This is a genomic window from Acinetobacter sp. YH12100, assembly GCF_013419135.1.
GTDB lineage: Bacteria > Pseudomonadota > Gammaproteobacteria > Pseudomonadales > Moraxellaceae > Acinetobacter > Acinetobacter pseudolwoffii.
Genome location: NZ_VPAQ01000004.1, coordinates 1 through 57,671, shown reverse-complemented (window position 1 = coordinate 57,671; position 57,671 = coordinate 1). Strand labels below are relative to the sequence as shown.

Genomic DNA, 57,671 nt, shown 5'->3' with positions numbered 1-57,671 from the left:
AAAGGATCTGGTCTGGGGATTGAGTTGGATGAAAACAAGATTGACAACTTGCGTCGTCAATAATTCGAGGAGATACCCATGCTTTTCCATGTACGGATGGACGTGAACATTCCACAGGATATGCCAGTGGAACAGGCCAATGAAATCAAGGCCATTGAAAAAGCCTATTCCCACGACTTGCAACGTCAGGGTAAATGGCGCCATATCTGGCGAATCACTGGCCAGTATTCAAACATCAGTATTTTTGATGTTGAAAGCAATGAAGAATTGCACAGCCTGCTTCAGGGCCTGCCACTCTATCCCTATATGAAGATCGAAGTGATGGCATTGAATCGTCACCCTTCTTCAGTTCGAGATGACGACAGTTGATTAAATGAGCGGATTGGGAGTCACCGGATTCCCCTTCCGAATCGAAAATAGAGGGTAACCAAACAAGGATTGTGGCCAGCAAGATTTAGCCAGCCAGAGCAAGCTAAACAGCGCGCCACATAAAAGAATGTAGATATACTGAGGAGTAATAGTATGAATCGCCAAGAAATTGATGCATTAGTAAAACAAATGAATGTCGACACTGCGACAGGTCCTGTAGATGAGCGTGTACAGCAAATTACTGTACGTTTACTCGGTGATCTTTTCCAGGCGATCGAAGATCTTGATATTTCACAAACTGAATTGTGGAAAGGTCTTGAATACTTTACTGATGCAGGCCAAGCAAACGAGCTAGGTCTATTGGCTGCAGGTTTGGGTCTAGAGCATTACTTGGACCTACGTGCTGATGAAGCAGATGCAAAAGCAGGAATTAGCGGTGGTACACCACGTACCATTGAAGGCCCACTTTATGTCTCAGGTGCACCAGAGTCAGTTGGCTTTGCACGTATGGATGATGGTTCTGAATCAGACAAAATCCCAACGTTGATCATTGAAGGGACAGTGACGGATACTGAAGGCAATATCATCGAAGGCGCTAAAGTTGAAATTTGGCATGCCAACAGCCTAGGGAACTATTCATTCTTTGATAAGTCACAGTCTGATTTCAACTTACGTCGCTCTATCTTCAGTGACCAAGACGGCAAATACGTTGCACTCACAACAATGCCGGTCGGTTATGGCTGCCCTCCAGAAGGTACAACTCAGTTTGTACTGGACAAATTAGGCCGTCACGGTAACCGTCCATCGCATGTGCATTACTTCGTATCTGCACCGGGCTACCGCAAGCTGACCACTCAATTCAACATCGAAGGCGACCAGTACCTGTGGGATGACTTTGCATTCGCAACCCGTGAAGGCCTGGTGGCAACTGCGGTGGATGTGACTGATGAAGCTGAAATTGCAAAACGTGGCTTAAAAGGTCCTTTCAAACACATCCAGTTCGATATTGAACTTGTCAAAGAACAAGCTGCTGCACCAACGACTGAAGTTGATCGTCGCCGCGCTAGCGCTTAATACAACTATAGAAGCGGGGTATGTTTCAAAGATATATCCCGCTGACTTCCCCCTTGGAAAGTCGGAGAAAGGACATGCCTCGTATTCCCGTAATTAACACCAGCCATTTAGACCGCATTGACGAATTACTGGTTGATGATTATGAATCTGGTGAATTTAAACTACACCGTTCAGTATTTACAGACCAGGCCCTGTTTGACCTTGAGATGAAATACATCTTTGAAGGCAACTGGGTTTATCTAGCACATGAAAGCCAGATTCCAAACAATAACGACTTCTATACTACTTATATGGGTCGTCAGCCGATCATCATTGCACGTAACCGTCAAGGTGAACTGAATGCCATGATCAATGCCTGTTCGCATCGCGGTGCACAATTGTGCCGTAACAAGAAAGGCAATAAAGCAACTTATACTTGCCCATTCCATGGCTGGACGTTCAATAACTCAGGTAAGTTATTAAAAGTTAAAGATCCGGCTGAAGCGGGTTATTCAGACTGCTTTAACAAAGACGGCTCACATGACCTGAAAAAGGTTGCCCGTTTTGAAAACTATAAAGGCTTCCTGTTTGGTAGTTTGAATCCGGATGTTCCTTCTCTGGAAGAATACCTGGGTGAAGCAACCAAAATCATTGACATGATCGTGGGTCAGTCTGAGCAAGGTCTGGAAGTATTACGTGGTTCTTCAACTTATACCTATGAAGGCAACTGGAAGTTAACTGCTGAAAACGGTGCCGATGGTTATCACGTGTCTGCTGTACACTGGAACTATGCTGCCACGACTCAGCAACGTAAAGAAAAAGAAGCGGGTGACAATATCCGTGCCATGAGCGCAGGTTCATGGGGTAAACAAGGCGGTGGTTCTTACGGCTTTGAACATGGTCACATGCTACTTTGGACGCAATGGGCCAACCCGGAAGACCGCCCTAACTTTGCCAAGAAAGATGAATACACCGAGCAATATGGCGAAGCCATGGCGAAATGGATGATCGAACGTTCACGTAACCTGTGTATCTATCCAAACGTTTACTTCATGGATCAGTTCGGTTCACAAATTCGTGTACTGCGCCCGATTTCTGTCGATAAGACTGAAGTGACCATCTACTGTATCGCGCCTGTTGGTGAAGAGCCTGAAGCGCGTACACGTCGTATCCGTCAGTATGAGGATTTCTTTAACGCATCAGGTATGGCAACGCCAGACGATCTTGAAGAATTCCGTGCCTGTCAGGCCGGTTATGCCGGTATCGCGCTGGAATGGAACGATATGTGTCGCGGTTCTAAACACTGGATTCAAGGTCCTGATGATGCTGCCAATGAAATCGGTTTAAAACCAAAACTGTCTGGTATTAAAACTGAAGATGAAGGTCTATACCTGTCTCAGCACCAGTACTGGTTAGAATTGATCAAAAAAGGTATTGCGACTGAGAAAGAAATTGCAGCATCAACTGAAGGAGAAAACGCATGAGCGACATCACTTTAGAAAATATTGCTCAGTTCCTGTATCAAGAAGCCCGCTTTTTAGATGATGAACAATGGGATGACTGGTTAACTTGTTATGCCCCTACTGCGTCTTTCTGGATGCCAGCTTGGGATGATGATGACAAACTGACCACAGATCCGCAGTCTGAAATCTCGTTGATTTACTATCCAGATCGTCAAGGTTTAGAAGACCGCGTGTTCCGGATCAAGACTGAACGTTCATCTGCAACCATGCCGGACACACGTACCTGCCATAACCTCAGCAATATTGAAATTGTTGAACGTGATGGCGACAAAGTGACTGTACGTTTTAACTGGAATACTTTGAGCTTCCGTTACAAAACAAGTTACAGCTATTTCGGTATGTCTCGTTATGAAATCGATTTCTCAGGCGATAAACCACAAATTTTAAGCAAATACGTGGTACTGAAAAACGATTACATCAACCAGGTTATCGACATTTATCACCTCTAAGACTGTTTTTACAGCTAGGTTATGCCTTTCGGTCAGATGGAAAATTGGCTGAAAGGCTCAGTTACAAAGATTTATATAGGATATTCAGCCATGTCAAACCACAATGTTGCACTTCAATTTGAAGATGGCGTTACACGTTTTATTTCTGTTTCAGATGGTGAAACACTGTCGGATGCAGCTTACCGTCAAAAGATCAATATTCCTTTGGACTGCCGTGATGGTGCTTGTGGAACGTGTCGTGCGTTTTGTGAATCAGGTTCATTTGACATGCCTGAAGAAACTTATATTGAAGATGCTTTAACGCCTGAAGAAGCCGCTGAAGGCTTTATTCTGGCTTGCCAATGTAAACCAACTTCAGATGCAGTGTTCCAGATTCAGGCGTCTTCAGAAGTCTGCAAAACTGAAATTCACGCTTTCCAAGGTACTTTGGCGCGTGTCGAAAACCTGTCTGATTCGACCATTACTTTTGATATTCAGTTAGACGAAGGTCAGGCAGACATTCACTTCCTTGCCGGTCAATATGTCAATGTCGGTATTCCGGGAACGACTGAAACCCGTTCTTATTCATTCAGTTCAAAACCAGGTAACCGTTTAACCGGGTTTGTGGTACGTAACGTGCCAAACGGTAAAATGAGTGAATTTTTAAGCGTCAATGCCAAAGCTGGCGACAAAATGACTTTCACGGGTCCATTTGGTAGCTTCTACCTGCGTAATGTGACACGGCCGGTGCTGATGCTGGCGGGTGGTACAGGGATCGCGCCGTTTATGTCGATGCTGCAAGTCTTAGAAGAAAAAGGTTCAGAACATCCAGTGCGTCTGGTGTTTGGTGTGACCAATGATTTTGACCTGGTGGCGATTGAAAAACTAAATGAGCTGCAGGATAAATTCCCTTGGTTCGAATACCGTACTGTGATTGCGAATCCAGAATCTAATCATGAGCGTAAAGGCTATGTGACCGGTCATATCGAAAAAGAATGGCTAAATGCGGGTGATGTGGATATTTATCTGTGTGGTCCTGTGCCAATGGTTGAAGCAGTTCGCGGCTGGTTAGATGCTGAAGGCGTTAAACCTGCAAACTTCCTGTTTGAAAAATTCTCTGCAAACTAAGTTCAGACTGAACCGGAGAATAGAATGAACCGTTCAAAAAGATTTGAAAATAAAGTCGTGATCGTGACCGGTGCTGCCCAAGGCATCGGGCGCGGTGTGGCGCTGCAAGTGGCAAACGAAGGCGCACAAGTCGTCATGGCGGATCTTTCCCCTTTTGTAGAGGAAGTTCTGGCTGAAATTGAAGCCACTGGCGGTGATGCGATTACTGTCAAAGCCAATCTGGAAACCTTTGCCGGCGCAGAATCTGTTGTCGCCAAAGCGCTGCAAACTTATGGCCGTGTCGATGTCCTGATCAACAATGTTGGCGGCGCGATTTGGATGAAACCTTTTGAAGAATTTTCTGAAGAGGAAATTATCAAGGAGGTGAACCGCTCACTGTTCCCAACGCTGTGGTGCTGCCGTGCAGTTCTTCCAGAAATGATTAAAAATCAGAAAGGTACAATTGTAAACGTATCTTCTATTGCCACACGTGGTATTAACCGTGTTCCATATTCAGCATCTAAAGGTGGTGTGAACGGTTTGACCGCTTCCCTCGCCTTTGAACATGCCAAAGATGGAATTCGTGTCAATGCGATTGCAACTGGCGGTACCGAAGCACCACCGCGTAAAGTGCCACGCAATGCCAATCCGCTGACTGAATCAGAAAAAGACTGGATGCAGCAAGTGGTTGATCAGACCATTGACCGTACTTTTATGGGTCGCTACGGTACGATTCAGGAACAGGTGAATGCCATTGTATTCCTGGCTTCGGATGAATCATCGTATATGACTGGTACCGTCGTACCGGTCGGTGGTGGTGATCAGGGCTAAATCCTGATCATGACTTTTTTTTAACAGGATCATGGTTTGACGCAAGGAGGCACATCACCAATGAACACCCTGTTTCAGACATTAAAAAATGATTGGTCAATTTCAGCAACTGTTGCAGGATTTTTAGCAGTACTGATTTCCTATTCAGGCCCACTAATCATTTTTTTCCAGGCTGCTCAACAAGCCCAAGTTTCCCCAGACATGATGATTTCTTGGATTTGGGGCATTTCTATTGGTGCTGCACTTGCCGGTATTTTCTTATCGATTAAATACAAAATACCGGTGGTGACTGCCTGGTCTGCACCTGGAACGGCTTTATTAGTCACGCTTTTTCCTGATATTTCACTCAATGAAGCGGTCGCTGCCTACATCACCTCTGCCGTGGTGATTTTTTTAATTGGGATCACCGGTTATTTCGACAAACTGCTGTCCTGGATTCCTCAGGAAGTCGCTGCCGGAATGATGGCCGGGATTTTATTGCAGTTTGGTTTAGGTCTGTTTACGGCAACCGATACCATGCCCTACATTGTGTTTGGCATGCTGGCAGTATTTTTACTGGCCAAGCGTTTCAGCCCACGCTATGCCATGGTTTGGGTATTGGTGGCAGGTGTGGTTTTAAGTCTGTTACTGGGTAAAATTAACCCGGTGAACGCTGATTTTAGCTTGGCGATTCCACAATTTATTGCCCCGGAATGGACCTGGAACTCTACCTTGAATCTGGCACTACCGTTGATTTTAGTCAGTCTTTCTGGCCAGTTTTTACCAGGCATGAGCATTATCAAGCTCAGCGGTTATGACATGCCGGCCAAACCTATTATTAGTGTGACCAGTATTGCTTCGCTTGCGGTGGCCTGTGTAGGCGGTATTACCATTGTACTGGCCTCAATCACGGCTGCTTTATGTTTGGGTAAAGACGCACATGAGCTGAAAGAAAAACGTTATATCGCCGGTATCGCGAATGGGATTTTCTATATTTTAGGCGGTTTATTTGCCGGCAGCATCGTCATGCTCTTTAGCCTGATGCCTAAAGAATTAATTGCGGCTCTGGCCGGACTGGCATTGCTCGGTGCAATTGCCACCAATATTTCCGTTGCAATGGGCAAAGAATCACAACGTGATGCTGCCCTGATCACATTTTTGGCGACTGCATCTGGTATGCAGTTCCTTGGACTGAGCTCAGTCTTTTGGGGGATTTGTATTGGTTTGGTGGCGCACTTTGTATTGTCACAAAAAGACCGTAACGCTGTTTCGCTTGCAGCATCAGATTCAAAATGAGTTTAAAGACATCCATAAGTTTAGGATATGAAAGGACCAGATTATGATAGATAAAAGTTCATTATCATTGAAAGAAGCACTCTCCCAGATCAAAGATGGTTCAACCATCATGATTGGTGGTTTCGGTACAGCGGGTCAGCCTGCTGAACTGATTGATGGTCTGATCGAATTGGGTATCAAAGACTTAATTATCGTCAATAATAATGCCGGCAATGGCGACTACGGTTTGGCGAAACTGCTGAAAGCCGGGGCTGTACGTAAAATCATTTGCTCTTTCCCGCGTCAGTCGGATTCCTGGGTATTCGATGAACTTTACCGTGCAGGTAAGATCGAACTGGAACTGGTGCCGCAAGGTAATCTGGCTTGCCGTATTCAGGCCGCAGGTATGGGCTTAGGTCCAATCTACACGCCTACCGGTTTTGGTACCTTGCTGGCTGAAGGCAAACCGACTTTAAATTACGAAGGCAAAGACTTCGTTTTAGAAAATCCAATTAAAGCAGATTTTGCTTTGATCAAAGCCTCTAAAGGCGACCGTTGGGGCAATCTGGTATATCGCAAATCTGCCCGTAACTTTGGCCCGATCATGGCGATGGCCGCAGATATCACCATTGCTCAGGTGTCTGAAGTCGTGGAACTCGGTGCACTGGATCCAGAGCACATCATTACCCCTGGAATTTTTGTTCAACACGTTGTTCAAGTTAAACCTGCACAATAATTGGCATCGGAGATAAATAATGAGCTATACCAAACTGACCCGTGACCAGATCGCTGAACGTGTGGCACAAGACATTCCTGATGGTGCCTATGTCAACCTGGGCATCGGCTTGCCAACCAAAATTTCCAGCTACCTGCCTTCAGATAAAGATGTATTCCTGCATTCTGAAAATGGCCTGTTGGCTTTCGGTCCTCCTCCTGCTGAAGAAGACCGTGATCCAGAACTGATCAATGCCGGTAAAGAATTTGTGACCTTGCTCGAAGGTGGTTCTTTCTTCCATCATGGTGATTCATTCGCGATGATGCGTGGCGGTCACTTAGACATCGCGGTACTGGGCGCGTTCCAGGTGGCTGAAAATGGTGATTTGGCCAACTGGCATACTGGTGCACCGGATGCAATTCCTGCAGTCGGCGGTGCGATGGATCTGGCTGTTGGTGCGAAAAAAGTCTTTATTACCACAGATCACGTGACCAAAAAAGGCGAGCCCAAAATCGTGGCTGAACTGTCTTATCCTGCGACTGGCCTGAAATGTGTCGACCGTATTTATACCGATCTTTGTGTGATTGATGTCACACCTGAAGGTATGAAAGTGATTGAAAAAGTCGAAGGTCTGTCATTTGAAGAATTGCAGTCAATGACTGGTGCCAAACTGATTGATGCGACTCAAAACTAATTTATAAATCCTCCCTAAACCCCTCCTTTATTAAAGGAGGGACTTTCATCCTTTAAATTCAGGGAAAAACGCCTCCCTTTAGTAAAGGGAGGTTGGGAGGGATTCAAAGATTTGGAAAGTAAAAACATGAAAAACGCCTATATTATCGATGCCATCCGTACCCCATTCGGCCGTTATGCCGGTGGCCTCGCTCCTGTTCGTACTGATGATCTCGGTGCACTTCCAATCAAAGCCTTAATAGAACGTAATCCATCGGTGAACTGGGAACAGGTCGATGATGTGATCTATGGCTGTGCCAACCAGGCCGGTGAAGATAACCGTAACGTTGGCCGCATGTCAGCGCTGCTTGCAGGTGTGCCTTATCAAGTGCCTGCAACTACAGTCAACCGCCTATGTGGTTCATCGCTAGATACTATCTCCATGGCTGCACGTGCGATTAAAGCGGGTGAAGCCCATCTGATTATTGCCGGTGGTGTCGAGTCAATGTCTCGTGCACCCTTTGTCATGGGTAAATCAGAAACCGCCTATGGCCGTAGTCAGAAAATCGAAGATACCACCATGGGCTGGCGTTTCATTAACCCGAAACTCAAAGACATGTACGGCGTAGAAACCATGCCGCAAACGGCTGAAAATGTTGCTGAACAGTTCGGGATTAACCGTGAAGATCAGGATAAATTTGCCCTGAGCAGCCAGCAACGTACAGCAGCAGCACAAGCCAAGGGTTTCTTTGATAAAGAAATCATTCCGGTGGTGATTCCACAACGTAAAGGCGATCCGGTGGTCGTAGATAAAGATGAACATCCACGTGCGTCTACCACTGCAGAAGCTTTGGCGAAACTGAAACCTGTGGTCAAAGCAGACGGCACGGTCACAGCCGGTAATGCTTCAGGCATTAACGATGGTGCTGCCGCCCTACTGATTGCATCTGATGAAGCGATTGCGCAATATGGTTTAAAACCACGTGCCAAAATTATTGGCTCAACTGTTGTGGGTGTTGAGCCGCGCATCATGGGCTTTGGTCCGGCACCTGCCATCAAAAAGCTACTTGCTCAAACCGGCTTAACGCTAGAGCAGATGGATGTGATCGAGCTGAATGAAGCTTTTGCGGCCCAAGCACTGGCATGTACCCGTGATCTAGGCATTGAAGACGGCTCGGAAAAAGTCAATCCGAACGGTGGCGCAATTGCATTGGGTCATCCACTCGGCGCCTCTGGTGCACGTCTGGTGACCACTGCCTTGAACCAGCTGGAACAAACTGGCGGTCAATATGCACTATGTTCAATGTGTATTGGTGTCGGTCAAGGTATTGCTTTGATTATCGAACGCGTCTAAAAGCACGATCACTTAATAAAAATTTCCCCTCCCTTTTTTAAAGGGAGGTCGGGAGGGATTTTAATGCCAACATTTACATCTAACGATGCACAAATTAATTACCAGACTTTTGGGGATACCTCTAAGCCTGCAATTGTGTTCTCCAATTCATTGGGCACCAAATTCAGCATGTGGCAGCCACAAATTGAATTTTTCCAGAAAGATTATTTCGTGGTGTGTTATGACACCCGTGGTCACGGTGGCTCGAGCGCACCACAAGGGCCATATACCCTGGATCAACTGGGTCAAGATGTAGTGAATCTACTGGATCATTTAAATATCCAGAAAGCTGCTTTCTGTGGCATTTCCATGGGGGGTCTGACTGGTCAATGGCTGGCAATTAACCGCCCAGAACGCTTTAACCAAGTGATTGTGTGTAATACGGCAGCCAAAATTGGTCAGGAACAGGCCTGGCTGGAACGTGCTGCACTGGTGCGTGAGCAAGGCTTGGCACCGATTGCATCGACCGCAGCATCACGCTGGTTTACCGAACCCTTTATTCAAAGCAACGCAGCAATTGTTGCAGAACTTTCAAACGACCTTGGAGCTGGCAGCCCGGAAGGTTATGCGAGTTGCTGTGAAGCTTTGGCTAAAGCGGATTTACGTGAACAGTTAAAGACAATTTCAGTTCCTGTATTGATTGTGGCAGGTCAGCAAGATCCTGTAACGACTGTTGCTGATGGTCAGTCGATGCAAGCCAGCATTGCCAATAGCCAACTGTTTGAAATCAATGCATCGCATATTTCCAATGTCGAGCAACCTGAAGCGTTCAATCAGGCAGTTCAGGCATTTATTGCAGCTTAAACTGCTCAAAAAAGGAAAAAGCCACTGATCATCATCAGTGGCTTTTTTTTATCAAGATGGAGTCAGTATTAAGCCCAAATGACCAAAATCGCAGCGATCACCACCAAGCCCAGCCCCCAATGCTCGGCACGTGCCAGTTTCTCCTTAAAGAAATATGCAGAAATCAGCATACTAAATAAAATCTCGATTTGACCTAGTGTTTTGACAATGGGCACACTCATCATGCTCATGGCAGTAAACCAGCCCAGCGATGCCATAAAGCTGCACACGCTGACTTTAAAGGTTAATCTCAAGCGTTGCCACATGGCCACTAAAGTCTGGCGGCTAAATAGACTCAGATAGATCAGCATACTGATGCATTGAAAACTGATGACCATCAGCAGTACCCATGCAGCACGATGGACAGTTGGCAATGTGCTTAGCTCCAGACTCGCCTCCCTGACCAAGAGTGAGGTAATCGCAAAACTTAAGCCGCTGCCGATTCCAATCGCTAAGGTCTGGGCAGAAAATCCACTGATCTGCTGGCCTTTACTCAGCAAGAACACGGCATAAGCACCGAGTACCACACCGATCCAGGCCAGTACCGATAAATGATCGGCTAAAAACACGACACCAATGACGGCGGCAAGAATGGCTTCACTTTTAGCCAAACCGACCCCAATCGCATAATTTTTTTGTTGAAACAGCTTCACCATCAAGGCAGTCGCTAAAATCTGGCTTGAACCAGCAATCACAATATAGACCCAAAACCTGGGAGTAAAATGGATAATATTTTCAACGGGCTTGAAGTGATAAAGACTGGACAGATAGATTATTGCAAAGGGCAAGGCAAAGATAAACCGTGCCAGCGTGACCCCCCAAACATCGACCGTAGTGCTCAGCTGTTTTTGAAATGCATTGCGCCATGCCTGCATAAATGCAGCCATTAAGGTGAAAAAGATCCAGCTGATTGCCATAAAATGATTTGCATATATAACAAAAGTGAACCAATTCTAAGCCTAAGTAAAAGGCATGACTAATTAAAAATGGAGTGAAGGTGAATAGCGGAAAGTTTGGATTGTTTTTAGATGGTTTAAATTTCAGCTAAGTAGTCTTTTCGCATGGGAATAAAACGAATGCCATTTTCCTCAGTATATTCGCCCATTTCAACAAAACCGAAGCGTTTATAAATATCCAAAGCATATAAACTGGATTTTACAGTAATAGATTGATGACCTTGGCTACGAATCTGATTTTCTAAAAAGCGCCACATTTGGCGACCGTAACCTTGACCTTGATAAGCCTTATTCAAGAAAAAATGCATGAAATGTGCCGGCGCTATATAAGCCACCACACCGACTATTCTGCGGTCAATTTCAGCCACATAATAATAAATTATCTGGCCGTTCAAAAATGGTTTGAATTACTTCAGCTTTAAAACGTAAGCGTCCCTCTTCTGCCGTAGTGACAGCCTCTACAAATGGTGCAATGACTTCTACGATAGCAGATGTATCCTGAACAGTAGCTTTTCTAATGTTCATATTATTTTAAATTTCACCTTAACCTGGCTTTGTTGCAAAAACAGATCATCTGTCAATTTGTATTTCTCTAAGCAATCTTTTTCTATTTAAAAATAACGAGTTATTTAGCTCACAATATAATGCCAAGCATCCTCCATTTACAATTCAGCCATATAGAGTTTTTATTAAAATTTTTATGATGTTATTACAATAGGATGAAATTTAGGTAGGCATTCTAGACAGTTTGCTTCCCTACAGGGAGTTTAGATGAAACATTTTGAATGCGCCGTCTGCCAGCAACAGCTATTTTTTTACAAATCAGTCTGTGATCATTGTATGTCACCAATCGGCTATGTCGCTTCGGAAAAAGAATTGTGCGCATTTAAAAAGCAGAGTGCTGATCAATGGATTCCAGTCTCCAAAAGTTATCAGCATGCCAGTTATAAACCCTGTCATAACTATACGCACTATCAGGTATGTAACTGGATGATTCCCAGTAATGAAGATGAAGATTTTTGTGAGTCCTGTCAACTCACTCATGTGATTCCTGATCTGGAAAATTCAGAGAACCTGATTTACTGGTTTCGACTGGAAGAGGCCAAACGCCGCTTCCTTTATTTGGCGCAGCGTATGAACATGATGCCACGCCCCAAAAAATCTGAAGATGATCCATTTGGCCTGCGTTTTGATTTTTTACTGCCTGAAGATGATCAGCCGGTTTTGATTGGTCATGCCAATGGTGTGATTACTTTAAATGCGATTGAAGCGGATGTGGTGTATCGTGAAACAACACGCGTGAATATGGGAGAAAATTACCGGACTTTATTGGGCCATTTTCGCCATGAAAGCGGACATTACTATTTTGCACTGATGCAACACTTACATCCGGAACTGATTGAAGAGTTTCGTCATTATTTTGGCGATGAGCGGCAAAATTACAGTGAGGCGCTGCAAACTTATTATAATGACGGCGCCCCGATCAACTGGCAGGAAAACTATATTAGTGCTTATGCCACCGCACATCCCTGGGAAGACTGGGCAGAAACCTGGGCGCATTATCTGCATATGATGGAAACACTGGAAACTGCTTACTATGCTGGAATCCGCGTTATTGGCAATGGTGGCTATCTGGCCAGCATGGATTTTAAAGAATGTCCAATTGGCGGACAGGACGTTGAACATATTCTTGCAAACTGGGTTACCTTAACCTTTAATTTAAATGCCTTGAACCGTTGTATGGGTCTGGAAGATGCCTACCCATTCAAGCTGACCGAAGCGGTAAAAGACAAGCTTCGATTTATACATCGGCATGTACTGGAAAAAGTTTTTAAATCATCCAAATGATCTTTAAACGACAAAAAACTGAATGTAATAAAATGAATAAAGCCCGTATACGACGGGCTTTATTTGATGATCAATGCGATTAAACGTATTAAGCGGTTTTCATTGAACCGGTTTCTTCAAATTGGGCATGCCAAGACAAAGCTTCATTCAATAAATGCGGTGTCTGACCACCACGCGCACAGGCACGCTCAAAATAATGATTTAAACTTTCGCGGTAATCTGGATGAGCACAGATATCGATAATCTTGCGGGCACGTTCACGCGGTGCCAAACCACGCAGATCTGCTAAACCTTGCTCAGTCACCAGAATATCAACGTCATGATCGGTATGGTCGGTATGGCTGACTAGGGGAACGACTGAAGAAATCGCACCACCTTTGGCATAGGATTTGGTCACAAAGATGGCAATATGCGCATGACGGGTAAAATCTCCCGAGCCTCCAATACCGTTCATCATCTTGGTTCCAGTAACATGGGTTGAATTCACATTTCCGTAAATATCAAACTCAAGTGCTGTATTAATCGCAATAATCCCGAGACGGCGAATCAGTTCAGGATTATTGGAAAGTTCCTGTGGACGCAAGACAATTTTATCTTTGTATCGATCAAAATTGTTCATCACTCGTGCGGCACAGTCATCGGTCAGGGTCATGGAGCAACCTGAAGCAAAGGTCATCTTGCCTGAATCGATAAGCTGGAAAGTGCAATCCTGCAAGACTTCAGAATACATTTCCAGATTATTGAAATTGGAATGTTCGAAGCCGGCAAAGACCGCATTGGCCACGGAGCCCACACCGGATTGCAGCGGCCCCAGATTTTCAGGTAAACGCCCTGCTGCCACTTCCTGTTCAAAGAAATGAATCAGGTGACTGGCAATCGCCAGCGTTTCTTGATCCGGTTCATCCATGCCAAAGGACGTGTCTGGAATCTCATTGATGACAATCGCAGAAATTTTTTCAGGTGCAACATGAATCCCGATTGTTCCAATTTTGTCACTGGCTTGGGTCAGAGGAATTGGCCCGCGGTTTGGACGCGCTTGAGGTACATAGATATCGTGAACGCCTTCTAGCACGGGATTAATCGTCATATCAATTTCAATAATGACCCGATCTGCCATTTCGATGAAATTTGCAGAATTTCCGCAAGAGCCTGTCGGAATAATCTGACCGTCTTCAGTAATCGCAGTTGCGGCAATTACAGCCACATTAATCGCTGGCAGGTTTTTATGACGGATATTATCGGCCAGTTCAGAGAGATGCTGATCGACATACATCACTTCACCGGCATTAATCGCTTTACGTAAAGAAGGATCTGCCTGATAAGGATAACGGCGGGTTATGACATGTGCTTCATTGAGTTTTCCATCAATCCGGTTCCCCAGACTTGCACCTGTCGCCAAGGTAATATGAATTGGATACTTCTGTGCATATTCAGCCAAGGCCAAAGGCACAGTTTTCGCTTCACCTGCACCCCCAAAACCACTTAAACCAACTACATCGCCATCTTGAATCAGTTGTAGTGCTTTTTCGACAGATACGACTTTATCTTTTAATGGGAGCAAACGAATGCGCTCTAAACCGTTCATAAAAAATCTCAAAAATATAAAATAAAGAGGCATCTGCTCCTGGTGAACCAAGAGCATTAGCGTCTAAATCAATCAATAATTAATTTTGCTAATTCGAGCATTGAATTTTGGCTGGACTTAAACCAGTTCCACTGCAATCGCAGTTGCTTCACCGCCCCCGATACACAGTGCGGCAATGCCTTTCTTGCCACCAGTACGTTTTAAGGCATGAATCAAGGTCACAATAATACGGGAACCAGAAGACCCCAGTGGATGACCGAGCGCACATGCGCCACCGTTGATGTTGACTTTTGCAGTATCCAGTTCAAAGCCATCGATGGCTAACATCGTTACCATGGCAAAAGCCTCATTGATTTCCCAGAGGTCTACATCGGCGGCATCCCAACCGGTTTTTTTCAGCACTTTTTCAATCGCACCGACAGGTGCAATGGTGAATTCCGAAGGATGCTGCGAATGGCTGGCATAGGCCAGAATATTAGCCAGCGGTTTTAAGTTACGCTGTGTAGCAATTTCACTAGAGGTGACCACCAGTGCTGAAGCACCGTCTGAAATTGAACTGGCATTTGCTGCGGTAATGGTTCCGTCTTTTTTGAAGGCTGGACGCAAGCTTGGAATTTTGTCTGCTTTGGCATTTAAAGGTTGTTCATCCTGCTCAACCACTACATCGCCTTTACGGTTACTGACAGTGACTGCTACGATTTCATCTTTAAAGAAGCCTTGCTGAACAGCCGTCACCGCTTTGTTTAATGAGCCAATGGCATAATCGTCCTGCTGTTCGCGTGTATAGCCTTTTTTATCTGCCATTTCCTGTGCCAGAATTCCCATCGACAGACCTGTTTCTGCATCTTCCAGACCTTCCTGGAACATGTGATCCGTGACTTTGCCATGTCCCATACGGAAACCGGCACGTGCCTTGTCCATCAAATATGGCGCATTAGACATAGATTCCATGCCACCTGCGACCACAATTTCAGCCGAACCCGCTTTGATTGCATCTGCTGCCTGCATCACCGCTTTCATGCCTGAGCCACAGATTTTATTGATCGTGGTGGCGCCTGTTGAATCCGGTAAGCCGGCTTGACGCATGGCCTGACGTGCCGGGCCCTGTTTTAAACCCGCCGGCAGTACACAGCCCATAATGACTTCATCAATATCGTTTGCAGTTAAACCTGCACGAGCTACAGCTTCCTTGATCGCCACAGCACCCAAATCAGGCGCCGTACAGCTTGAAAGTGAGCCTTGAAAACCGCCCATTGCGGTACGTACAGCTTCTACAATTACAATCATTCTAATCTCATCCTTTTTCATCATTGTTATTTAACACCGCACAGCAGAAGCTCTGCAGTGTTTGTCCTTCGCAATACTTGCCGGTTTAAGCCTGTGCAGTGAAATAGTCTTCAGGTAATTGCATGACCAGTTCTGCACCTGCCTGAATACGTTGAATTCGGGCACTCAAATCCGGGAGAACTTTGGCGACATAATAATTCGCCAGTACCAATTTGTTCTGGAAATAGCTATCGTCTTTCGTTGCTGCAGCTTTGCTGATACGCGCATACATATACACAAAACTGAGCAGACCCACCGCATGCAGATAATCGACCGCAATCGAGTTAGCAAAGTCCGGATTCAGTTGAGACTGCTCGACGATAAAGCTGGTGATGTCTTCCAGTTGCTGACAGGTCTCTAATGTCGCCGTTTTAATCGTCAATGAATCATCCAGACCTTGGGCGAACTCGCGGATTTCAGCGATATACTCTGCAATATAAGCACCTTTACATTTGGTAGTTTTACGGCCAATCAGGTCAATTGCCTGCACACCATTGGTGCCTTCATAAATTTGTGAAATGCGCAGATCGCGAATACATTGTTCCATACCCCATTCACGGATATAACCATGACCACCGAAGCACATTTGCGCTTCCAGTGCAGAATCTAATGCTTTATCAGTTAGATATGCTTTGGCAATTGGGGTTAACAGAGCCACACGGTCGGTCGCTTTACGCACCGCTTCAGCATCGGTCGAATATTTGGTGATATCCAGCTGCTGACCGACATAGACAGCAAAGGCACGAGATGCTTCATTGTTGGCGCGCACATTCAGCAACATCCGGCGCACATCACCATGTACCAGAATCGAATCGGCTGGTTTTTCCGGTGATTTCGCACCGGTCGAGGCGCGTCCCTGTAAACGGTCTGTCGCATATTGTGCCGCATTCTGATAAGCAAATTCTGCCGCGCCAATGCCCTGAATTCCCATCGACAGACGTTCGTAGTTCATCATCACGAACATGCCGGCCAGTCCTTCATTTTCGTTACCGACCATATAAGCTTTGGCACCATCAAAGTTCATGACGCAGGTCGCTGAGCCTTTAATTCCCATCTTATGTTCGATTGAACCCGCAGATACTGCATTACGTTCACCGAGTGAACCATCTGCATTCACCAGAAATTTCGGCACAATAAACAGGGAAATGCCACGTGAACCGGCGGGTGCATTTGGTGTTTTTGCCAGCACCAGATGAATGATATTTTCACTCAGGTCATGTTCACCGCTGGTAATAAAGATTTTGGTACCGCTGATGTTATAGCTGCCATCTTCATTGGGTTCAGCCTTGGTTTTGATTATGCCAAGATCAGTACCTGAATGTGGCTCAGTCAGACACATGGTGCCCGACCATTCGCCTGTATAGAATTTTGGTAAATAGGTTTCTTTCTGTTCTTGTGAAGCACGATCATTGATCGCCATGCCTGCACCCACGGTTAACAGCGGGTAAAGCATAAATGATGGATTAGTACTCCAGATCATTTCATCGGCCAGCACGGTCAGCATTTTTGGCATATTCTGCCCGCCCCATTCTTCACTGGCACCTAAACCTACCCAGCCACCTTCAGCAAACTGCTTAAAGGCATCTTTAAAGCCTGTAGGTGTGGTCACTTCACCATGTTTAAACTGAGCACCACCTTCTTCATCCGCAGGACGATTCAGGTCAAGAATGACATTCTTGGAAAATTTGGCCATCTCTTCCAGAATTGCATTTGCAGTTGCCATATCTAAATGTGCAAGATTTTCATTACCTTGCCAAAATTGTTCAGCTTTAAACACATCATTTAAAATAAATTCCATGTCTTTTAGCGGCGCATTATAAATAGGCATTCTTACATTCCTTAACTGGTGATACTCAATTCTGTTGCTGAGCGTTTTATAATCATTGATTAATGAAAATCTTTTTTATGATTTTACTTCAATCAAGGCATATCAATCGAAAATCATCATCTCGAATTAATCCAGCAGTAAATCTCATTCAACTAAATAAGCGACATAAAATTTAAAAACCCAAGCTTTATGTCACCGTTATTTACTGAACCAAGCAGGCTTAAAATGATTCTTTATTCACCACTATAATCCTTTGCCAGGACGGTCTTAAACCGAATAATGATTTCACTTGATGTGCTGAAACAATAAAATAATTATGCTGAAAATGGAATTTTATTTAGCAAAGTTGATCTCTAGGGTTCAGTTTTCTTGACAATATTTCCAGACTGACACCATATATATTTTTCATTGTCAGCAGTTGCTGCATAAATATACAAAATTAGATAAATATCACGACCTTAGTTTTATAGCTATCTTGGGTAAAATTGAATATTCTTGAAAGGTTCTTTTTCGAAAAATATGGACCAAGAAGATGACGACTGTAAGACAGCAGAACTTCCTTCTTCGTAAAGAGAAGATCCTGAGCATGGCTGAAAGCCTGCTACTGGACAATAATCAGGACATTACCCTGAGTGAACTTGCCAGTGAACTGGACATCGCGAAAGGAACGATCTACAAGCATTTCAAAAGCAAGAACCAGTTATATTTAGAACTAATTATTCTGAATGAAAAAAGAATCTTGGAAATATCAAAAAAATATAATAACGATATTAAAAATTATGTTTCGCAATATATGCTCTATCACATGCTCAATTCCAATCGCACCATCCTGTTGCATGTGATTGAAGAGCGTTTAACCAATAATGAAAAAAACCTGAAAGATTTATTTCAGGAGCTTTATCGGATTCGCGAAGAACGGATTATCCGGATTAAAGACATGACCCATGATTATCTGGTGGCTTTAGAAAGTGCCATGTCGATTCGGGATTATTTGTCTTATATCTGGACCGTGACTTATGGAGCTTCACTATTATTAAATTCAACCAATTATCAAAAAGCGATTGGTTCGCGTGAACGTCTGATTAAACTGTATATTAATCAGGCGCTGATGACCCCGGATAAAATCTCGTCAGTCTAAGCCCTATAATAAAAAATGCCGGATTGAATCCGGCATTTTATTTCAATTGAATGACTTAACAAATATCAAGCAGCAATTGGCGGAAATCCGTCTTCGGTTAAAGCCGCGACAATCTCGGACTCAGTGACTGTCGATTCAACTTCGACCAGCTTAGTCGCCACATCTATATGAACGGTGGCATTTTCATCCAGATCTTTAATCGTAGCAGTCACACTGCGTGCACAGCCACCACAGGTCATATTTTCAATACGGAATTTCATATTTAGCTCCATAGGATCGCTTTAAAAATTAATGTGATTGGGCAGATTATATTTAACCTGAGCTGCAGATCAGCTCAGTGCTGCTCAGGGACGACACCCTGTTCAATCTGTTTTAAAATCTGGCAATCGGACTGTTCATTGCCGGCACACTGCTCCACCGATTGCTGTAATATCACCAGCATATGCTGCATATCGGCAATTTTCTGTTGTAAAAACTGGATATGTTTTTCGGCCAGCTGTTTCACCTCGCTACTCTGACGTGAGCTGTTCAGCCACAGGCCGAGTAATTCTTTCATCTGCTCTGAAGAAAAGCCGAGTTCGCGTGCATGTTGAATAAAACTTAAGGTTTTAATGTCCGCATCAGTATAAACCCGATAACCTGCATCGCTTCGTTTCGCAGCAGGCAACAACCCGATGTCTTCATAATAACGAATCATTTTTGCAGAGATGCCGGAACGTTTTGCCGCCTGACCAATATTCATCCTGCTTGCTCCTTGAACTGTACCGCTTTGTAGGCTTTTAATCTCAAAGCATTAGTGACAACAAACACGGAAGACAATGCCATCGCGCCTGCGGCAAACATCGGCGATAACAAGATGCCCCAGAATGGATAGAGCACCCCGGCGGCAATCGGGATTAAAGCAATATTATAGACAAAGGCCCAGAACAGGTTCTGCCGGATATTGCGCATGGTGGCCTGACTCAGACCAATTCCGGTGGCCACATGCTGTAAATTACCTGACATCAACACCACATCGGCTGCCTCAATCGCGACATCGGTGCCTGTACCAATCGCCATACCAACATCAGCCTGTGCCAGTGCCGGGGCATCATTGATTCCGTCTCCGACAAAAGTGAGTACGCCATATTGCTGCTGGAGTTGACGTACCGCATCCACTTTCTCATGCGGTAAAACTTCCGCAATTACCTGATCAATTTTCAGCTGTTTGGCAATGGCCTGCGCGGTATGCTGATTGTCACCGGTGATCATCGCCACTTTCAGACCCTGCTCATGCAAGGCCTGAATCGCACTATAAGTAGTTGCTTTAATCGGATCCGCGACGGCAATAATCGCCGCCAGCTTTTGATTGATCGCCACATATAAGGGACTACGGCCCTGATCACCGAGTTTTTGTGCAGTAGACCGAAACAGATCGACATTTAGACCTAAGTTCTGCATCAGACGTTCAGCTCCAATATGCAGCTGCTGACCAGCTACCTGTGCCTTGACCCCTGCGCCGGTGATCGAATCAAAATCTGTGACTTCACTCAGTTCCAGTTGTTGCTCATGAGCTGCCTGAACAATGGCATGGGCAATCGGATGTTCTGACTTGGCTTCAACCGAAGCCACCAGTTGCAATACAGTCTGCTGATTAAAATCTGCTGTGACTTCAAAGTCCGTCAGCAACGGTTTTCCTTCAGTCAAGGTTCCGGTTTTATCAAGTGCGACGACTTGGGTTTGCTGCAATAACTGTAAAGCTTCACCCTTACGAAACAGCACGCCCAGTTCAGCGGCACGCCCAGTTCCGACCATAATTGAGGTCGGCGTTGCCAGCCCCATCGCACACGGACAGGCAATAATCAGCACCGCCACGGCGTTGACCAATGCATAGGTCAGATTGGGTTCAGGCCCAAACAGGAACCAGACCATGAAGGTCAAGGCCGCCAGTGCCATGACGGCAGGTACAAACCATAAAGTCACTTTATCCACCACCGCCTGAATCGGTAGTTTCGAGCCTTGTGCCTGTTCCACCATCTCAATAATCTGCGCCAGTACAGAATCCTGTCCGACCGCAGTGGCCCTGATTTGCAAGGTTCCATTCTGGTTCACTGTACCACCCACCACCTGATCCCCGGCCTGTTTGGCCACGGGTAAAGGCTCACCACTCATCATTGCTTCATCGATATAACTTTGCCCGGCAACCACTTCACCATCGACGGCGACTTTTTCACCCGGGCGGATTTCAATCAGCATGCCCTGTTGTACATCGGCAATCGCCAGATCAACCCAGTTGCCATGCTGTTGTACCCGTGCGGTTTTCGGTTGCAAGCCGACCAGATACTGAATCGCTTCTGAGGTTTTACCTTTGGCTTTGGCTTCCAGATACCGCCCCAGTAAAATCAGCGCAACAATGACAGCTGCCGCTTCAAAATATACATGGACGGTGGACTGGGGTAACAGCTGCGGAAAAAAGGTCGCAATACAGGAAAATCCATAAGCTGCGATTGTTCCGACCGCGACCAGAGAATTCATATCCGGCGCCAAACGCAATAAAGCCGGAATACCATGCTGATAAAAACGCCGTCCCGGAATAATCAGCACCAAAGTGGTCAGCACAAACTGCAGATACCAGCTGTTCTGGGTTCCCAACGTCTGCGCAATAAAATGATGAAATGCCGGGATCAGATGTGAACCCATTTCTAGAATAAACACAGGGACTGCCAGAATAAGAGCAAGCCAAAGATCCTGTTTCAGTTGCGCGGTTTCAGTGGCTTTCTTTTCCTGAAAAGCCCCATGGCGATCTGCCGAGAGATGTGTATTGGTTTTTTCTGTGGCTTTAAAACCGGCTTTTTCTACAGCAGCAATCAAAGCTGGGATGTGCTGACGGGATGCCTGAATCGAAGCAGTTTCAGTCGCCAGATTGACTTGTGCTGTACTGACGCCGTCTACTTTTAATAAAGCTTTTTCAACACGCGCGACGCAGGAGGCGCAGGTCATGCCTTCAATCGCCAGTTCAATCCGGTCAGCCTGAAGATCAAAACCGGCTTTTTGCACCGCCTGAGTCAACTTGGACAATGGCACAGAATTGATTAGACTCACATGCGCCTTTTCAGTGGCCAGATTCACGTGTGCATCCAGTACACCTTCTACTTTTTTTAGGGCTTTTTCTACGCGAGCCACACAAGATGCACAGGTCATGCCTTCAATATTCAAAGCAAACTGTTGCGTCGGTACATCAAAGCCAGTTTTTTCAATTGCTTGAACCAGCGCAGTGGCAGCAATCGGCTGCTGGCTTTTAATAAAAGCTTTTTCAGTCGACAGGTTGACAGATGCCTCAACCACGCCCTCAATTTTTTTCAAGGCTTTTTCGACCCGAGCCACGCAGGATGCACAGGTCATACCGCCAATCTGCACCTGCTGTTCATATAACCGGATGCTGTCTTGTTCTGCCACGCCCATCTCCATGCATCAACTTGCTGCCGATGCTATAGCTTAAACATTCCCAGCATGGCAAGGTCAAGTCTTTCATTTAAATATTTTAGGAAAGATAAAGCGGTATTGCGATTGGATGCTCATCCAAGAACCAAATAAAAGCCCGAAGATGACTTCGGGCTTTTATAGCAGTGTTTAAAATATTGAATGCATCAATTTTATTCGGTAGAAATATCTTCAAACAGAACCGAAGACAGGTAACGTTCTCCGCCATCTGGCAAAATCACCACAATATTTTTACCGGCATTTTCCGGGCGTGCAGCCAGTTGTGCCGCTGCCGCCATGGCCGCACCACTTGAAATGCCGACCAAGATACCTTCCTGAGCTGCAGTTTTGCGTGCCCACTCGATTGCCTCTGCGCTATTAATGGCAATCACTTCATCGACCAGATCTAAATCCAGGTTGCCCGGAATAAAGTTGGCACCAATACCTTGAATTTTGTGTGGTCCCGGTGTCAGCGTTTCGCCGCGTTTGGCCTGACCAATAATTGCAGATTCAGCAGGTTCCACCGCCACCGAATATAGAGGCTTATTTTTAACTTTCTCAAAGTAACGCGAAATACCGGTAATGGTTCCGCCTGTTCCGACACCTGCGACCAGAATATCGACATTGCCCGCCGTTGCTTCCCAGATTTCTGGGCCGGTGGTTTCTTCATGAATTTTAGGATTGGCCGGATTTTCAAACTGTTGTGGCAGGAAATACTGCTCCGGGTTCTCATTCAACAGACTCTCGGCTGCTTCAATCGCCCCTTTCATGCCTTTGGCCGGATCGGTCAAGACCAGATTGGCTCCTAAAGCTTTGACTACTTTACGGCGTTCAATACTCATGCTTGAAGGCATGGTGAGCGTCAGTTCATAACCTTTAGCGGCTGCCACAAAGGCCAATGCAATGCCGGTATTGCCACTGGTGGGTTCAACGATGTGCATACCGGGTTTGAGTTTTCCAGATTTTTCTGCATCGTTAATTAATGCTGCACCAATACGACATTTGACTGAAAAGGCCGGATTACGGCTTTCAATTTTAGCAAGTACAGTTACCGGAGCTGAAATTACACGATTAATACGAACTAGCGGTGTATTTCCAATTGCGTCTGCATTATTACTATAAACCGCTATCCCTAAATTATTTGGTGTTGGAAAAGCTGAATCTGTACTCATGATGATATCCCTGATGTTATTGGTTCAAGTCATTTAAACATCATACAAGCATTTTTTTCGTTTGTAGATGTTTGATGGAATTTGCACTTGATCGCAGTAATTTAAACCAAAATATTTTTTAAATAATTCGATGATTTTATATTATTTATCAACGTTTAAAATATAACTTTAACTAATGTTTAACCTGATTAAAACCCGATAATATTTAAATATTATATCAATGTATTAATCATCGAGCCCCTTATAATGTGCGGGCTGTAATTTTATAATGGACATATGAGATGAAAACCGATTTTGAAATCACGACTATGCGCGATTCAGCAGAACAGGTCGTCGGCATTTTAAAATCTCTGGCCAATACTGACCGTCTCCTTATTTTATGCCATCTCTCTCAAGCGGAACTGAATGTTTCACAAATTGAAGATATTACCGACATTAAACAACCGACGCTTTCCCAGCAACTGATGATGCTGCGCAAAAGTGATGTAGTGAATACCCGTCGGGATGGTAAACAGATCTATTATTCAATTAAAGATCAAAATTTGATTGTGGTATTGACTACGCTTTATCAGCTGTATTGTGCGAATCAAATTAAATAGTTTATTTTTAAACACTATTTAACGCCAAAACACACTTCTCTACCCCATTGATCTGGCAGAAATAACGACTTTGTAGAAAATCGCTATAGCTGCTTCAAGAAAATGGAGGCCAGACCGAGCTGATTTATTTTAAAAACATAAATCATCACAAATTCGACCCCTTAAGATTTCTTAGCAGAATTTGTGCATAATATATCTATATTTGTGATTTAGACCTTTTTATGCCAAATTCCAAGTCTAAACTTCTGCATAGACTGCCTGCCTGGGCATGGTTAAGCGACTATACGCCGGTCAAATTTAAATCCGATGTGCTGGCCGCACTGATTGTCGTGGCGATGCTGGTTCCTCAGGGGATGGCTTATGCCATGCTGGCCGGTTTACCGCCGATCATGGGCTTATATGCCAGCATCCTGCCAATGATCATTTATGCGTTGCTCGGTGGCAGTTCGACTTTATCGATTGGCCCGGTGGCGATCATTTCAATGATGACTTTTGCCACGCTCAATCCACTGTTTGAAGTCGGCTCATCGGTCTATATCGAAGCTGCGACCTTATTAGCACTCATGGTCGGTATTATTTCCCTGCTCTTGGGATTATTCCGTTTCGGTTTCTTAATTCAGCTGATCAGTCATCCAGTCATTCAGAGCTTTATTATTGCCTCGGCATTATTAATTGCTTTAGGACAATTGAAGTTCTTGGTCGACCTACCCTTAAAAGCCAATAACATTCCAGAATTTACAACAAGTCTTCTGGAGTATCTGCCGCTCCTGCATTTACCAAGCCTGTTATTTGGCCTGTTGTCGATGGCTTTACTGATCTATCTGCCCAAGTTGCTAAAATCTCAGGCAGTACAAAGCCGGATCGGCTCTACAGATTTTCTGATACGGGCTGTGCCTCTCATTCTGGTATGTCTCGGGATTGCAGCGATTGTATTTCTGAATTTAAAGGGGCAAGGCATTAAAACAGTGGGTGCAATCCCGTCCGGTTTTCCGCCCTTGTCTTTTCCGCACTGGAACTGGGAACTGGTCATGACCTTGTTACCGGGTGCCAGCATGATCGCCATGATCAGCTTTGTGGAATCACTGTCAATTGCTCAAGCCACAGCCTTGCAACAACGCAGTCATTTAAACAGTAATCAGGAACTGATTGCACTTGGCCTAGCCAATATCAGTGCAGGTGTCAGTTCAGCCTTTCCGGTTACTGGCAGTCTGTCGCGTACCGTGGTCAATGCCGATGCCGGTGCCAAATCCCCCATGGCAGGAGTTTTGTCCTCCATTCTGATTATTTTCGTCAGCCTGTTCTTTACCGGATTTTTTGAAGATCTGCCCCTGACCATTCTGGCCGCTACGATTATTGTTTCCATCTGGAAACTGGTCGATTTTCGGCCTTTCTTTGATGCCTGGCGTTATTCTAAAGCCGATGGTATTGCCATGTGGATTACCTTTCTGGGTGTGGTGCTGATTGATATTTCCACTGGCCTGATTATTGGGATCATATCGACGTTTATCCTGATGTTATGGCGAATCAGTCGTCCGCATATTGCAGTGCTCGGACTGGTCGAAGGTACACAGCATTTTCGTAATATTCAGCGTCATCAAGTCAGTACCTCCGATCGGGTGCTGTCACTGCGGATTGATGAAAATCTGACTTTTCTGAATGCCAATAGCTTCAAAGGTTATCTGATCAATCAGATGAGCCTGAATGACAAGTTGCAACATGTGATTTTAAATTGCTCCAGTATCAGTGCCATTGATTTAAGCGCTTTGGAAATGCTGGAGGATTTAAATGCGGAATTGGCCAAACTGAACATTCGACTGCATTTTGCCGAAGTGAAAGGCCCGGTGATGGACAAGCTACAAGCATCGAAGCTGATGATTCATCTGAGTGGCCACATTTATCTGACTCATTTTCAGGCAATTCGGGACTTGGCTCCAGAAATCTTTGAGCAGCATAAAGATTATACGATTTAGGACAGCAGATAATTAAACTTATGGCCGGAGATTCAAACCGGTCATGACACCAAACTTTTTTAAATTTTCAAATATAATTTGAATTTATAGATTTAACTTTGATATTTATTTCATGAATATAACTTTAAAAGAGATGATTTATTCATCATCTTTAGATTGTTTTCTTAAATAAAAGTATTCTTTTATATTGATTAATTTTAGAATAAATCAATTATATCAATAATTTGTTTTTTATATAAAAATATATTTCAAGCCTTGTTTAAATTAAGTATAAAATAGCGCAACTTTTTCCCAAATTTAGCCCTCGTAATTTTCACAAGGCAATCTTATGTTTTCTGCCCTTATGCGTATGAGCCTAGTCTCTCGAATCATCATCGCCATTATTTTAGGTGTAGGTGTGGCTGTGGTATTTCCCGAAGCTACTCCCTCATTAAGCCTATTGGGCGACCTGTTTATTAAAGCCTTGAAATCTGTTGCACCGATTCTGGTTTTCATTTTAGTTTTAGCTTCTATTGCAAATTTTAAAGTGGGGCAATCCAACACCGCCATTAAACCGATTATGATGATGTATGCGGTAGGTATGTTCCTTGCTGCACTCAGTGCTGTCGTTTCGAGTATGTTATTTCCAAGTACGCTGTTTCTGGATATTGCTGCACAAGCGGACTTACAGCCACCTGGCAGTCTGGTAGAAATCCTGAAGAATCTGCTGCTTAGCTTTGTCGCCAACCCGGTCGTTGCTATTGCTGAAGCAAATTTCATTGGCGTTCTGGCCTGGTCTGTGGCATTGGGCATCGCCTTCCGTCATGCATCGGATACCACCAAGACCCTTTTGAATGATGCCGCCTTTGCGGTTAATTATGTGATTCGTTTAGTGATCAGTTTTGCACCTGTGGGTATTTTTGGTCTGGTTGCAGTGACTTTTGCTGAATCCGGTCTGGATACGCTGACCAGTTATGCACATTTACTTGCGGTATTATTAGGTACGATGGCTTTTGTTGCACTGGTAATTAACCCAATGTTGGTGGCTTTAGTGACGCGTCACAACCCCTATCCACTCGTCTTTACCTGCTTGCGTGAAAGTGGCATTACCGCCTTCTTTACCCGTAGTTCGGCAGCCAACATTCCCGTCAATCTGGATCTGGCAAAACGTCTAGGCGTCAAAGAATCAACCGCAAGTATCGCGATTCCTCTCGGTGCTGCGATCAATATGGCTGGGGCATCGGTCACCATTACCGTATTGTCACTGGCAACGGTAAATACCTTGGGCATTAGCGTAGATTTCACCACCATGCTAATTCTTTCCGTAGTAGCAACCATCTCGGCCTGTGGTGCTTCAGGTGTGGCCGGTGGTTCATTATTGTTGATTCCTTTGGCCTGTGGTCTGTTTGGTATTTCTTCGGATATCGCTATGCAAGTGGTCGCGATTGGTATGGTAATCAGTGTATTGCAGGATTCTACTGAAACTGCTTTAAACTCGTCTACGGATGTTTTATTTACCACAGCAGTAGACCGCGCATCAAATTGATTTTATATTGAATAATCAAAATTTTTTGCCAATGATGTTGTTATGCCATTACAGCGTTTACCTACCTGGATACAATTAGGGGCGTTCTTTCTTGCGGTGAATGCCGGCATGATTAACGTCCTGGGTCTGGTGACGGTATTACACCAGTCTGTTTCACATATGACCGGTAATGTCAGTATGCTGGCCATGGCGCTGCTGGACTGGCAGCCAGACATGATGCTATATCTGCTTCTGGTCACACTCTGCTATGTCATTGGTTCTCTGTATAGCGGGCTGATTCTAGGAAATAGTCACTTTCGCTTGGGACGACTTTATGGTTACCCTTTAAGCCTGGTGGCTTTTTTTATTCTGATCTGCTGGTTATTATTGCCCTATTTCCCGCGCTATGCCCTGTTATGGGCCTGTGTCGCGATGGGTCTGCAAAATGCCATGGTCAGCCATTATAAAGGTGCCATTATTCGCACCACGCATTTATCTGGTGTACTGACCGACCTTGGCTTGGCCATGGGTTACCGTTTACGCGGCTTAGATGTAGAACCACGCCGAGTCGTTTTACATTTACTTATTTTGCTCGGTTTTTTAAGCGGTGGTATTCTTGCCAGCTGGCTTTATCCTTATTTAAAATTAAATGCATTCCTGATCCCGGCAGGGCTGAGCCTGATGCTCAGTCTGATTTACTGGGTGATTTATTTACGTTATCGACATCAACACGATTAATTTCTGGACATTCTCATGGTTAAAAATGCATTGCAGGCACAATTGTTAAAGGCAGGTTTGGTCGATAATAAAAAAGCCAAAAAACTGTCTAAACAGGCTGTGCATGAAAAACGCACCGGTGATAGCACCGAGGCTGAAATCAAGGCGAAAATTGAGCAAGACAAGCAGCAGAAACTGGCCAAAGACCAAGCCATCGAGTTAGAGAAAAAAGCGGCCTTACAGGAAAAAGAACTGAAAGCCGCGATCATCCAGATGATTAACCAGCACAAAATCCGCGATACGGATGGTGATGCGGTGTATCAGTTTATTGATGACAGCAAGATCAAGAAGGTTTACCTGAACCAGCAGATCTATAATGCACTGGTGGCAGGCAGTCTGGTGATTGCACGTGAAAATGACAGTTATGTGTTCTTGCCTAAGGCTTTGGGAGATCGTATTAATGCCAAGATGCAAGGCTTTATCATTGTGAATAATTCAGAGAAAAATGAACAAATTACCGATGAAGAAGATCCGTATGCAGCCTATGTCATTCCGGATGACCTGATGTGGTAAGTTATTATTAGTATTTGATATCATACTAAACCGGCTTAGGCCGGTTTTTTTATATCAGATCACAGTCTAAAAGCTATTTCAGGTAAACACTTTCCAAAGATATGTATTAAAAGTTTAATTAAAATTAAAAAACTCAGCTTAAAGCTATAAACTCTTTCACAATTTTAACAGTGTGAGAAAAGATAAGTTGGAACAGTTTAAGCTTGTCCAGAATATACAAGTGTGGGCAGATCAATATCCCTGGCTAGAAATGCTCTCTTCATTGAGCATTGTGATTTTACTGGCAATTATTGCAAATTTATTTGCCAAACAAGTCGTTGTTCGCGGAATACGTCAACTGATTTCCAAAATGCCTTTTGCACATAATGAAATCATTGCCGAGCATAGCGTGATCCGCCGTATTGCCAATATTGTGCCGGCCATTGTGATTATGAATGGAATTACCACCGTTCCGCATTTATCAGACAAGGTCGAGACCTTTATCCAGATGGGTGCGCAGGCCTTTATCTTCTTGACCATTGCCCTGGCGATTGGCGAATTGCTGAATATCTTTAACCTGATTTATCAGCGCAATCCGAAATCGCGTAACAAGCCGATTAAAGGCTATTTGCAACTGGTCAAGCTGATCATCTTCATCGTTTGTGGTTTGATGATTCTGGGGACTTTCCTCAAGAAAGATGTCTTTACCTTGCTGGCCGGTTTTGGTGCCATGGCTGCGGTACTGATGCTGGTGTTCCAAAATACCATCTTATCGCTGGTGGCTTCGGTACAGATTTCCTCTTATGACATGGTGCGTATTGGTGACTGGATTGAAATGCCATCTTTAAATGCGGACGGCGATGTCATTGATATGTCATTACACACCATTACCGTGCAGAACTTTGATAAAACAGTCACCACCATTCCGACCAATAAACTGGTGACGGATACCTTTAAAAACTGGCGTGGCATGCAGGAAGCCGGTGCGCGCCGGATTAAACGTTCCATTCATATCGATCAGAGCAGCGTGCATTTCATGTCAGCTGAGGAACAGAACAAGCTGAAAGAATTTATTCTGCTGGATCAATATCTAAATACCAAAACTGAAGAACTGCAGCAATTTAACTTGCAGCTCAGCCATCATTCGCAATATAACCAGCGCCGTCTGACCAATCTGGGGACTTTCCGTGCCTATGTGGAGTTTTATCTGCAACAGCATCCGGGAATTAGTAAAAATCACTCGCTGATGGTTCGTCAGTTACAACCGACCAGTGAAGGTTTGCCTCTGGAAATTTATGCATTTACCAATACCACGGTCTGGGTCGAGTATGAAAATATCCAGTCGGATATTCTGGATCACCTGTTGGCGATTATTCCTGAATTTGGCCTAAAAGTGTATCAGGCACCTTCAGGTTTCGACCTCAAGGAATCTTTTAGCGTTTCCTGAAAAGCTGCGACAATCTTCAAATAAAATAAAAGCCTGAAACTGGCTACAGTTTCAGGCTTTTTAATTGGTCTAATTAAATAAAAATATAAAAAACGACAACTTAAACAAATATTAGATTGGATATTGAGATGCTCAGGCTGAGATTACAGACGCTTGCGGCTGCATCAGTTCTTGTAGCATTTTATAAAAATCATGTTCTGAGTCAAACTGCTCTTCACAGATCCTTTCGCCGTTTAGTAATAAATGATGATAGCTTTGATGCTCATAAATCACCGTGTTCAGAAACCGTGCACCGGGCATATGCTTGAGCAGGTGCTGTGTCTGTTTCATTTCTGCAAGTTGCTGCTGTTCAGGAATCTTATTCAATACCGTATAAATTTTTAATTGAGTATTATATTGTGCGATCCCAATCGCCAATTGCACCAGTTCGGTTTCAAGCCGGATATCTTCTGGATTGATGGAACTGGGAATAATCAGCTTATCTGCATGTTTCAGGACTGAACGCAAGGCAGATGTATCCTGCCCGTCAATATCAACAATAATATAGGCGAACTGCTGTTTCAGTATCTCCAGACTACGACCATCTTGTTTTAAGATATCCAGATGCTCGAAAGAAAATTGTTTATTTTTCAGATTTGCCCATTCATAACCATACGGTTCCAGATTGGCATCAATTAGCAAGGTCGCGCCTTGCCCACGTAATAACTCATTGATATACATCGCAATCGTGGTTTTTCCTGAGCCTCGTTTACGGCTGGCCACTACCCAAATACTCATCTTTAAGCTCTCTCGTTTTTGATTCTTTTTATGAGGAAAAATGGTTTAAACTTTAATATAATTATGGATTTAGAATTACGTATCTGGCATGAAAAGTAAAGTCTGATTTGGATAATAATTTTGTGGCTATTTCATCTAATCCTAGGCTTAAAAAAATTCAATCCTTTATAATCACTACAAAGCAAAATGCATGATAAGAGTACGATAATGTTTCGATGGCTTGAAAGACTGGTTGATCCCTATCCCACCAAAAACCTGAATCAACCTTTACCGACCAAGTTTTTTCCATTTGTCTGGCAGGCAGCCTACGGTGTGCGCCGTTATTTGCTGATTCTGGTGCTGTGTACGGCCGGTGCTGCCAGCTTTGAAGCCTTACTCTACTCAAAAATTGGCGATCTGGTAAATTGGCTCAGCAAAAGCCAGCCAGATACTTTTCTGGAACAACATGCCAGCAACCTAACCTTGCTGAGCATTATCCTGCTGGCCAATATTTTCTTTGCCAGTGCCCAATCCCTGATCAAGCACCAGATTTTGTATAGCAACTTTCCGATGCGGTTACGCTGGCGCTTTCATAATTTACTGATGAAACAAAGTCTGGATTTTTTCCATAATGATTTTGCCGGACGTTTATCTGCCAAAGTCATGCAAACGGCGCTGGCCATCCGGGAATTCTGGGTCATTTTGGGAGATATGCTGGCCTATGTGCTGATTTATTTCGTCACCATCAATATCGTTTTAGGCAATATTTCTCCCTATTTAGTTATCCCTTTGATGGTGTGGCTACTGCTATTTATCTGTGCGGCCTGGTACTTTATTCCGCGTTTAAGCAAGATTTCCAAGTCACAGGCCGATGCGCGTGCCGTCATGACCGGCCGTGTCACCGATGCCTATACCAATATCCAGACTGTCAAGCTGTTTGCCCATGCTGGTCGAGAAAGCCAGTATGCTAAAACCTCCATGCAGGAATTTATGGTCACGGTTTACAAACAGATGCGTCTGGGGGCTCAGTATGAAATCAGTATTTTATTTCTGAGCATTATTCTCTATGGCGGTGTGTTGGGTACGGCCATCTGGCTATGGATGGAAGGACAGGCCGAATTGGGCATTATTGCAGCCACCACGGCCATGATACTCAAACTGAACAGTATTGCCGAGTTTATGATGTGGCAGACCTCTGCCCTGTTTGAAAATGTCGGGACCATTCAGGATGGTATGAAAACTTTAGGCCGCAAGATTGCCATTGAAGATAAACCCAATGCCAAAGAGCTACAGCTTCAGCATGGTGAAATTAAATTCGACAATGTCAGCTTTGCCTATAATGATAAAAATGTCATTGACCAGTTTAACCTGACCATTCGCCCGGGTGAAAAAATCGGGATTGTGGGACGTTCAGGCGCAGGTAAATCGACCCTGATTCAGTTATTGCTGCATTTTTATCATCTTGACCAAGGTCGTATTTTAATCGATGGGCAGAACATTGAAGATGTGACGCAGGACAGTTTGCGTAAGAACATTGCTTTAGTGACTCAAGACACTTCGTTGCTGCATCGTACCGTTGCAGAGAACATCAAATATGGTCGTCCTGATGCAACCGATCAAGAGATGTATGAAGCGGTACGTAAAGCCAAAGCAGAAGAGTTTATTCCTCATCTGACCGACTTACGCGGCAAAAAAGGCTATGAGGCTTATGTCGGTGAGCGTGGTGTAAAACTTTCTGGTGGTCAACGTCAACGTGTTGCAATCGCACGGGTATTTCTAAAAGATGCACCCATTTTGATTCTGGATGAAGCCACCAGTGCGCTGGATTCTGAAGTCGAAGCGGCCATTCAAAACAGCCTCGATGATCTGATGCAAGGCAAAACCGTAATTGCCATTGCGCATCGTTTATCGACAATTGCCCAGATGGATCGCCTGATTGTAATGGATCAAGGTAAAATTGCCGAGCAAGGTACCCATGATGAACTGGTAGCATTAAATGGAATCTACGCCCAGCTCTGGCAGCGTCAAACGGGCGGATTACTGATACAACAACAGATCAAAGCAACGAAGGATCGTGAATAATGCTGTATTTGGAAGATTTGAACATCGCTGACCGCTTTAGCAGCCGTAAATATCATATGGGACTGGAAGAAATTCAAAATTTTGCCCGGGCTTATGACCCACAAGTCTTTCATACTGATGAACAGCAAGCTGCAGCCCATCCGGTATTTCAGGGAATTGCCGCCAGTGGTTGGCATACTGCGGCAGTGGTTATGCGCTTGTGGACTGAATGTTTTCCTGTGGCTTATGGGCTCATTGGTTCAGAGTCGCATCTGCGTTGGCCTTGTCCGACCCGCCCCGGGGATGAGATTCACGTCGAAGTCGAAATCATGGATATTCAGCCCTCCAGAAGCAAAACTGACCGTGGGATCGTTAGCTACCAGACGCAGGCATTTGACCAGCATCATAAAATGATTTTTAGTTCAACCACTAAAATTGTGGTATTTAAACGAGGATTTTCTCCGGTTTAAATTGATTTTTAGGCGAAATTCAGGCTAATCTGCCACAATGATTGTGGCAATAGCCAAAACTTTGTCCAACAATTTTAATGAAAAAAATGGCAGTTTCATGCCAATATCAGACCATAAATAAAAAAATTTAAGTGAGTGCAACGGATCGCGCATGAAAACAATTGCTCCACGCCAAGATCAGGGAATTCCAGGTGTATACGCTCTTTTGCTGCTCGATGTCATTTCCCGCTGGGGATATAATGACGAATCGTTGTTCAAGTCCTTTGGCCTGAGTACGGAGCAGCTGGCGGATCCTGATTTTCGCATCCCGACACCTGTGGCCAATGAACTGGTCAAACATGCCCTCAAGCTGAGCGGTGAACCGACACTTGGTTATCATCTGGGTACCCAGATGCGGATTTCTATTCATGGTTTTATCGGCTATGCCATCATGACGGCCAAGGATATTACCGATGCATTAGTACTGGCCAACCGTTTCATCCAGCTGCGTATGCCCTTTTTACAGCTATTCTTTTCGACCTTTGGTGCCAAGGCTACAGTCCAGTTGCAAACCGATATTCAGCTGGAACCCTTACGCACCGAAATCTCGATTGCACTGATTTTTGGCATGATCAGTATGGCCAAGGCCATTACCGGAATTGATTATGCCGCTGGAGAAATCGATTTTGATTTCAAAAAACCGGAAGGCTTTGAACGCTTTATGGCCAAATTTCCACATCATCAGTTTCGCTTTGAACAGCCGCATTTGATCTTGAGTTTTGATAAGAGCTACCTGATGAACAAGCTGGTGCATGCCGATCCGATTGCCAGCCAGATTGCAATTAACCAGTGTGAAACTGAACTCTCGGCCTTGGGCGAGCGACACCGGATTGCGATGCGGGTCCGTGATATTCTGACCCATTCCGAGCAGCATTATCTGAGTATTGAAAGTGTGGCAGATCGTCTGCATATGTCCGACCGCACCCTAAAACGTCAGCTGGCGGCTGAAGGTACCTCTTTTTCTACGCTGGTCGATGAAGTACGCTACCGGCATGCGACGTCGTTATTGTCCCGGACCGACTTTAGCTTGGAGCAGATTGCTGATGAACTTGGTTATAGTGATGTCGCCAATTTTAGCCGGGCATTTAAACGCTGGAGTGGTCGCAGCCCGAGCAACTGGCGCAAAGATCCTTATTTATAAAGGGTCATAAGCCTTTTGTTTTGGCCAAAAAGAATGTATAAAACATGTCAAAAATGATCTAAAGGTTTTTAAGGAGTTATCAATGAATCATCCTTCAGAATTAAAGTACGCAAGTACGCATGAATGGGTACGCATTGAGGGTGATCTTGTTGTGACCGGTATTTCCGACCATGCACAGGATGCATTAGGTGATTTGGTCTATGTAGAGGCACCAGATCTTGATTCACACATCACTGCGGGTCAGCAAGCCGGTGTAGTTGAATCGGTCAAAACTGCGTCTGATATTCATGCACCTGTTTCTGGTATTGTTGTTGAAATCAATCCTGATCTTGAAGATGATCCTGATTTTATTAATGACGATCCCTATGGCAAAGGCTGGATCTATAAAATCAAACCAGACAATATGTCAGATGTTGAACACCTGCTTTCCAATACAGCATATGAAGCTGGCCTATAAACCCGCTTATATTTAGAAAATCAGCCTGCGGGCTGATTTTTTTTATGCCATAGATATTGTTCCGCTTTCCCAATCGGCTTCAATTACATATATTCATATTAAAATATTATTGTATTTTTCACGTATATTTCCTAAAGTACTGAACAGGGCGCGCTGCACTCCTGAATATGCCACACTTATTTATAATAATAATTCCCCCATTCTAAGACCAGCGTCTCATCACCCATCATTTTAGGATAATCATGAATGCCATTGTAGCGCCGTTATGGACCAAGTCATTTGTACTGTGTCTGGCCAACAACCTGTTTTTATTTATTTTCTATTTTGCGCAAACCACAATTTTGCCGATTTATATCTTAAAAGAATTAGGTGGTAATCTGACCCAAGCTGGTCTGGCCATGACCTTATTTATGGTCTCTGCCATTGCAGTACGTCCTTTTAGTGGCTTAATTATCGAAAAATTTGGCATACGCAAAACTTTAATTGTCTCAGAAATATTTTTCAGTCTTTTTTCCTTAGCTTACCTGCTCGCTGATCAGCTCACGATTCTGTTTATCATCCGTTTCTTGCATGGCATCTGGTTTAGTATTCTGACCACAGCCTGTGTGCCGGTGGTCAACCAGTTTATTCCAGAACAGCGTAAAGGCGAAGGCATGGGTTATTTTGTCATGTCTGTCAATCTGGGAATTGTCCTAGGGCCTTTAATTGGTCTGAGTTTAATTGAATACTGGTCTTATTTTCAGGTCAGCACCTTGTTGATCGCTTTGGTTTTTATCGGCTTTATCTTCTGTTTACTGATTCCGGTCAAAGAGCCTGAAAAAATGATCGACAACACCGACAAGAAAACATCACTAGGGCTGACTGATTTTGTCGAAAAGAAAGCACTGCCTGTGGCAGGACTTGCCATGCTGATTTCCTTTTCTTATGCCAGCATCATGTCTTTTATCGCGCCATTTGCAGCCAGTAAGGATTTAATGGCCTATGCCGGTTTATTCTTTGTGATATTTGCAATTTCCATGATGAGCCTGCGTCCGATCACTGGAAAAATTTATGACCGCAAAGGTCCACAATACGTGATTTATCCGGCACTGCTGGCTTTTAGTCTGGGTCTGTTTTTACTGAGCCAGATTCAGACTTTATGGGGATTTATGCTGGCTGCGGTTCTGGTCGGAGTCGGTTTTGGTAGTGTGCAACCGTGCATTCAAACCTTAGCCATTCAACGTGCACCAAAACACCGGATTGGCTACGCAACTTCGACTTTTTATACCTGCTATGATCTGGGTATTGCCATTGGCTCAGTCCTGATCGGTGCTATCATTGCCGCTTATAGTTATCAAACTGCTTTTGTGATTTGTGCTGTCTTGACCCTAAGTAGTATGGGATATTTTCATCTGGTGGTTCAGGCTAAAGCAGTCAAAAATAGCTAACCCAAAACAGGCAGAATTCAAATCTACCTGTTTTGATTGTTTCCCAAGACAGTCTTTATTCAGCTACAGCTTGATTTTCTGCTGATTTTTCTTCAGGTTTTGGTTTTTGTAGCATAGAAAACTGCGTACTTTCTCCAACTGCTGCATTATCCTGACGATTACTTTTTAGCTTGATCTGTAAGCGTAATTCATTGGTGGAGTCGGCATTGCGTAACGCTTCCTCATAAGAAATTTCGCCCTGGTTATACAATTCAAATAAGGCCTGGTCAAAGGTTTGCATCCCCAATTCACGGGATTTTGCCATAATCGCTTTCAGCTCATGAAACTCACCTTTCAAAATCAGGTCGGAAATCAATGGTGTATTTAACATGATTTCAATCGCTGCACGACGGCCTTTACCATCCTGCGTCCGAATCAGACGCTGGGAAATAATCGCCTTCATATTCGAGGATAAATCCATCAATAACTGATTGCGGCGCTCTTCCGGGAAGAAGTTAATAATCCGGTCTAAAGTCTGATTGGCATTATTGGAGTGCAAAGTTCCAAGACAAAGATGCCCGGTTTCGGCAAAAGCAATCGCATGTTCCATGGTTTCAGTATCACGAATTTCCCCGATCAGAATCACATCGGGTGCCTGACGCAAGGTATTTTTCAGCGCATTGTGCCAGGAATGACAGTCCACACCGACTTCACGATGCGTAATCATGGATTTTTTATGTTTATGTACATACTCCACCGGATCTTCCACGGTAATAATATGCCCGGCTGAATTTTCATTGCGGTAGTCAATCATCGCAGCGAGCGAGGTTGACTTTCCTGAGCCGGTTCCCCCGACCACCAGCACCAGACCACGTTTCTCCATAATCACATGTTTAAGTGAATCAGGAAGTTTGAGCTTCTGGAAATTTGGAATTTCTGCGGTAATAGTACGAATCACCATGCCGACATTGAGTTGTTGCTGGAACACGTTGACCCGAAAACGCGAAACACCCGGCACAGTGATAGCAAAGTTGCACTCCAGTTCCGTTTCAAATTCCTTGCGCTGCTTTTCATTCATCAGGCTATAGGCAAACAGCTTGGTTTTTTCAGCCGTCAGTTCTTGCTGTCCAAAAGGCTTCATTAAACCCTGATGTTTAATACTGGGTGGAAAGTCGGCGGTAATAAATAAATCTGAACCACCATATTCGACCACTTTGGTCAGCATATGGTGCATGAATTTTCGTGCTTCTTCTAAGAGCTCTGTTGCAAACATCAAGATCCCCAAACAACCTGCCATGACATTAAATTATTGAAAAAAGGTTATATATTCAAATGGATATATTATCTTTTAATTGTGTAGGGATTTATAAGAGGACACAAACAGATTTTATTTATTTTATAAAATTTATCACCTTATTTGTGTGATGTATTTCATGTTAAGTCAATTTACTGGGAAGCACTTTAAGCTTCTAAAATAAAAAGCACTTTCACCGAGCCTGGTCAGAGAAAGTGCTTTTAAAGCTTTATGCACTGCGTTTTAGACAGCGAAGCGATAAATGCTGAGCAATGCCAAGCAACAACTGTTCAGTTTTTACCCAGCCCAGACATCCATCAGTAACTGACTGACCATACACCAGCTCTGCAGAAATTTTCTGGTTACCATCCACCAGATGACTTTCCAGCATCACGCCGCGAACATTGGTCTGCAGGCGTTCTGCGACGATTTGCTCCAGCACTTTAGCTTGCAGCATTGGATTTTTTGCACTGTTGCCATGACTACAGTCAATCACCAGTGCTGGCAATTCTGCTGAGTGTTTCGCTTTGATTTTCTCGATTTCTGAGCACTGGTAATTCGGCCCACTGTTTGAGCCACGTAAAATCAAATGTGCTTTAGGATTGCCCTGAGAGTTTAAAATACAGGGTAAACCGGACTGACTCATGCCCAGGAATTGATGCGGATGAGAGGCAGACTGGATTGCATCCAGAGCAATCTGGATTGAACCGTCAGTGCCGTTTTTGAAACCGATGCTGTAGGGCATGTGACTTGAGATTTCACGGTGAATTTGCGATTCACTGGTGCGTGCGCCAATGGCACCCCAAGCCAGTAGATCATCAAAATAAGCAGTTGCCATCGGACTTAAAATTTCAGACGCAATTGGCAAGCCCATTTCAATAATTTTAAGGTATAAAGCACGGGATTTTTCCAGGCCCAATTGCATATTGGAAGAACCATCGAGGTTCGGATCGTAAAGAAAACCTTTCCAGCCCACGGTCGTGCGTGGTTTTTCGATATAAGCACGCATGACCAGAAAAATTTGATCAGACACCTGGGCTTGTAGCTGTTTTAATTTTTCTGCATATTCTAGAGCCGAGGCTTCGTCATGAATGGAACACGGGCCTGTAACCACCATTAAACGATGGTCCTTGCCTTCTAATATATTTTGAATGGTTTGACGTTGTTCAGCGACTTGATGAGCCAATTGCGCAGACAGGGGCAATTGCTGTTTCAGTTGCTGAGGTAAAGTTAAAATGGTTTCAGCGTGATGTTGTTGTGATGTATTTAAGGTATTCATGACTTTAATCCTGGGACTGGCAATCAGTCCAAACTTTTATTTGAGCGTTATGGGTCTAATTAACGAGGTCGAGAGTGTCATGAGCTGACTAAAGTAAGACCAATAAAAGTTGTTAAAATATGAATAGTTAAAGTTTGTCATGGCTGTCTCCAAAGTTTTGTAAAAATGATAAGCATAAAAAAACCTGATCAGGGTTGCCGATCAGGTATAAACTGGTGGGCAACCTGTTCATTGCCCAAACGCATTCAGGCAATTATCTAAACTGCCAGAAATAAAAATATGCGTTTGAAATGATAGGTTGCTTTAACATGTTATGTCTTTCATAAAATGTGAATCTAAAATTAAAATACGCGGTCTCTGCGCATTTGACAAGCATTAAATATAAAAAAATATTTATTAACTTTTCTACTTTTATTTATCAATTTACTGAATAGTGTTGAATATCGATAAAATTGGCAAAACCTGTAAATTTAATATAGGTCTTGCCAATCAAACTTGTTTCAATACACAGATTAAAAATTAGTGTGTAACGCGATTCCAGGCATCACGTACCGCATATTTCGCCTGTTCCCAGTTTAAACGCGATTGGCCCTTCATCTGTTCCCATTTTACTCTAAGCTCAGGTTCAACATCTTCAAAACGGGTATTGGCATCATAGCTGCCGCGGTTTTCATAACCGACCCGATACGCCGTATCATAATCACGGTCATAATCCAGATCGCTATAGGTGGTACGAGCCTCTGAATAGTATGGTGTATTAATGGAATTATCACGCCAATAAGCTTGTTCTTCTGTTGGGTTCATTGCTTCGCCGACACCCTTACCTGCCAGACCGCCGACCACTGCACCAACAACCCCACCCACAGCTGCACCTACAGGGCCACCTGCTGCACCAATGGCTACACCTGCCGCTGCGCCACCTGCAGCGCCTACACCTGTACCAACAGGGTGTGCGCCCGGTTCACCGGTAATTGGATCGGCATTTAAATCATCACGCACATCTTTAGGAGAGTTTTTTATTACGTCACGATCAAAATTATCATTCGACATAGCGCTTATCCTTATTTTTTAAAATGGTTTAATCACGTATTTTGATACGCTCTATTTAATATAAGCATCTCGAATGTAATGACATTAGCAGGCTTGTGTTGTTTAAGTGATTCTCTGTGACGCTTTCATGCACTAATGTATCCTGAATTAAGTGAAACGCGCATAAAAAAGACCGGTATTAAACCAGTCTTTTCAAAATCAAACGCTCACTTATTCAAAATGAATAACGGTACGAATTGATTTGCCTTCATGCATCAGGTCAAAAGCATCATTGATCTGTTCAAGCGGCATGGTATGCGTCACAAAAGGTTCAAGTTGAATTTCACCTTTCATGGATTGTTCTACCATGCCTGGTAATTGTGAACGACCCTTCACTCCACCAAATGCAGTCCCCATCCATTTACGGCCTGTGACTAACTGGAATGGACGGGTGGAAATTTCTTTACCTGCTCCAGCGACTCCAATAATCACCGACTGACCCCAGCCACGGTGCGCACATTCAAGCGCTGAACGCATTACATCAACATTACCGATACATTCAAATGAATGGTCTACGCCCCAACCCGTCATTTCTACAATTACCTGCTGGATTGGCTGATCAAATTCTTTTGGATTTAAGAAATCTGTGGCACCAAACTGTTTTGCCAGTTCAAATTTATCCGGATTGGTATCTACCACAATAATACGACCTGCTTTGGCCTGACGTGCGCCTTGTACCACAGCCAGACCGATACCGCCTAAACCGAATACTGCAACACTATCGCCTTCTTGGACTTTAGCCGTGTTATGCACCGCACCAATACCAGTGGTTACGCCACAGCCCAGCAGGCAAACATGCTCATGATTGGCTTCAGGATTGATTTTTGCCAGGGAAACTTCAGCAACCACGGTATATTCAGAAAAGGTTGAGCAGCCCATATAATGATAAATCGGCTCACCATTATAAGAAAAACGTGTGGTTCCATCCGGCATGACACCCTTACCTTGAGTTGCACGCACAGCCACACACAAGTTGGTTTTGCCAGATTGACAGAACAAGCATTCGCCACATTCAGCAGTATAAAGCGGAATTACGTGATCGCCCGGTTTTAGACTAGTGACACCTTCACCAACTTCGACCACCACACCTGCGCCTTCATGGCCTAAAATCGCCGGAAATACGCCTTCAGGATCTTCACCAGACAACGTGAATGCATCGGTATGACACACTCCGGTATGGCTAATTTTTACCAATACTTCACCTGCTTTGGGTGGAGCAACATCTACTTCCACGATCTTTAAGGGCTGACCTGGACCAAACGCAACCGCTGCACGTGATTTCATGTAAAACTATCCTTTTTTGCTGATTTACAGATGACTAACAGTAACCTCTTTCTATTCGGAGATTCAACTATTAACATCAGAAGATAAGGAATAAAAAATCCTATAATCAATGGAACATCAATGACTAACCCTTCACCTTTTGTTTGTTTGAACATTTTAACTTTGAGCATGATTCTTTCTGGCTGCGAACTGGCTGCAAATACTGCTGAACAAGCAGAAATCACGCCGGTTCGACCTGCGCACTGGATTGATAATCAAATTTCAAAACAGCAGATGAATGAAGGAAAAACTGCTTTTTTACCACTCTATGATGGTTTTATGAGTATGGCCGCACGTTTGCACCTGATCAATAAAGCCCAATATCATCTGGATCTGCAATATTACATCTGGAAGGATGATTTTATCGGCAACATAATGCTGGCCCAGCTGTTAAAAGCCGCAGATCGCGGTGTCAAGGTGCGAGTGCAGATTGATGACCAAAATGGCACCCAGCTTGATGATAAACTGCTGGCCTTAAGCCAACACCCAAACTTTGAAGTGCGGATTTTTAATCCTTATAAATTCCGTCATTTACGTGCGCTGGATTATGGCTTTAGAATGAAACAGATCAATCATCGCATGCACAATAAACTGATCATTGCAGACGGTACCGCAGCTGTCACTGGTGGCCGCAATATCAGCAGTGAATACTTTGATGCCAGCGAAAATTTCCAGTTTACCGATGTCGATATTTTCTTTGCAGGCCAAAGCGTAAAGGATGCCAATCAGACCTTTATTAATTTCTGGAATGATGAACTGAGTTACGATGTGCGGCAGATCCTGAATGATTCAGGTCATCCCGAAATGCTAAAAAGGCTAAGAGCCGAATTTGCCCGTGAAGACGTGGATGAAACGGAATTAAAACGCCGGGTTGGAATTGCCGAGAAACAAGTCGCAGAACACTTAAAAAAACAACCGATTCACTGGGCACCGGCTTACTTTGTCGCAGATACACCTGCAAAAGCACGCCCACATGCAAAAAATGGCGATTATATTTATACCCACATGCTTGAACTGATGGGCGAGCCGAAAAATCACCTGGAACTGGTCTCCTCTTATTTTATCCCGACGCAAAAAGGCACCGACTATTTAAGTATGCGTGCGCAACAGGGAGTCAAAATCCGAATCCTGACCAATTCTTTTCAGGCCAATGATGTCGCTGTGGTACATGCCTATTATCAGCAATATCGTCAGCAGCTCTTGAAAAATGGCATCGAACTCTGGGAGTTTAAACCGTATATAGTCCGGCCAGAACGGACTTGGTATGAAATTATGACTGGTGACATCATCCCGGCCAAAAATAAAAACAGTTCGAGTCTACATGCCAAATTTTTTGATCTGGATGGTATGGTGTTTGTGGGTTCATTTAATTTTGATCCGCGTTCAGCTTATCTGAACACCGAAGTCGGTTTGGTGGTTAAGTCGGAAGATTTTCAAAAGGAAATCTCTAATGCGATGAATCAATTTTTACCGCGTGTGGCCTATCAGCTCAAACTAAATGAAAAAGATGAAATAATCTGGTTAGAGCACCAAAAAGATGGCCGTACTATTCAGCATGTACATGACCCGGAAACCACAAAATTTCAGCGTTTTATGATGAATCTGGTGACAAAATTCCCCGGGGAATGGCTAATGTAATGACATTGTAATGACATTGTAATGACTTTGGTATTACACAACGTACAGAATCTATTTTCCGGGCATGGTAGCGTCAAGTCATCTGGCGCTATCATCGCTTAAAGGGTTTTACAGGCGATTAGCCTTGCTTTAAAATTCAACTTTTCCAATATTTTGCGATTTTTTCGCCCTCTACTCCCATGCAATTTTTTGATTTAAGCCGTCAGTTTAAATTCAGTGATATTCTGACGCCTGTAAAAACTCTCCATGATTTATCTCAGCAAGAATGGTATTTGGCCAAAATTCGAGTTGAACATGATTGTCTGTCTGAATCCGATATTATTCAGGGTCAAGTCGTTCTAAAATCCAGTGAAAATATACAGCTCGAGTTAGAGTGGCTGATTCAAGATAGCGGTCATGATTTACAGGTATTATTCAAAGGTGTCGAAACTGAAGCGCTTGAAGAAACCTGCGTGATCTTAAAAGGCGCACAACTAGTCGATGAACAACAGCAATTGCTCTCTGCACAGGCGCTCAGCTTATGGATTGATGGTACTTTACTTCCGATGCTACCGGAGATTCGCAAGGAAATTAAAGCACGTTTAAATTTGTGGGATTATGTGGAATATGATGGTTAATCGCCAAGTTTTGCATTTTTTAAAGAGCCTATATGGCTCTTTTTTATGATCTGAATCTTATTTTGGATTGATGAAACTGCCCTATCTTCAATTTTTTCAGGCAATGCCAAGCTAAATAAGTTGTTATAAAATTTATAAAAAATAAAAAGAGAATCAAGACATGATTTCTGATAATGAATGGCAACAGATTCGCCAGGTGGCCGCTGATGCACAACGGGCTGCCATGCATTGCTCTATTGCAACAGTCAATTGCAAAGGTTTTCCTAGTATTACTCCGATTGGAACCATATTTCTCAACAAAAAGACCAGTGCGGGTTTCTTTTTTGATACTTATTCCACTACTTTTTCTGAAAATTTACAGCATCAACCCATGGCCTGCATACAGGCCGTCAACAGTAGCAAACTGTTTTGGATTCATTCGTTGCTTAAAGGTAAATTTAAGCGTTATCCAGGAGTACGCTTATATGCAGAAATTGGCCCTTTACGTCCGGCCTCGCCAGAGGAAATACAGCAGGTGGAGTCTCGTATTCGAGCTTTAAAATGGACCAAAGGTAGCCAGTTAATCTGGTCCAGCTTTCATCATGTCCGGGAGATTAAAATCAATAGCTATCGCTGGGTCAAATATCCAAATATGTGAATAAATAAAGCTACTAACTTACAAATAGTAAGTTTATTTCTTATCTACAACCTAAAACCTCTTTAACCATTTTTTATCTGATTATTAGATTAAATATTAAACCAAACCCACATGCTCAAACATCATCCGGTAACTTTCGGCTTTTTTCTCCAGAGAAACCGGATATGCTCGAGAAGATGAAGGCATTCGATATAAATGCAGTTCGCGTCCTTCCAGGTTGGTTTGCGTCGGCTCTCCAATTTTTGGCTTTTCTGCATCTTCAGGCATAGACAGCATCATGGTATCGGTGGCTTTATCACCGGTGGTCATAATGTAGGTACATTCTGGGATCTGTAGCAATAAATCCTTTAAATTGGTCGGTACCACAATTTCCAGAAACTTATCTGAAGCATTGCCCGTCAGCCGTCTGATCTGAGAGGCACTATCAAAAATCGCAATTCCAGTCTCCAATAGAAATTCACGGATCAATGATTCCTGAAATTTTTTATTCTCAATATCCAGAAAGTAATCTTTATTTTGAAAGAAAATTAAACCAAAAATCCGCCACATATCGTTTTGATAATTTGGATAATAAAAATTCATTTTCCAGCGAGTTGCTGGTGGTGGAAAACTACCCAACATCAGTAATTTGGCATTTGGCGGTAAAAAAGGCGGTAATGGATGCGTTTCAATATCAGACATAGAATTCCTTAAATTGAGAACTTTCAACTATTTTAGAGTGTCTGCCGAATCTTGCTAGCCACTTCTTGTCCCCAAAGTGTATAAACTTCCTTACTCGGATGAAAACCATCTGCAGCCATTTCTAAATTCATGGCACGATATTTTTCAATATCATATTCAATCCATTGCATGGTGTCTTGGCTTGCTACGAATTTCGCCAGTTGCTGATTCATTTTTTTGGCATATTGTCCAAATAACCAGGCCAAAGGATTTGGTAATGCCGGGAACATATTCATGGGTGGCACACCTGCTGCAATGACCAATTCAGGACTGAATTTTTGTTGAATCATGGCATATAGTTTTTTCTGTTTTTGAATCCAGATATCAGCCGGCATGAGCTTGGTTACATCATTTACACCAACCGAGCTAATGACCACATCAAAATGTTCTGTCTCCAGTTGTTCTATGGCACAAATCACTTTAGCTGTGCTATCCCCTGTTTTTGCATGCAATTTCCATTGAATTTTAAAGTCATGCTGCAAATCTTTTAAAATGGCGCCCAGCAATGCATCATCCTGATGCTCTACCCCAACGCCGGCAGCCGCAGAATCGCCGACAATCAGTATAGAAAGCGGCTGGCCTTGACCGCACGTTCCTTCACGTTCACCCTCCGGTTCTGGGAGTTGCACAGTGTTTTTTTTGACGCGATTGCCCTGAATTACCAATACTGGAATTAATGCAAGAGTCGATATTTTCAGCCACATAAATCTATACTTTAAATATAAAACAATGAATTAGAACTTTATTGTAACCTGTCATGCTATGAGTTTTGATAAAACATCATGTAAATAATTGAATAAATATATAAAAATAATTGAAAGACAAATCTGTATTTATAATTGATAATAATTATCATTACTATTTTTTAAAATTAATTGGGGATGATTTGAACTACTTATACTTAAGCACACTCTTACTAAGCGCACTATCATTACATAGTTTGGCAGATTCACCTTCCTCAATGGAGCAAGCACCTTATGCTGCAGCGTGTGAAGCAGTTCAACCCGAAAGCGACCTGTTAAAAAGTTTACAGCAGCAATTAAAGCAGTCTCCTGAAAACCGAGCCGGATTAATCCAACAATTCTGGGAAAAAGTGCAAAATCAAACTACACCGATTATTGAGCCACTTGATCAGGATCATGTTCGACTGATTTTTTTATGGAAAGCAGCCAAACATAATGTGCGTCTGGTCGGTGGCCCGAGTAATGATCATGAATGGTTGACTCGCCTGCCCGATACCGAGATCTGGTTTAAGGAAAATATTGTGAACCGTCGCTATATCGGCAGTTATAGTTTTGCAGTGGATTTACCAAATCTGGAGGGTTATCTATCGAATTACTGTGCACATTTAAACCCAGAACTCAAAGAACCCCGGGCGCAGCGCCGTGCTGTATTGCAGGTATTACAACTTGATCCATTGAATCCAAAACGCTGGCTTAAAGAAAATACTGCCTCTAAACTGAGGAATGAAAATATTATCGCCCTGGATCAAGCCCCTCCCTTTATCGATCCTAAACGCTATCCAGATCATCCGCAGCCTGAACTAAAACGTTATCAGCTATCCAGCCAGTTTTTAAAAAATCAACGTCGCGTTGAAATCTATCAATCTAAAAAAACTGCACAACAATCTTATATCACGGCTATTTTCTTTGATGGAAATGAATATGCCCATTTGGTTGATGTGCCAAAAGTGCTGGATATTCTGGTGGAACAAGGCAAACTTCCACCGATTCAAGCGGTTTTTTTACATGCACCGAATAGTGAACTTCGTCCTAAAGAGCTGACACCAAACCCGAAATTTTCAGGTTTTTTTAATCAGGAATTTTTGCCTTGGCTCGATCAGAAAATTGTACGTGATAAGCAAAAAACAGTTCTTCTCGGTTCCAGTTTGGGAGGGCTGAGTGCAGCTTATCTTGCCTTGGAAAATCCGCAGCACATTAGTCATGCTGTGCCTTTATCCGGCTCGTTCTGGTGGTCACCTGAACCACACTCAAAAATCAATGGTATGAATCAATTGATTCATAACTTAAAGAATCAGCCTCAACAGTATTTTCATATTTCAGCGAATCGTTATGAATCTTCGCGTACCAACAATGACTTAAGTATTCTGGAAACGTCACCCATCGTGGCACAAGCTTTAAAATCCAAAGGGCATGAGGTCAGATATCAGGTTTATGAAGGCGCACATTCCTATGCAATTTGGCAGGTGATATTACAAGATGCTTTGCTGCACTTCTTTGCAAATTCCAAAGAATAGATAAAAAAATCCTGCATTTGCAGGATTTTTTTAATTCAGTTTTATTTTGTTTGAATATCATTCCAGCGGTTTAAACGTTTAAATGTGCCTAGGTCATTAAAACGTACGCCCACTTCTTTCATCACTTTATGCGCCGTTTTCGAGGTCATTTGACGAATATAAAAAGGCTCTTTAACGACAAAGTGATGAATCGCATGCGTGGCCCCAAAGTTGCAGCAGAACAACTGAAATGGCATCATCCACCAAGGCGTCAGTACTTGTGTTTGCTTGATGACATCCCTCGGATCAATATCGCCATAATAATGCATATTCGAGCTGACAAATTGCAGGCTAAATGAACGGATAAAATTGGGAATCAGCCAGATGACTGCAATAAAATTAATGATTGGCATTGCTTCGATTACGACTTGCGACCAGCGCATCTCATAGCCAAATAAAGGCACGATTGCATTTGAAACATGGAACACGACAAATAAATAGAACAAGCCATAATAAAGAATGCTTAATGGCACAAAGCCCAATAGCTGGGAAATCATGGCAATTTTACGTTCTTTTTCAGGCTGTTTTTCCAGAAAAAGATGGATCATTTTAAACATCTGGAAAGGACGCAGATAAACCGACATCAATTGATCACTGATGATCAAAATCCGGCGAATTCCCCAGGGCATACCATTGCTGATTCCACGTTCTTCCAGATCATGTTCAGTTCCAGAATATTTATGATGATGCAGGTGTAAACGACGACGTGCCCACGGACTAATGGTATTTGGACGTGCCAACCACACCAAAGCCAGCATCAAGTGATGTGCCCAGGGCGTTTTTTTGAAATACATATAATGAATTAAGTCATGCTCTAATTCATGTGTTAATGAAGCAAAAATTGCAATTAAAGGAATCGTCAGCCATACAGAAAGATAGCCATAGGCATAGGCCAATGCGCATAAAACCATACCGATCCAGGCAAAACCGAGAATACTGGCACCAATAAAATTTTGATGTTTCAATATTGGATAACGGTTACGTAAATCTTCACCTGCCTGTGTCACCACAGTTCTAACTTTGGAGATACGCTGCTGGTCTGTCATCTCTGAAGATGTAGACATATAGAGAACCTTTAATTTCTGGACAGTTGCACATTAAAGGAAATTAAAAAAAAGAGAAGTGATCTTTTGACTGTCCGAGCGAGTATGTTCAAGTTTTGGACAATTTTGGCACTTTTTCTAAGATGAATAAAAATACAGGGAGGTCATGCGTAATTTTTTATGAGATTCAGTCTCTAAAAAATCTGTTTTTTAACAGCAATTTATCTCTATATTAATTAAACTTGGTTTGCCTTGAAATAATAAATATTTCATTATTAAAAGCTTATCAAACTACCTGATCCTGATTAATCGAATTAACGAGCTTTGTTTTCTTTACACAGGATATTGCATGTATTTGGCACATTTTTATCTGCAACTTTGCTGACGCCAGCATTAGCGTTGACTTTGCAAAGCAATTTTTTCAAGTGAAATTACCAGCAAAAAAAGTTCTGAAGTTCTAGAAAAGTAAAAAGCCCCTTATGGAGCTTTTAGATTTTAAACCTTAGCCTAATTTATTCACCAATTTCAGCGGCAATATTTTCATCGCCAGACCCAATGGCAGCCATGGCCATTTTGGCACATAAGCCTTTACTGGCGCTTTTTCAATTTCAGCAGCAAGTAAACGCGATCCGGTTTTTTCATCCACTTCAAATGGCAGTTTCTTGGCGCCTTCATTAAGTTCGGTACGAATATAGCCCGGGAAAATTGTGGTGACTTTGATTGGCGTATCAATCAGTTCGGCACGAATCCCTTCGGCCAGATGTGCAACACCTGCTTTACTTGCACCATAAGCGGTTAAATGTTTAGGCATACCGCGCATGGCACTCATTGAAGAAATCATGACCAGATGGCCTGAATTTTGCGCCCGGAAAATCTCTACTGCTGCTTCACATTGCGCCAAGGCCGAAATAAAATTGGTTTCAACTGTGGCCTTATTAATGGCAAAGTTTCCCTTGCCAATACGACGGCCTTCACCAACTCCGGCATTGACAATCACCCGGTCAATCGTGCCAAAATCTTGTTTAAAAGCACGAAATACGTCAAAGACCTGATCATAATTAGTGACATCTAAAGTTTTAGCAATTACTTGAATGCCGTATTGACTCTCCAACTCTTGTTTAAGTATTTCCAAACGATCCAGGCGACGCGCGCAGATGGCCAGGTTATAGCCTTTCTGAGCAAATTCGCGTGCCATACCTGCACCAATTCCTGAACTTGCACCAGTAATTAAAATTGTTTTTGCCATGTGTTTTACCTTATTCCTTTATTTTTCTAAGCGATCAGATTTGCGGTACAGATTTAAATCCAGGTCAATAAATCCGGACGTTGCGCTTTAATATAATGATGTTCATTTAGGCTTAATAGCTGGGGTTGGTTGCCTACCAGACGTAGCGTGGTCATGCTGGTATTGGTAATTGCCCAGTTTAGAGCAAAGGTTTTATTCGGAGACAAACCGAGAATTTTGCCCGCAGCAACCGAAATGACTCCGCCCGACGTAAACACTACAGCATAGCGCGGTTTCTTTTCAGCCAGATCATCACACAAATGCTGCAATGCCGTTTCCACCCGATGTTTGAAATCTGGCCAGGATTCTTCATATTCATGGTGATAGTCACCGCCAGTCCAGCGCTCAATTGCACCTTCAAAAATTTTACTTAAATAGGCGCGTGGATTGGCATGCTGCGATACATCTTCTTTCAACAGTTCAGGTTGATTAAAGCGTGGCTCATATTGAGCAAAGACTTGTTGATGATTAAATTCGTTCCAGGCTGAATCTGTAACTGGCTCACTTTCAGGAAAACATTCAGCCAAGGCCAATTGCGCCGTTTGTTGATGACGCTGCATGGAGCCTGCCACCACATAAGGTGCTTCTTTTAAAATTTCATCAAAATAGCGACCCAATAATTTGGCTTGTAATTCACCATTTGGAGAAAGTTTGTCATAGCTTTCTGCACCGAAAGACGCCTGTCCATGGCGGATTAAATAAATCGTCGTCATTTCGGCATCAACTCCTTAAATTTGGTCATATATTTCTGTGCAATATCATTGGCCTCAATTTTCTGGCGGCCAATCAGTTTTAAGGCACGAATATGCAAGGCATGAATCACAATCCAGAAATCTTTAAATGCTGGATTATTGGTCTGTTTATGATAATAGCGATAATAAATTTGCTGCGCGATCACCGCCAAACGGAAAACTCCAAAGACTTCATAGAAGGTCCAGTTTTCAGGGGTTAATCCGGTTTTTTCCAGATAATAATCCACCACTTCTTTACGGCTAAACATGCCTTTTAAGTTGGTGGGTTGACGACGTGTGGCTTTAAAAATTGCATTATCCGTATCTTCAACCCAGTAAGCCAAAGCTGAACCCAGATCCATCAATGGATCACCGAGTGTCGCCATTTCCCAATCCAGAACGCCAATGACTTGAGTCGGATCGTTTGGATCTAAAATGACATTATCAAAACGCCAGTCATTGTGAATCAGACAGGTTTTAGCATCCGCTGGGGTATTGTCTTTAAGCCACTGACGGACATATCTGAAAGATGGCACATTCAAGGTCTTGGCTTTGGCATAACGTACATCCCAACCATCTACCTGACGATGACAATAGCCCTCGCCTTTGCCTAATTTCTCCAGTTCAGTACCCACATAAGGCACCTGATGCAACTCAATCAGCTTATCAATGACGTTAATACACAGTTCACGTACCTGAGCTTCATTAAAATTCAGTTCTCTGGGTAAATTGGCGCGTGGAATAATGCCTTCAATGCGTTTCATCACATAGAAGTCGCAGCCAATCACGGATTCATCCTGACAAAGTGCCACCATCTCTGGTAATACTGGATAAAACTCGGAAAGTGCGTGCTGAACCTTAAATTCACGGGCCATGTCGTGGGCAGATTTGGCTTTGGTACCTTTGGGTGGACGACGCAGAATTAGATCGGCATTGGTATATTTCAGACGATAAGTCCAGTTCGATGCGCCACCCGAATATTGAGTAACTTCGACCGGACCTTCAAGTTGAACTCCCTGCCCAATCAGCCAGTTTCCTACAGCCTGAACATCCAGTTCCTCACCTGCACGAACCGATCCACCGACATCAATAACTGCCATAATTTTTCCTTCAATTCTTTTTCAAATGTCTTCAAACTTTATATCGTGTTTAAGCTTATTTTTTATGGCGTGTACTGTAACCACGTTTAGCCAGTTCCAGTTTTGCGATCATACCTTTATGCACTTCATCTGGTCCATCCGCCAAACGTAGGGCACGTGCCTGAGCAAAGAATCCGGTGAGTGGCGTATCACGGGAGACACCAGCACCACCGTGAATTTGTATGGCCATGTCTACTACTTTTTCTAATACACTTGGCGCAACCACTTTAATGGCCGAGATTTCAGTCAAAGCCGCCATATTCCCTAAAGTATCCATTTTATAGGCTGCATACAAGGTTAAAAGACGTGCTTGATCAATCGCGACCCGTGCTTCAGCAACACGTTCCAGATTGCCTCCCAGTTTTAAAATTTCTTTACCAAAGGCAGTCCGGCTCATACCGCGGTCAATCATCAGCTCCAAAGATTTTTCCGCAGCGCCGATACAACGCATACAGTGGTGAATACGGCCTGGCCCGAGACGACCTTGAGCAATTTCAAAGCCTTGGCCGGCACCACCAATAAAACTGGCAACTGGAACACGGACATTTTCAAAACTGACTTCACCATGACCATGCGGTGCATCATAGTCGCCAAATACCGGTAACATTCTTTCGATTTTCACACCCGCCGTATCGACAGGAACCAGAACCATGGAATGCTGATGATGACGGTCTTTGCTTTCATCTGGCGTATGCGCCATAAAAATAATGACTTTGGCATTAGGATCGCCCAGACCTGATGACCACCATTTACGGCCATTCAGAACAATTTCATCGCCTTCGATGACCGCCGTTGCTTGCATATTGGTCGCGTCACTAGAAGCCACCGCCGGTTCAGTCATACAAAATACAGAACGGATTTTGCCTTCAAGTAATGGCAAAAGCCATTGCTGTTTCTGTTCTTCAGAGCCATAACGCCAGAGGACTTCCATATTGCCGCTGTCTGGCGCATTACAGTTAAATACGGTCGGTGCAATCAGGCTACGGCCCGAAAGCTCGGCAATATGAGCATATTCATTGACTGATAAACCTTGGCCCAGTTCAGGACATGGCAGAAACATATTCCACAGCCCTGCTGCTTTGGCTTTGGCTTTTAAAGTTTCCAGTTCAGTCGGCCATTGCCATTTGGTCCAGTCACTGCCTTGATTTAACTCATGCACTTGCTGCCAAAAATCGGCTTCAACAGCTTCGATTTCATCTTTAATAAATTTTTTAGTTCGTTCAACATAGTCTTGCGCGCGTGCGGATAACTCAAACATGGCTATTTCCCTCTGGATATTTTGTATTCTGCTTTACAAGACCTTAACTTAAAAACTATTATGAATAAAATGATTTTAATCCATAGCTCATCATGCATAGCATTCATAATAAAACACTGATGGATATGAGTGTTTTCCATCGTATAGATATCAATTTATATCCACTTTTTGTCGCTATTTTTGAACAGAACAGTATTTCTAAAGCAGCACAGCGATTATGTATCACCCAATCTGCTGCTAGTCACGCTTTGCAGCGGCTCAGAAATCAGTTGCAGGATGATCTGTTCGTACGTTTTGGTGCAAAAATGCAACCCACGCCGTTTGCTGAACAGATTTATCCCGCCATTAAAAATGCCCTGATGACGATTCAAAGTATTTCTATTCAGCATCAACAATTTCAACCAAATATGGTGCAAAGTTTAAAAATTGCCGTACATGATGAAATTGAACCAATGATTTTTCCAAAGTTGGTGGCACATTTTCAGAAAATGAATCTGGATATTCAGTTTAGTAGCATCAAGCTGGATCGTAAAAATATCAGTGCTGACCTGGCGGCGCAGCAGGTCGATTTTGTCATGGATCTTGAGCAAAAACTGGGAGATAAAATTCAGTTTGAACCCTTAGTACAAGATGAATTTGTCGTCTGTACGCAGCAAAATAAAATTTCAGAACAATCCTATCTTTCCTCCCCACATATAGGCGTATCATCTCGCCGTACAGGTATCTTAATTGAAGATCTGTATTTGAGCCGTAAGCAGCTTTCAAGACAGATTTTTTTACGCTGTCAGCATTATTCAACTGCGTTGCAAATTTTGGAGCAATATCCTCAAGCGATGTTGACTATGCCACGCAATATCTTAGAACATTTACAGATAGCCAAAATTCTGAATTTTTTTGAAGTGCCTGTGCAACTGCCTAAGATTAATATGGGAATGTATTGGCACAAAGATTTACAGGAAAATAAGAGACATCAATTTTTGCGAAGCGAAATTAATAACATTTTTACTTAGGCTATTTTAAGTAGATATGAATTTTGCTTAGGCTATTCTAATGGTTGGTATTGTAGCCTGAAATGTCAGGCTCAACCTAAATTGCTTAGGCTATTTATAAATACAAAATGAAACACTGACTGTTTAGCTTTTGAACTCTAGTGCTTGGGGCTTTCCTCTACAATCATGCATCTGCTTGCTGTTGTTCTTCTACAGCTTCTTTTGATGATCTGGATTTTAGCTTGTTGCCTCTTTCTCCCACCTGGCAAATTGTGCTGGGTTTATTTGCCTTATGCTTTTCCTATTATTTGCTGCACAAACTCACCATTTACCTCAAGGATATATTTCGTCCCTTTAAAAAAGGACAGAAATACTGGTGTCGTGTTAAGGCGGTTAGCGATGGGGATACCCTCACCTGCTACCGTTTCAATATTAGACGTTCTGAAACCAGACTACGTTTTGCCTATGTGGATGCGCCAGAATCCAGCCAAAGCTATGGCAAAGAGTCACAGCGTCTAGTTAAAAGCATGGTGAAAAACAAAATAGTTCGCGTGAAAATTACAGATATTGACCGTTATGGTCGCTGCGTCGGCGTCGTTTACCGCTATCGTAAAAATATCAATGAAGAAATCGTGAAACGCGGCGCAGCATGGGTCTACGAAGATTATATTAAAGATAAAAACCATTTACGCTATATGCTGGACTTGCAAAACAAAGCCAAAAAACAGAAAAAAGGACTCTGGAAAAGTAGCCGACCTGTACGCCCAAGTGTGTATCGAAAACAGGTAAAATCCTAATCTTTGCTGATTTCTCTTCGCTATTAAAAAGTGATCCGGCTCGCCAGATCACTTTTTAATTTTTAAATTAATACGCCAGATGGACAAAAAACCTGAATGCGCCTGCAATTAAAGCCAGAGTAACGAAGCCTAAAATCCATAGGCCCACAAACCATAATATCTGCTTCCCTTTCATTGTTGCTCCTTAATGATAGCCATCATCCCCGACCCGCACTTTATGGCGGAATACCCAGTACGACACGCCGGTATAAATCAGAATGATTGGAATAAGTAATAAAGCACCAATTAAGGTAAATAATTGACTACTTTCTGGCGCTGCCGCCTCCCAGATGGTCACTGACGGTGGAATGATATAAGGCCAGAGACTGATCAGAAATCCGGTATAGGCCAGAAAAACCAGCACCAGCATGTACATGAATGGGCTAAGTTCCTTACGTTGTTTGCAGGCACGTAAAGCCAGCCAGGTAAATAACAGGACTAAGATCGGCACGGGCATGAGATACATAAATTGTGGCTGACTAAACCAGCGTTCCGCAATCTGCGGATGAGTCAGCGGCGTATAAATACTGACAGCGCCCAGGATAATCAATAAGGCGATAATCATTTTTGGCATCAGCTGATACATACGGTCTTGTAACTGATCGGCCGTTCTAAAAATCAGCCAGCCACAGCCTAAGGCAGCATACAGCACCATGACACTCAGACCGGTAAACAGGCTAAATGGTGTCAACCAGTCCAGCCCGCCGCCCGCATAAATGCCATTTCGGGTTTCAATTCCCTGAATATAAGCGCCTAAAATCACCCCTTGCAGGAAGCTGGTCAGCGCAGAACCACCAATAAAGGCTTTGTCCCACCAATGTTTACTGCGATTGGCCTTAAAACGGAATTCAAAAGCAACACCACGGAAGATCAGCGCAATCACCATCAGGATGATCGGCATATACAGTGCAGATAATACGGTGGAATAGACCAGCGGAAATGCTGCAAATAAACCTGCGCCACCCAATACCATCCAGGTTTCATTGCCATCCCAGACAGGCGCAACAGTATTCATCATCACATCACGGTCATCCTGATGCGGAAAAAACGGAAATAGAATGCCAATGCCCAGATCAAAACCATCCAGAATGACATAGATCAGGACACCAACGGCGATGATCACCACCCAAATCAATGACAAATCAATCATTTTTTATTCTCCTGATCTGCATTATCGGCCCCATCCTCAATACTCTCGCGAATACTGCTCAATGGCCGGCGAGATGCCTGAATTACGTCACTATCAATTTCATGTGGGGGTGTAGAATGAATAAATTCCGGGCCTTTGTGCATGAGTCGCAACATATAATAAATACCGGCGCCAAAGACCACACAGTAGACCACGACAAAGATAATCAGGGTCAAGCCTACCTGCTCTGCCGATACCGGCGATAGGGCATCTTTGGTACGCATGATGCCATAGACCACCCAGGGTTGACGGCCAACCTCCGTCGTAAACCACCCAGCCAGCATGGCAATAAAACCGGAAGGCCCCATAATCAGGGCAAACCGATGTAATCCTCGGGATTCATAAAAGCGGCCTTTTTTACGTGACCATGCTCCCCAGATTGCCAGCAGTAGCATCAACATTCCTAGCCCGACCATGATCCGAAAACTCCAGAACACGATTGCCGAATTAGGACGGTCTTCAGGTGCAAAATCCTTTAAGCCGGTGACAGTACCGTCCATGGAATGTGTCAGGATCAAGCTGCCCAGATTAGGAATGGCGATGGCATATTTGGTTTCCTCAGCCTGCATATCTGGCAGTCCAAACAGATATAAAGGCATGCCGCCATCATGATTGGTTTCCCAATGACCTTCCATTGCCGCCAGTTTGGCGGGTTGATGTTCAAGCGTATTTAGACCATGTACATCACCCACCAAAACCTGTAGCGGCGCAAGTGCCAGAATCAGCCACATTGCCATGGAAAATGAAGTTTTGACCAAGGCATCACGACGGCCCTGAATAAGATGCCAGGCTGCTGTGGCTGCCACCAGCAATGCAGAAACCAAAAAGGCAGCAATGGCCATATGCGCCAAACGGTAGGGAAATGACGGGTTAAATACGATGGCGATCCAGTCTTTGGGGACAAACAGACCATTTTCGATGGCAAAACCTTGAGGCGTTTGCATCCAGCTATTGGAGGATAAAATCCAGAACATCGAGATACAGGTGCCTACCGCGACCATCAAGGTCGAGAAAAAGTGTGCACGTGGCCCCACCCGTCCCCAGCCGAAGAGCATAATTCCCAAAAAGCCCGCTTCCAGAAAAAAGGCGGTAAGAACTTCATAGGCCAGTAATGGGCCAGTCACGCCACCTGCAATCCGGGAGAATTCACTCCAGTTGGTGCCGAACTGATAGCTCATGACCACGCCAGAGACCACGCCCATCCCAAATGCTACAGCGAAGATTTTCACCCAAAACTTAAACAGATCCCGATAAATCGGGTCTTGGGTTTTGAGCCAGCGCCATTCCAGAATCGCCAAAAAGCTGGCCAATCCGATTGAGATTGCAGGAAAAATAATATGAAAAGAGACAGTAAAGGCGAATTGTATTCGCGCTAACTCTAATGCGGTTAAACCCAGGGTCATACATTTCACCTATATATAATTATTTGTAGGAGCCTTGCTTAGATTTATTAGTGAAGTGTTTTTTCTTGGTCTTAGCTTAGGCTTAATTTGGCTTGGCAATATGTAGACTTTTGTCGGTTATTTTTTACTCAAGTTAACAATGTGTAAGCGCTATTTAATTAACCTGAGTTCGACATAAAAAATAAATAAAAAAAAGCCTTAGCATCTGTAATATCTTGGTTACGAAGACAAAACATTTCAGAGCAAGGCTTTTTCATGGACTATATTACCGAATTATTTTGTATCT

Annotated in this window: 56 protein-coding genes (1 of these 56 running past the window's edge); 31 read left to right on the top strand and 25 right to left on the bottom strand. The window is 43.6% G+C overall.

The window, feature by feature from the left end; translation table 11 throughout:
- The 12 genes from FTU40_RS04285 to pcaD form a co-directional block, all read left to right on the top strand.
- Positions 1-63: the 3' end of a muconate/chloromuconate family cycloisomerase gene (locus FTU40_RS04285; protein WP_100328598.1), read on the top strand. Its footprint begins 1,047 nt before the window's first position; the window shows 63 of its 1,110 coding nt (coding positions 1,048-1,110); its start codon lies off the left edge, out of view; the stop codon is at positions 61-63.
- A 15-nt stretch (positions 64-78) separates the two neighbouring features.
- Positions 79-369: a muconolactone Delta-isomerase gene (gene catC / locus FTU40_RS04280; protein WP_180039899.1), complete on the top strand. Its 291-nt coding sequence runs from the start codon at positions 79-81 to the stop codon at positions 367-369.
- A 153-nt stretch (positions 370-522) separates the two neighbouring features.
- A complete protein-coding gene (gene catA, locus FTU40_RS04275; protein WP_005170822.1) occupies positions 523-1,443 on the top strand; it encodes a catechol 1,2-dioxygenase in 921 nt (306 codons plus the stop codon).
- Between the two features lie 74 nt (positions 1,444-1,517).
- A complete protein-coding gene (benA, locus tag FTU40_RS04270; RefSeq protein ID WP_180039897.1) occupies positions 1,518-2,906 on the top strand; it encodes a benzoate 1,2-dioxygenase large subunit in 1,389 nt (462 codons plus the stop codon).
- Positions 2,903-3,394, top strand: coding sequence for a benzoate 1,2-dioxygenase small subunit (benB, locus tag FTU40_RS04265; RefSeq protein ID WP_005096959.1), 492 nt, complete (start codon positions 2,903-2,905; stop codon positions 3,392-3,394). The genes benA and benB overlap by 4 nt, the downstream gene beginning before the upstream one ends.
- Before the next feature lie 90 nt (positions 3,395-3,484).
- Positions 3,485-4,501: a benzoate 1,2-dioxygenase electron transfer component BenC gene (gene benC / locus FTU40_RS04260; RefSeq protein ID WP_100357616.1), complete on the top strand. Its 1,017-nt coding sequence runs from the start codon at positions 3,485-3,487 to the stop codon at positions 4,499-4,501.
- A 24-nt stretch (positions 4,502-4,525) separates the two neighbouring features.
- Positions 4,526-5,311, top strand: coding sequence for a benzoate diol dehydrogenase BenD (gene benD, locus FTU40_RS04255; RefSeq protein ID WP_074382751.1), 786 nt, complete (start codon positions 4,526-4,528; stop codon positions 5,309-5,311).
- 60 nt (positions 5,312-5,371) lie between these two features.
- Complete coding sequence (gene benE, locus FTU40_RS04250) at positions 5,372-6,586, top strand: benzoate/H(+) symporter BenE (protein ID WP_180039895.1); 1,215 nt, start codon at positions 5,372-5,374, stop codon at positions 6,584-6,586.
- A 43-nt stretch (positions 6,587-6,629) separates the two neighbouring features.
- Positions 6,630-7,301 carry a 3-oxoacid CoA-transferase subunit A gene (locus FTU40_RS04245; RefSeq protein WP_005096964.1) on the top strand — a complete coding sequence of 224 codons (672 nt, stop codon included), beginning with the start codon at positions 6,630-6,632 and terminating at the stop codon, positions 7,299-7,301.
- 19 nt (positions 7,302-7,320) lie between these two features.
- Positions 7,321-7,974 carry a 3-oxoacid CoA-transferase subunit B gene (locus FTU40_RS04240; RefSeq protein WP_180039893.1) on the top strand — a complete coding sequence of 218 codons (654 nt, stop codon included), beginning with the start codon at positions 7,321-7,323 and terminating at the stop codon, positions 7,972-7,974.
- Positions 7,975-8,100: 126 nt separating this feature from the next.
- Positions 8,101-9,306, top strand: a complete 1,206-nt coding sequence (pcaF, locus tag FTU40_RS04235) for a 3-oxoadipyl-CoA thiolase (RefSeq protein ID WP_005096966.1) — start codon at positions 8,101-8,103, stop codon at positions 9,304-9,306.
- A 63-nt stretch (positions 9,307-9,369) separates the two neighbouring features.
- Positions 9,370-10,149, top strand: a complete 780-nt coding sequence (gene pcaD, locus FTU40_RS04230) for a 3-oxoadipate enol-lactonase (RefSeq protein ID WP_005096968.1) — start codon at positions 9,370-9,372, stop codon at positions 10,147-10,149.
- 68 nt (positions 10,150-10,217) lie between these two features.
- On the opposite strand, the gene FTU40_RS04225 is transcribed toward pcaD, so the two are convergent.
- The 3 genes from FTU40_RS04225 to FTU40_RS15350 all read right to left on the bottom strand — a co-directional run bounded on the left by FTU40_RS04225 (position 10,218) and on the right by FTU40_RS15350 (position 11,669).
- Positions 10,218-11,105 carry a DMT family transporter gene (locus tag FTU40_RS04225; protein ID WP_005096969.1) on the bottom strand — a complete coding sequence of 296 codons (888 nt, stop codon included), beginning with the start codon at positions 11,103-11,105 and terminating at the stop codon, positions 10,218-10,220.
- Between the two features lie 116 nt (positions 11,106-11,221).
- The gene (locus tag FTU40_RS15355; protein WP_180039890.1) at positions 11,222-11,512 is read right to left on the bottom strand and encodes a GNAT family N-acetyltransferase; all 291 of its coding nucleotides are present in this window, start codon (positions 11,510-11,512) and stop codon (positions 11,222-11,224) included.
- Entirely contained in the window at positions 11,505-11,669 is a 165-nt protein-coding gene (locus tag FTU40_RS15350) for a hypothetical protein (RefSeq protein WP_005096973.1), read from the bottom strand. Before FTU40_RS15350 ends, FTU40_RS15355 begins: the two co-directional genes overlap by 8 nt.
- Before the next feature lie 246 nt (positions 11,670-11,915).
- On the opposite strand from FTU40_RS15350, the gene FTU40_RS04210 reads away from it, so the two are divergent.
- Positions 11,916-12,992 carry a putative zinc-binding metallopeptidase gene (locus FTU40_RS04210; protein ID WP_005096974.1) on the top strand — a complete coding sequence of 359 codons (1,077 nt, stop codon included), beginning with the start codon at positions 11,916-11,918 and terminating at the stop codon, positions 12,990-12,992.
- 88 nt (positions 12,993-13,080) lie between these two features.
- Here FTU40_RS04210 and FTU40_RS04205 read toward each other — a convergent pair whose 3' ends face one another.
- The 3 genes from FTU40_RS04205 to FTU40_RS04195 all read right to left on the bottom strand — a co-directional run bounded on the left by FTU40_RS04205 (position 13,081) and on the right by FTU40_RS04195 (position 17,731).
- Positions 13,081-14,577 (bottom strand): succinate CoA transferase, encoded by a 1,497-nt coding sequence (locus FTU40_RS04205; protein WP_180039887.1) that lies wholly within the window; start codon positions 14,575-14,577, stop codon positions 13,081-13,083.
- 117 nt (positions 14,578-14,694) lie between these two features.
- A complete protein-coding gene (locus tag FTU40_RS04200) occupies positions 14,695-15,870 on the bottom strand; it encodes a thiolase family protein (protein ID WP_180040010.1) in 1,176 nt (391 codons plus the stop codon).
- A 79-nt stretch (positions 15,871-15,949) separates the two neighbouring features.
- The gene (locus tag FTU40_RS04195) at positions 15,950-17,731 is read right to left on the bottom strand and encodes an acyl-CoA dehydrogenase C-terminal domain-containing protein (protein ID WP_180039885.1); all 1,782 of its coding nucleotides are present in this window, start codon (positions 17,729-17,731) and stop codon (positions 15,950-15,952) included.
- 532 nt (positions 17,732-18,263) lie between these two features.
- On the opposite strand from FTU40_RS04195, the gene FTU40_RS04190 reads away from it, so the two are divergent.
- The gene (locus FTU40_RS04190; protein WP_005096979.1) at positions 18,264-18,869 is read left to right on the top strand and encodes a TetR/AcrR family transcriptional regulator; all 606 of its coding nucleotides are present in this window, start codon (positions 18,264-18,266) and stop codon (positions 18,867-18,869) included.
- Between the two features lie 65 nt (positions 18,870-18,934).
- On the opposite strand, the gene FTU40_RS04185 is transcribed toward FTU40_RS04190, so the two are convergent.
- The 4 genes from FTU40_RS04185 to cysK all read right to left on the bottom strand — a co-directional run bounded on the left by FTU40_RS04185 (position 18,935) and on the right by cysK (position 23,500).
- The gene (locus tag FTU40_RS04185; RefSeq protein ID WP_005096981.1) at positions 18,935-19,129 is read right to left on the bottom strand and encodes a heavy-metal-associated domain-containing protein; all 195 of its coding nucleotides are present in this window, start codon (positions 19,127-19,129) and stop codon (positions 18,935-18,937) included.
- A gap of 74 nt (positions 19,130-19,203) precedes the next feature.
- A complete protein-coding gene (gene cueR, locus FTU40_RS04180; RefSeq protein WP_005096982.1) occupies positions 19,204-19,611 on the bottom strand; it encodes a Cu(I)-responsive transcriptional regulator in 408 nt (135 codons plus the stop codon).
- Positions 19,608-22,310, bottom strand: a complete 2,703-nt coding sequence (locus FTU40_RS04175; protein ID WP_180039883.1) for a heavy metal translocating P-type ATPase — start codon at positions 22,308-22,310, stop codon at positions 19,608-19,610. Before FTU40_RS04175 ends, cueR begins: the two co-directional genes overlap by 4 nt.
- Positions 22,311-22,501: 191 nt before the next feature.
- Positions 22,502-23,500 (bottom strand): cysteine synthase A, encoded by a 999-nt coding sequence (gene cysK, locus FTU40_RS04170; RefSeq protein ID WP_180039881.1) that lies wholly within the window; start codon positions 23,498-23,500, stop codon positions 22,502-22,504.
- 281 nt (positions 23,501-23,781) lie between these two features.
- On the opposite strand from cysK, the gene FTU40_RS04165 reads away from it, so the two are divergent.
- From FTU40_RS04165 to FTU40_RS04140, 6 genes are all read left to right on the top strand, one after another.
- A complete protein-coding gene (locus tag FTU40_RS04165; protein WP_005170781.1) occupies positions 23,782-24,099 on the top strand; it encodes a helix-turn-helix transcriptional regulator in 318 nt (105 codons plus the stop codon).
- Between the two features lie 221 nt (positions 24,100-24,320).
- Positions 24,321-26,069, top strand: coding sequence for a SulP family inorganic anion transporter (locus FTU40_RS04160; RefSeq protein ID WP_180039879.1), 1,749 nt, complete (start codon positions 24,321-24,323; stop codon positions 26,067-26,069).
- Between the two features lie 328 nt (positions 26,070-26,397).
- Positions 26,398-27,594, top strand: coding sequence for a serine/threonine transporter SstT (gene sstT, locus FTU40_RS04155; protein ID WP_005170774.1), 1,197 nt, complete (start codon positions 26,398-26,400; stop codon positions 27,592-27,594).
- 42 nt (positions 27,595-27,636) lie between these two features.
- Positions 27,637-28,311 carry a YoaK family protein gene (locus tag FTU40_RS04150; protein WP_005170772.1) on the top strand — a complete coding sequence of 225 codons (675 nt, stop codon included), beginning with the start codon at positions 27,637-27,639 and terminating at the stop codon, positions 28,309-28,311.
- A gap of 15 nt (positions 28,312-28,326) precedes the next feature.
- Positions 28,327-28,863, top strand: coding sequence for a DUF2058 domain-containing protein (locus FTU40_RS04145; protein ID WP_005096992.1), 537 nt, complete (start codon positions 28,327-28,329; stop codon positions 28,861-28,863).
- A 187-nt stretch (positions 28,864-29,050) separates the two neighbouring features.
- A complete protein-coding gene (locus FTU40_RS04140) occupies positions 29,051-30,289 on the top strand; it encodes a mechanosensitive ion channel family protein (RefSeq protein WP_180039877.1) in 1,239 nt (412 codons plus the stop codon).
- 132 nt (positions 30,290-30,421) lie between these two features.
- On the opposite strand, the gene FTU40_RS04135 is transcribed toward FTU40_RS04140, so the two are convergent.
- Positions 30,422-31,066 carry a hypothetical protein gene (locus tag FTU40_RS04135; RefSeq protein WP_180039875.1) on the bottom strand — a complete coding sequence of 215 codons (645 nt, stop codon included), beginning with the start codon at positions 31,064-31,066 and terminating at the stop codon, positions 30,422-30,424.
- A gap of 207 nt (positions 31,067-31,273) precedes the next feature.
- Between FTU40_RS04135 and FTU40_RS04130 the strand changes: the two genes are divergently transcribed.
- From FTU40_RS04130 to FTU40_RS04110, 5 genes are all read left to right on the top strand, one after another.
- Entirely contained in the window at positions 31,274-33,127 is a 1,854-nt protein-coding gene (locus FTU40_RS04130; RefSeq protein ID WP_180039873.1) for an ABC transporter ATP-binding protein, read from the top strand.
- On the top strand, positions 33,127-33,576 hold the full coding sequence (locus FTU40_RS04125) for a MaoC/PaaZ C-terminal domain-containing protein (RefSeq protein WP_005096996.1): 450 nt from the start codon (positions 33,127-33,129) through the stop codon (positions 33,574-33,576). Before FTU40_RS04130 ends, FTU40_RS04125 begins: the two co-directional genes overlap by 1 nt.
- Positions 33,577-33,727: 151 nt before the next feature.
- On the top strand, positions 33,728-34,756 hold the full coding sequence (locus FTU40_RS04120) for an AraC family transcriptional regulator (RefSeq protein ID WP_005096998.1): 1,029 nt from the start codon (positions 33,728-33,730) through the stop codon (positions 34,754-34,756).
- A gap of 82 nt (positions 34,757-34,838) precedes the next feature.
- Complete coding sequence (gene gcvH / locus FTU40_RS04115) at positions 34,839-35,213, top strand: glycine cleavage system protein GcvH (protein ID WP_005097000.1); 375 nt, start codon at positions 34,839-34,841, stop codon at positions 35,211-35,213.
- 242 nt (positions 35,214-35,455) lie between these two features.
- Positions 35,456-36,640 (top strand): MFS transporter, encoded by a 1,185-nt coding sequence (locus FTU40_RS04110; RefSeq protein ID WP_100328583.1) that lies wholly within the window; start codon positions 35,456-35,458, stop codon positions 36,638-36,640.
- Between the two features lie 55 nt (positions 36,641-36,695).
- On the opposite strand, the gene FTU40_RS04105 is transcribed toward FTU40_RS04110, so the two are convergent.
- From FTU40_RS04105 to FTU40_RS04090, 4 genes are all read right to left on the bottom strand, one after another.
- Positions 36,696-37,892, bottom strand: coding sequence for a PilT/PilU family type 4a pilus ATPase (locus FTU40_RS04105; protein ID WP_074382739.1), 1,197 nt, complete (start codon positions 37,890-37,892; stop codon positions 36,696-36,698).
- Between the two features lie 250 nt (positions 37,893-38,142).
- Positions 38,143-39,192 (bottom strand): 3-deoxy-7-phosphoheptulonate synthase, encoded by a 1,050-nt coding sequence (locus tag FTU40_RS04100; RefSeq protein ID WP_180039871.1) that lies wholly within the window; start codon positions 39,190-39,192, stop codon positions 38,143-38,145.
- Positions 39,193-39,711: 519 nt separating this feature from the next.
- Positions 39,712-40,242 carry a hypothetical protein gene (locus FTU40_RS04095; protein WP_005097004.1) on the bottom strand — a complete coding sequence of 177 codons (531 nt, stop codon included), beginning with the start codon at positions 40,240-40,242 and terminating at the stop codon, positions 39,712-39,714.
- Between the two features lie 210 nt (positions 40,243-40,452).
- Positions 40,453-41,565 (bottom strand): S-(hydroxymethyl)glutathione dehydrogenase/class III alcohol dehydrogenase, encoded by a 1,113-nt coding sequence (locus tag FTU40_RS04090; RefSeq protein WP_159515735.1) that lies wholly within the window; start codon positions 41,563-41,565, stop codon positions 40,453-40,455.
- Positions 41,566-41,685: 120 nt separating this feature from the next.
- Here FTU40_RS04090 and FTU40_RS04085 point away from each other — a divergent pair, with 120 nt between their 5' ends.
- From FTU40_RS04085 to FTU40_RS04075, 3 genes are all read left to right on the top strand, one after another.
- Positions 41,686-43,242 carry a phospholipase D family protein gene (locus FTU40_RS04085; protein ID WP_180039869.1) on the top strand — a complete coding sequence of 519 codons (1,557 nt, stop codon included), beginning with the start codon at positions 41,686-41,688 and terminating at the stop codon, positions 43,240-43,242.
- A 179-nt stretch (positions 43,243-43,421) separates the two neighbouring features.
- Entirely contained in the window at positions 43,422-43,859 is a 438-nt protein-coding gene (locus FTU40_RS04080) for a hypothetical protein (protein WP_180039867.1), read from the top strand.
- Positions 43,860-44,019: 160 nt separating this feature from the next.
- Positions 44,020-44,496, top strand: a complete 477-nt coding sequence (locus tag FTU40_RS04075) for a pyridoxamine 5'-phosphate oxidase family protein (RefSeq protein ID WP_180039865.1) — start codon at positions 44,020-44,022, stop codon at positions 44,494-44,496.
- A gap of 96 nt (positions 44,497-44,592) precedes the next feature.
- Here the strand turns inward: FTU40_RS04075 and FTU40_RS04070 are convergent, their stop codons facing one another.
- Together FTU40_RS04070 and FTU40_RS04065 are read right to left on the bottom strand one after the other, a co-directional pair.
- Positions 44,593-45,177 (bottom strand): uracil-DNA glycosylase family protein, encoded by a 585-nt coding sequence (locus tag FTU40_RS04070; RefSeq protein WP_005097010.1) that lies wholly within the window; start codon positions 45,175-45,177, stop codon positions 44,593-44,595.
- A gap of 32 nt (positions 45,178-45,209) precedes the next feature.
- Complete coding sequence (locus FTU40_RS04065; protein ID WP_074382734.1) at positions 45,210-45,920, bottom strand: SGNH/GDSL hydrolase family protein; 711 nt, start codon at positions 45,918-45,920, stop codon at positions 45,210-45,212.
- A 182-nt stretch (positions 45,921-46,102) separates the two neighbouring features.
- On the opposite strand from FTU40_RS04065, the gene FTU40_RS04060 reads away from it, so the two are divergent.
- A complete protein-coding gene (locus FTU40_RS04060) occupies positions 46,103-47,473 on the top strand; it encodes an alpha/beta hydrolase-fold protein (protein ID WP_257223513.1) in 1,371 nt (456 codons plus the stop codon).
- Between the two features lie 41 nt (positions 47,474-47,514).
- On the opposite strand, the gene FTU40_RS04055 is transcribed toward FTU40_RS04060, so the two are convergent.
- The 5 genes from FTU40_RS04055 to FTU40_RS04035 form a co-directional block, all read right to left on the bottom strand.
- Positions 47,515-48,576 (bottom strand): fatty acid desaturase, encoded by a 1,062-nt coding sequence (locus FTU40_RS04055; protein ID WP_074382733.1) that lies wholly within the window; start codon positions 48,574-48,576, stop codon positions 47,515-47,517.
- Positions 48,577-49,057: 481 nt separating this feature from the next.
- Entirely contained in the window at positions 49,058-49,801 is a 744-nt protein-coding gene (locus FTU40_RS04050) for an SDR family oxidoreductase (protein ID WP_005097014.1), read from the bottom strand.
- Positions 49,802-49,854: 53 nt separating this feature from the next.
- Positions 49,855-50,553, bottom strand: a complete 699-nt coding sequence (locus FTU40_RS04045) for a histidine phosphatase family protein (protein ID WP_005097015.1) — start codon at positions 50,551-50,553, stop codon at positions 49,855-49,857.
- Positions 50,550-51,671: a phosphotransferase family protein gene (locus FTU40_RS04040; RefSeq protein ID WP_180039862.1), complete on the bottom strand. Its 1,122-nt coding sequence runs from the start codon at positions 51,669-51,671 to the stop codon at positions 50,550-50,552. Before FTU40_RS04040 ends, FTU40_RS04045 begins: the two co-directional genes overlap by 4 nt.
- A 55-nt stretch (positions 51,672-51,726) precedes the next feature.
- Positions 51,727-52,968 (bottom strand): acyl-CoA dehydrogenase family protein, encoded by a 1,242-nt coding sequence (locus tag FTU40_RS04035; protein ID WP_005097018.1) that lies wholly within the window; start codon positions 52,966-52,968, stop codon positions 51,727-51,729.
- A gap of 92 nt (positions 52,969-53,060) precedes the next feature.
- On the opposite strand from FTU40_RS04035, the gene FTU40_RS04030 reads away from it, so the two are divergent.
- Entirely contained in the window at positions 53,061-53,978 is a 918-nt protein-coding gene (locus FTU40_RS04030) for a LysR family transcriptional regulator (protein ID WP_074382731.1), read from the top strand.
- A gap of 221 nt (positions 53,979-54,199) precedes the next feature.
- Entirely contained in the window at positions 54,200-54,754 is a 555-nt protein-coding gene (locus tag FTU40_RS04025) for a thermonuclease family protein (protein WP_005170726.1), read from the top strand.
- Positions 54,755-54,821: 67 nt separating this feature from the next.
- On the opposite strand, the gene FTU40_RS15205 is transcribed toward FTU40_RS04025, so the two are convergent.
- The 3 genes from FTU40_RS15205 to FTU40_RS04015 are packed head-to-tail and all read right to left on the bottom strand — an operon-like array spanning position 54,822 to position 57,385.
- The gene (locus tag FTU40_RS15205; protein WP_100328576.1) at positions 54,822-54,929 is read right to left on the bottom strand and encodes a DUF2474 domain-containing protein; all 108 of its coding nucleotides are present in this window, start codon (positions 54,927-54,929) and stop codon (positions 54,822-54,824) included.
- A 9-nt stretch (positions 54,930-54,938) separates the two neighbouring features.
- The gene (gene cydB / locus FTU40_RS04020; RefSeq protein WP_005097023.1) at positions 54,939-55,943 is read right to left on the bottom strand and encodes a cytochrome d ubiquinol oxidase subunit II; all 1,005 of its coding nucleotides are present in this window, start codon (positions 55,941-55,943) and stop codon (positions 54,939-54,941) included.
- Positions 55,940-57,385 carry a cytochrome ubiquinol oxidase subunit I gene (locus FTU40_RS04015; RefSeq protein WP_074382730.1) on the bottom strand — a complete coding sequence of 482 codons (1,446 nt, stop codon included), beginning with the start codon at positions 57,383-57,385 and terminating at the stop codon, positions 55,940-55,942. The genes cydB and FTU40_RS04015 overlap by 4 nt, the downstream gene beginning before the upstream one ends.
- Positions 57,386-57,671: the final 286 nt, after the last annotated feature.

What these genes read in the sequence shown, in the direction of transcription:
- catA (WP_005170822.1), top strand. Translation starts at nt 523, where the DNA reads ATGAATCGCCAAGAAATTGATGCATTAGTAAAACAAATGAATGTCGAC.
- benE (WP_180039895.1), top strand. Translation starts at nt 5,372, where the DNA reads ATGAACACCCTGTTTCAGACATTAAAAAATGATTGGTCAATTTCAGCA.
- FTU40_RS04100 (WP_180039871.1), bottom strand. Translation starts at nt 39,192, where the DNA reads ATGAATACCTTAAATACATCACAACAACATCACGCTGAAACCATTTTA.
- benD (WP_074382751.1), top strand. Translation starts at nt 4,526, where the DNA reads ATGAACCGTTCAAAAAGATTTGAAAATAAAGTCGTGATCGTGACCGGT.
- FTU40_RS04210 (WP_005096974.1), top strand. Translation starts at nt 11,916, where the DNA reads ATGAAACATTTTGAATGCGCCGTCTGCCAGCAACAGCTATTTTTTTAC.
- pcaF (WP_005096966.1), top strand. Translation starts at nt 8,101, where the DNA reads ATGAAAAACGCCTATATTATCGATGCCATCCGTACCCCATTCGGCCGT.
- FTU40_RS04130 (WP_180039873.1), top strand. Translation starts at nt 31,274, where the DNA reads ATGTTTCGATGGCTTGAAAGACTGGTTGATCCCTATCCCACCAAAAAC.
- sstT (WP_005170774.1), top strand. Translation starts at nt 26,398, where the DNA reads ATGTTTTCTGCCCTTATGCGTATGAGCCTAGTCTCTCGAATCATCATC.
- FTU40_RS04040 (WP_180039862.1), bottom strand. Translation starts at nt 51,671, where the DNA reads ATGGCAGTTATTGATGTCGGTGGATCGGTTCGTGCAGGTGAGGAACTG.
- FTU40_RS04070 (WP_005097010.1), bottom strand. Translation starts at nt 45,177, where the DNA reads ATGTCTGATATTGAAACGCATCCATTACCGCCTTTTTTACCGCCAAAT.
- benC (WP_100357616.1), top strand. Translation starts at nt 3,485, where the DNA reads ATGTCAAACCACAATGTTGCACTTCAATTTGAAGATGGCGTTACACGT.
- FTU40_RS04050 (WP_005097014.1), bottom strand. Translation starts at nt 49,801, where the DNA reads ATGGCAAAAACAATTTTAATTACTGGTGCAAGTTCAGGAATTGGTGCA.
- benA (WP_180039897.1), top strand. Translation starts at nt 1,518, where the DNA reads ATGCCTCGTATTCCCGTAATTAACACCAGCCATTTAGACCGCATTGAC.
- FTU40_RS04165 (WP_005170781.1), top strand. Translation starts at nt 23,782, where the DNA reads ATGAAAACCGATTTTGAAATCACGACTATGCGCGATTCAGCAGAACAG.
- FTU40_RS04085 (WP_180039869.1), top strand. Translation starts at nt 41,686, where the DNA reads ATGACTAACCCTTCACCTTTTGTTTGTTTGAACATTTTAACTTTGAGC.
- cydB (WP_005097023.1), bottom strand. Translation starts at nt 55,943, where the DNA reads ATGATTGATTTGTCATTGATTTGGGTGGTGATCATCGCCGTTGGTGTC.
- FTU40_RS15205 (WP_100328576.1), bottom strand. Translation starts at nt 54,929, where the DNA reads ATGAAAGGGAAGCAGATATTATGGTTTGTGGGCCTATGGATTTTAGGC.
- benB (WP_005096959.1), top strand. Translation starts at nt 2,903, where the DNA reads ATGAGCGACATCACTTTAGAAAATATTGCTCAGTTCCTGTATCAAGAA.
- FTU40_RS15350 (WP_005096973.1), bottom strand. Translation starts at nt 11,669, where the DNA reads ATGAACATTAGAAAAGCTACTGTTCAGGATACATCTGCTATCGTAGAA.
- FTU40_RS04195 (WP_180039885.1), bottom strand. Translation starts at nt 17,731, where the DNA reads ATGCCTATTTATAATGCGCCGCTAAAAGACATGGAATTTATTTTAAAT.
- catC (WP_180039899.1), top strand. Translation starts at nt 79, where the DNA reads ATGCTTTTCCATGTACGGATGGACGTGAACATTCCACAGGATATGCCA.
- FTU40_RS04080 (WP_180039867.1), top strand. Translation starts at nt 43,422, where the DNA reads ATGCAATTTTTTGATTTAAGCCGTCAGTTTAAATTCAGTGATATTCTG.
- FTU40_RS04035 (WP_005097018.1), bottom strand. Translation starts at nt 52,968, where the DNA reads ATGTTTGAGTTATCCGCACGCGCGCAAGACTATGTTGAACGAACTAAA.
- FTU40_RS04125 (WP_005096996.1), top strand. Translation starts at nt 33,127, where the DNA reads ATGCTGTATTTGGAAGATTTGAACATCGCTGACCGCTTTAGCAGCCGT.
- FTU40_RS04185 (WP_005096981.1), bottom strand. Translation starts at nt 19,129, where the DNA reads ATGAAATTCCGTATTGAAAATATGACCTGTGGTGGCTGTGCACGCAGT.
- FTU40_RS04030 (WP_074382731.1), top strand. Translation starts at nt 53,061, where the DNA reads ATGCATAGCATTCATAATAAAACACTGATGGATATGAGTGTTTTCCAT.
- FTU40_RS04045 (WP_005097015.1), bottom strand. Translation starts at nt 50,553, where the DNA reads ATGACGACGATTTATTTAATCCGCCATGGACAGGCGTCTTTCGGTGCA.
- FTU40_RS04145 (WP_005096992.1), top strand. Translation starts at nt 28,327, where the DNA reads ATGGTTAAAAATGCATTGCAGGCACAATTGTTAAAGGCAGGTTTGGTC.
- FTU40_RS04245 (WP_005096964.1), top strand. Translation starts at nt 6,630, where the DNA reads ATGATAGATAAAAGTTCATTATCATTGAAAGAAGCACTCTCCCAGATC.
- gcvH (WP_005097000.1), top strand. Translation starts at nt 34,839, where the DNA reads ATGAATCATCCTTCAGAATTAAAGTACGCAAGTACGCATGAATGGGTA.
- FTU40_RS04160 (WP_180039879.1), top strand. Translation starts at nt 24,321, where the DNA reads ATGCCAAATTCCAAGTCTAAACTTCTGCATAGACTGCCTGCCTGGGCA.
- FTU40_RS04205 (WP_180039887.1), bottom strand. Translation starts at nt 14,577, where the DNA reads ATGAACGGTTTAGAGCGCATTCGTTTGCTCCCATTAAAAGATAAAGTC.
- FTU40_RS04175 (WP_180039883.1), bottom strand. Translation starts at nt 22,310, where the DNA reads ATGGGCGTGGCAGAACAAGACAGCATCCGGTTATATGAACAGCAGGTG.
- FTU40_RS04240 (WP_180039893.1), top strand. Translation starts at nt 7,321, where the DNA reads ATGAGCTATACCAAACTGACCCGTGACCAGATCGCTGAACGTGTGGCA.
- pcaD (WP_005096968.1), top strand. Translation starts at nt 9,370, where the DNA reads ATGCCAACATTTACATCTAACGATGCACAAATTAATTACCAGACTTTT.
- FTU40_RS04095 (WP_005097004.1), bottom strand. Translation starts at nt 40,242, where the DNA reads ATGTCGAATGATAATTTTGATCGTGACGTAATAAAAAACTCTCCTAAA.
- FTU40_RS04190 (WP_005096979.1), top strand. Translation starts at nt 18,264, where the DNA reads ATGACGACTGTAAGACAGCAGAACTTCCTTCTTCGTAAAGAGAAGATC.
- FTU40_RS04065 (WP_074382734.1), bottom strand. Translation starts at nt 45,920, where the DNA reads ATGTGGCTGAAAATATCGACTCTTGCATTAATTCCAGTATTGGTAATT.
- FTU40_RS04105 (WP_074382739.1), bottom strand. Translation starts at nt 37,892, where the DNA reads ATGTTTGCAACAGAGCTCTTAGAAGAAGCACGAAAATTCATGCACCAT.
- FTU40_RS04135 (WP_180039875.1), bottom strand. Translation starts at nt 31,066, where the DNA reads ATGAGTATTTGGGTAGTGGCCAGCCGTAAACGAGGCTCAGGAAAAACC.
- FTU40_RS04075 (WP_180039865.1), top strand. Translation starts at nt 44,020, where the DNA reads ATGATTTCTGATAATGAATGGCAACAGATTCGCCAGGTGGCCGCTGAT.
- FTU40_RS04015 (WP_074382730.1), bottom strand. Translation starts at nt 57,385, where the DNA reads ATGACCCTGGGTTTAACCGCATTAGAGTTAGCGCGAATACAATTCGCC.
- FTU40_RS04110 (WP_100328583.1), top strand. Translation starts at nt 35,456, where the DNA reads ATGAATGCCATTGTAGCGCCGTTATGGACCAAGTCATTTGTACTGTGT.
- cueR (WP_005096982.1), bottom strand. Translation starts at nt 19,611, where the DNA reads ATGAATATTGGTCAGGCGGCAAAACGTTCCGGCATCTCTGCAAAAATG.
- FTU40_RS04090 (WP_159515735.1), bottom strand. Translation starts at nt 41,565, where the DNA reads ATGAAATCACGTGCAGCGGTTGCGTTTGGTCCAGGTCAGCCCTTAAAG.
- FTU40_RS04055 (WP_074382733.1), bottom strand. Translation starts at nt 48,576, where the DNA reads ATGTCTACATCTTCAGAGATGACAGACCAGCAGCGTATCTCCAAAGTT.
- FTU40_RS04225 (WP_005096969.1), bottom strand. Translation starts at nt 11,105, where the DNA reads ATGGCAATCAGCTGGATCTTTTTCACCTTAATGGCTGCATTTATGCAG.
- cysK (WP_180039881.1), bottom strand. Translation starts at nt 23,500, where the DNA reads ATGAGTACAGATTCAGCTTTTCCAACACCAAATAATTTAGGGATAGCG.
- FTU40_RS04120 (WP_005096998.1), top strand. Translation starts at nt 33,728, where the DNA reads ATGAAAACAATTGCTCCACGCCAAGATCAGGGAATTCCAGGTGTATAC.
- FTU40_RS04150 (WP_005170772.1), top strand. Translation starts at nt 27,637, where the DNA reads ATGCCATTACAGCGTTTACCTACCTGGATACAATTAGGGGCGTTCTTT.